Genomic DNA, 53,171 nt, shown 5'->3' on the forward strand with positions numbered 1-53,171 from the left:
AAGGACGGCGAGAGGCCCAGGCCCAGCTGCATGTAGACCGGCAGCAGGTAGGTCGAGCCGAACAGCGCGATGCCGTAGATGAAGGCGACGACGCTGCCCATGGCGAAGCGCCGGTCGCGGAACAGCGACAGGTTCATCAGCGGGTCCACGCCCTGGTGGGGGTGGTGCCGCCGCGCCAGCAGCATGCGCCGCTGCAGTGCCACGAAGCCGACCAGCGCCAGCGCGGCCGCCAGCAGCAGCCCACCGGCCGTCAGCGGCGTGCCGCCCTTGAGTTCGACCAGGCCATTGAGCAGGCACAGCGAGCCGCCGCTGGCCAGCAGCAGGCCGCGCCAGTCCAGCGCCGCGCCCTGCGGGTTGGCCGCAGCGCCGCCGGGCGCCGAGGTCGGCACGAAGCGCCGCGCCATCCACAGCGAGGCCAGGCAGAACGGCACCACCATGAAGAAGATCGAGCGCCAGCCGAAAGCGTCGACCAGCAGGCCGCCGATACTGGGCCCCAGCGCCGGCGCCAGCACCACGCCCATGCCGAAAATGCCGCTGGCACGCCCCTGTTCGTTGGACTCGAAGGCGCGCAGGATGATGATGGCCGGGATCGGCTGCACCACGCCGGCCGCCAGTCCCTCGGCCACGCGCGCGGCCAGCACCAGCGGGAAATGCTGCGCAAAGCCGCCCGCGATGCCGCCGGCCATCAGCAGCCACATGCAGGCGGTGTAGGTGTGGCGGTAGCCGTAGCGCGCCAGCAGCCAGGGCGTGGTCAGCATGGACACCGTCATGGCCGCCATGAAACCCGAGGTCGCCCATTGCGCGCGCTCCTGACCGAGCGCGAAGTGGTGGCTCATGTCCGGGATCGCCACATTGACGATCGTCGAGGACATGACCGACGCCATCGTGCCCACCATCACCGACAGCAGGAGCAGCCATCGGTAGCGCGGCCCGTGGCGCTCGCGCAGGGCGGTGATGGAGTGGTCGGTCGGCTTGTTCATGGGTGCTGCGGCAGGGTGCAACGATAACCGCCACCGACCAACCCGGCGTTCAGCGGGGCCTAAGTCTGGCGCTCCTCTGCACTGGCAGAATGGGCCGGCGGGTGTCCGGCACCCGCGCTGACGGGGACCTGGACGTGCGATTGCTGCTGGTGGAAGACGACACGATGATCGGCGAGTCCGTGCTGGACCTGCTGCGTGCGGAGTCGTACGCGGTCGACTGGGTGCGCGACGGCGAGGCCGCCGACACCGCATTGCGCACGCAGGACTATGACCTGGTGCTGCTCGACCTCGGCCTGCCGAAGATGGACGGGCTGACGGTGCTGCGCCAGCTGCGCGCGCACCGCAACCGCGTGCCGGTGCTGATCGCCACCGCGCGCGATGCGCTGAAGCAGCGGGTCGAAGGGCTGGACGCCGGCGCCGACGACTACGTGCTCAAGCCCTACGAGATGGACGAGCTGCTGGCGCGCATCCGCGCCCTGCTGCGCCGCGCCGCCGGCCGCGCCGAACCGGTCTACGAACACCAGGGCGTGTGCATCAACCCGGTCACGCGCGAGGCTTCGGTGAACGGTGAGACGGTGGTGCTTTCGGGCCGCGAGTGGGCGGTGCTGGAGCCGCTGCTGGCGCGGCCGGGCCTGGTGCTCTCTCGTGCCCAGCTGGAAGAAAAACTCTACGACTGGAAGCACGAGATCACGTCCAACGCGGTCGAGGTCTACATCCACGGCCTGCGCAAGAAGCTCGGCGCGGACATCATCCGCAACGTGCGCGGTGTCGGCTACATGGTGCCGAAGGAATGAAGTCGCTGCGCGCCCGGTTGCTGGTCTTCGTGCTGCTGGCGATCCTGGCGACGGCCTTGCTGCAGGCGGGGCTGGCATGGCGGGCGGCGCGGGCGGAGGCGGACGCGCTGTTCGATTACCAGATGCGCCAGACCGCGCAGTCACTGCGCGCGGGCCTGCCCGAGGGGCTGGCCACCGGGGTGTTGCCGGTGCCACCGCCACAGCAGGATTTCGATTTCGTGCTGCAGATCTGGTCGGTCGACGGCTCGCTGGTGCTGCGCTCGGCCGACCGGCCCGAGCTGCCGCCGCGCGCCGTGCTGGGCTTTGCCGATGTCGCGGCGCATGGCACGACCTACCGCGTCTATTCGGTCATGACCGGCGGTCTGGTGATCCAGGTGGCGCAGGACATGGCGGTGCGCCGCCGCATGGCGGGTGAGCTGGCGCTGCGCACGGCCGCGCCGGTGCTCTGGCTGGCCCCGCTGCTGATGCTGGCCGTGGGCTGGCTGGTGCGGTCCTCTCTGGCACCGGTGGCGCGGGTGCGCCAGCAGCTGGCCGCGCGCAGCGCCGACGATCTCGCGCCGGTGGCCGAGCAGGACCTGCCCGACGAGCTGCAACCGCTGGTGCACGAGTTCAACGCCCTGCTCAAGCGGCTGGGCCTGGCCTTCGAGGCACAGCAACGCTTCGTGGCCGATGCGGCGCACGAGCTGCGCTCGCCGCTGGCGGCGCTCAAGCTGCAGGTGCAGGGCCTGCGGCGGGCGCCCGATGGCGAGACACGCGACCGCGCGCTGCAGCGGCTGGACGGTGGCATCGACCGCGCGACGCGCCTGATCGAGCAGCTGCTGGTGCTGGCGCGCCAGCAGGCGCGGCAGGCCGAAGGTGCACCGCCGGTGGCGCTCGATCTGGTGGCGCTGGCGCGGCAGGGCGTGTCGGAGGCGGTGGCCGACGCGCAGATGCGATCGCAGGATCTTGGCTTGTCGGGGCTGGACGCGGCGCAGGTTCGCGGCCATGCGGATGCCCTGCGCCTGCTGCTGCGCAACCTGGTCGAGAACGCGATCAAGTACACGCCGGACGGTGGCCGCATCGACGTCAGCGTGTCGGCCGATGCGGCCACGGGCGGCGCGATCCTGGCGGTGGAAGACAGTGGACCGGGCATTCCCGAGGCCGAGCGCGGCCATGTGCTGGACCGCTTCGTGCGCCTGCCCGATGCACCGTCGACCGGCAGCGGCCTGGGGCTGGCGATCGCGCAGGCGGTGGCTCAGCTGCATGGCACCGCGCTGCGGCTCGATGCCTCGCCCACGCTGGGCGGCCTGCGTGTGCGCCTGTCGCTGCCGGCGGCCTGATCAGCCCAGCGTGCTGGCCAGCACGTTGACCGCCAGCGCGAGCACCGTGAGATTGAAGAAGAACGACAGCAGGCCGTGCCACAGCGCGAGCCGGCGCATCGCACGGTCGTGGATCGCGACATCGGAGACCTGCGAGGTCATGCCGATCACGGCGCTGAAATAGAAGAAGTCCAGGTAGTCGGGCGCTTCGTCGCCGGGGAACGACAGGCCGCCGGCCGCGCCGCCGTGGTGGTCCAGCGGGCGGTAGTAGCGGCGCGCATAGTGCAGCCCAAACACGCTCTGGATCAACAGCCAGGCACCCATCAACGAGGCCACCACAAGCGCCAGGTGGGCCAAGCGCGAGAGCCCCTGCAGATGGCGGCCGGCGTCCACCGCCATCGTCACCGCGCCAAGGCTGGCGACCGCCGCCAGCGTGACCAGCACGAACAGCATGGCCGCACCCGGGTCTTCCCAGCGCGCGCGGCGTTGCGTGTCGGTGGCATTGAGGCGGTGCACCAGATGCCCGATCAGCGCCAGGTAGACCACGCAGTACGTGACCCAGCCGCAGAGCAGGGCGGTGCTGGCTGGCGCGCCCGCCAGACCCGATGTGCCCAGGCCGACCATCAGCCCTGGCACCAGCGCGACCAGCTGGCGCTGCAGCGCGCTGAAACGGGCCGACCAGTGGAGACCGTGCAGGGGATGCGTGCTCATGCGGGCAGTGTGCCATGGGGTGGACGGCGGGATTAAGCCCGGTCTAAGTGAGCGCGCCCACATTCGCATCCAGTCCAACTTCCTTTCAGGAGCGCACATGAACATCCAACAGCTCACCCCCACCCGCATGGTGCTGGCCCTGGCCGCCGCTGGCGTGATCGGCGGCGCCGGGGCCACCTGGTTGCACGGCGCCCACGCCAACGCCGCCGTGTCGCCGACGCCGGTGACACAGACAGCACAGTCGGCACCCGCCAGCACCGCACCGGCCGGCCTGCCCGACTTCGCACAGATCGCCGAGCGCCACGGCGCGGCCGTGGTCAACATCAGCGTCAGCGGCACCCGCAAGGTCTCCGACAACGGGGCCGGCGGCATGCCGGGCATCGACCCGCGCGACCCGTTCTACGAGTTCTTCCGCCGCTTCCAGGGCGGAGGTGGCCAGGGCGGCGGCGCGGTCGAGCAGCCGGTGCGCGGCCAGGGCTCGGGCTTCATCGTCAGCAGCGACGGCATCATCCTGACCAACGCCCACGTGGTGCGCGACGCCAGCGAGGTGACGGTGAAGCTGACCGACCGCCGCGAGTTCCAGGCCAAGGTGCTGGGCGCCGATCCCAGGACCGACGTGGCGGTGTTGCGCATCGAGGCCAAGGGCCTGCCGACGCTGCCGATGGGCAGCGCCAAGGCGCTGCGCGCGGGCGAGTGGGTGCTGGCGATCGGCTCGCCCTATGGCTTCGAGAACAGCGTGACGGCCGGGGTGGTCAGCGCCAAGGGCAGGGCCCTGCCCGACGACAGCATGGTGCCCTTCATCCAGACCGACGTGGCGGTCAACCCGGGCAACTCGGGCGGCCCGCTGTTCAATGCACGCGGCGAGGTCGTGGGCATCAACTCGCAGATCTACAGCCAGTCTGGTGGGTATCAGGGACTGTCGTTCGCGATTCCGATCGAGATCGCGACCCAGGTCAAGGACCAGATCGTGGCGACCGGCAAGGCGCGCCACGCGCGGCTGGGCGTGACGGTGCAGGAAGTGAACCAGGCGCTGGCCGATTCGTTCAAACTTGAACGCCCCGAAGGCGCCCTGGTCTCCGGCATCGAGCCCGACGGCCCGGCGGCGAAGGCAGGGCTGAAGTCGGGCGACGTGATCCTGTCGTTCAACGGACAGCCCATCGTCGGCTCGGCCGACCTGCCGGCCTTGATCGGCCAATCGGCCCCGGGCGAGAAGGTGTCACTGGAGGTGGTGCGCCAGGGCCAGCGCGAGACCGTCAGCGCCCAACTCGGCGATGCGGGCGCGAAGAAGGGTGAACCGGTGCAGGCCGAGGCGGGTGCTGCTACTCAGGGCAAGCTCGGCCTGGCGCTGCGACCCTTGCAGCCGCAGGAAAAGCGCGAGGCGGGCGTGGACGGGGGCCTGGTGGTCGAGGACGTGGCCGGTGCGGCCGCCCGCGCGGGCGTGCAGCCGGGCGACGTGCTGATGGCGGTCAACGGCACGCCGGTGTCCAACGTGGCACAGGTGCGCGCGGTGGTCGCCAAGTCCGACAAGTCGGTGGCCCTGCTGATCCAGCGCAACGGCGACCGCATCTTTGTGCCGGTCAAGCTGGGCTGAAGGAGTGCCGATGGAGCGCGAGAACGATGACCCGGCGCGGCGGGAGACGGTGAGCCGGATGCCCGGCCTGTCGGCCCACATCCTGCCGACCTCGGCCACCATGATCGGGGTCTGCCTGACGGCGCTTTACATCAGCCTGCTCGGGCCGCCCAGCGAGCACCGCCTGCTGGTCGACAAGCTGCTGGCGCTGGACGGACTGGTGTTCCTGGCCAGCGCCCTGCTGTCGTTCGTCTCGATGCGCGTGCAACGGGGCGCCGGCCGGAACGAACGCATGGCCGAGAGCGTGTTCGTCGGCGGGCTGGGCCTGCTGGCGCTGGGCGGGGTGGCGCTGGCCTTTGTGGTGAGCTGATGGCGTTTCGCCGTCAGCGGCGGCGTCGCTGCACCTCGCGCCAGAGCCGGATGGCCAGGAGCACCAGCGGCACGGTGTGCAGCAGCAGGTCGAAGATGTCGATCGGTTTTGACAGCGTGCCTTGCATCAGCATCCGCCACTTTTCGATCAGGTGAGGTTCGGGCACCACCGGGGCGATCGCCAGCCAGGCGGCCACCACGACCAGCAGACCGAGTGGAAAACGGTCGAGCCACCGCATCAGGCCGTTCCTCCTGAGGCCAGTCGGGCCGCGCCGGTCTGGCGTTCGATTTCCATGGCACAACGGTTGTCGCGGCCGCACAGCGGGCAACGGCCCGGATCGAGGGAGGTGCTGCTCATGCCCCACATGGTATGTTCAATCACTGTCCGTGCCACGCACGGACGTCTCGCGATGCCCACCATGTCCCACCTCTGTCTTCGGCGCCTGCTGTCAGTCGTTGCTTCTGCCATGGTGCTGTCCGCCCACGCCCTCCCGCCACCGGCGAACACGCCGCCCGACATGGCGCAGCGGCTGCAGGCCTGCACCCTTTGTCATGGCAAGGAAGGGCGCGCGACACCCGGCGGCTTCTTCCCGCGCATCGCGGGCAAGCCGGCCGACTACCTCTATCACCAGCTGCTGAACTTCCGCGACGGTCGCCGCAACAACGACGGCATGCGCTACCTGCTGGACCATCTGAGCGACGACTACCTGCGCGCGGCGGCGCTGTACTTCTCCGGGCTGGACCTGCCCTACCCACCGCCGCTGCCGCCGCAGGCCGACGCGGCCACGCTGGCGCGCGGCGAGGCGCTGGTGCGCCAGGGCGATGCGGCGCGCGAGCTGCCGGCCTGCATGGCCTGCCATGGCGCCGCGATGACTGGCACCTTGCCGGCGGTGCCGGGTCTGCTGGGCCTGCCGCGCGACTACCTGATCGGCCAGCTTGGCGCCTGGCAGACCGGCCTGCGCAAGGCATTCGCACCCGACTGCATGGCGCACGTGGCGAACAAGCTTTCGCCGACCGACATCGGGGCCGTGGCCGGCTGGCTGGCCGCGCAGCCGCTGCCGGCCGACACGCACCCGGCTCCGGTGCCGGTCAAACCCTTGCCGTTGCGGTGCGGTGCGGCGCCTTCTCCACTGGAGAGCAAGCGATGAACGCCCGCCGCTGGGGCCTGGTGCTGGCGGTGTTCGTGGCTGGTGTGGCCCTGCTCGCCGCACTGATCGGCTGGGAACTGCGCGCGGGCGCGCTGCCGGTGGCAACGGTCGAGCCCATGCCGTCCGACGGGTCGGTGACCGCGCGCGGGGCAAGGCTGGCGAACGCCGGCAACTGCATGGCCTGCCACACGGCGCGCGGAGGCGCGCCTTTTGCCGGCGGTCGCCGCATCGAGACGCCGTTTGGCGATCTCTACGCCAGCAACCTCACGCCCGACGACGAGACAGGTCTGGGCCTTTGGTCGCGCGAAGCTTTCCGGCGCGCGATGCAACAAGGCATTTCGCGCGACGGCCGGCTGCTGTACCCCGCGTTTCCGTACGCGCACTTCACGCGCATGAGCGACGACGACGTCGAGGCCCTGCGCACCTATCTTCGCTTCGCGCCGGCCGTGCGCCAGCCGAACACGCCGCACGCGCTGCGCTTTCCGTTCAATACGCAGGCCGCGCTGGCGCTCTGGCGCCTGATGCACTTCGAGCCGCAGCGCTTCCAGCCCGACACCACGCAGAGCGCCGAATGGAACCGCGGCGCCTACCTGGTGCAGGGCGTGGCCCACTGCGCCGCCTGCCACGGCACGCGCAACGCCTGGGGCGCGACCACCGATCCGTTTGGCGGTGAGGCGCTGCCCGACGGCCGCTGGCGCGCGCCCTCGCTGCACGATCCGCGGCAGGCGGGCGTGCAGGCCTGGCCGCTCGAGCGTGTGGTGGCGCTGCTGCGCGACGGCAGTGTGGACGGCGCCAGCGTCGCCGGGCCGATGGCCGAGGTGGTGTTCCATGGCACGCAATACCTGCCCGAGGCCGAACTGCGCGCCATGGCGACCTACCTGCGGGCGCTGCCGGTGCGCACCTCGGCGCCGCCGGAGTTCGCGGCGGCCGACAGCAGCGTGCTTGCGGCCGGCGAGCAGCTGTACGGCCAGCATTGCGCCGACTGCCACGGCAAGGCCGGCGAAGGAAAGCCGGGGCAATACCCGCCGCTGGCCGGCAACCGCGTCGTGACCATGGACGACCCGACCAACGCGCTGCAGGCCATCGTCGGGGGCGGCTTCCCGCCCGCCACGCCCGGCCACCCGTATCCGTACGGCATGCCGCCGTTTCGCACGCTGCTGACCGACACCGAGATCGCGGCGGTCGCGAGCTACCTGCGCCAGAGCTGGGGCCACCGCGCCAGCGCCGTGCGTTCGCTGGAGGTGCAGCGCGTACGCTGACGCGTGGGTGACGGACGGCGCCCGGGCGCGCTGCCACGATGGCGCGCATGAACACGCCATCGCACGCCGACGACACCACCCCGCCTGAAGGCCGCATCACCACCGAGGTACGTGGCCCGCTGCTGCTGATCGGCATCGACCGGCCGGCCAAGCGCAACGGCTTCACGCCGCCGATGATGCGGGCGCTGGCCGAGGCCTACACCCGGCTCGACGACGATCCCGCACTGCGCGTGGGCGTGCTGCACGCGCACGGCGACCACTTCACCGGCGGTCTGGACCTGCCGAGCTTTGCGCCGCTGATGCATCGCGGCGAGACGCCGGTGCCCTTCGGCGCGGTCGACCCGCTCAACCTCGGCGACGCGGGCTGGCGCCGCCGCACCAAGCCCATGGTGGTTGCCGTCAAGGGCATCACCTTCACGCTGGGCATCGAGCTGATGCTGGCGGCCGACATCGTGGTCGCGGCCGACAACTGCCGCTTCTCGCAGCTCGAAGTCGCGCGCGGCATCATGGCCACCGGCGGCGCGACGCTGCGCATGGCCGAGCGCGCGGGCCTGGGCAACGCGCTGCTGCATCTGCTGACCGGCGACGAGTTCGACAGCGCCGAAGCGCTGCGGCTGCATTTCGTGCAGCGTGTCGTGCCGGCGGGTCAGGAGCTCGACGAAGCGCTGCGCATCGCGCAACAGATCGCGCAGCAGGCGCCGCTGGCGGTGATCGCCTCGCGCCTGAACGCGCTCAAGTCGGTCGAGCAGGGGCCCATGGCGGCGATGGCCGAGTTCGACGCCACGCAACAGCGGCTCTCGCTCAGCGAAGACGCGGCCGAAGGCGTGGCAGCGTTCCGCGAGAAGCGCGCGCCGGTGTTCAAGGGGGCCTGAGAACGCTCGCCGGGCAGCGCGCCGCTCAGGCGTCCAGCCCGGCCACCAGCGCCTCGCCCCATTCCCAGGGGCCGGTGAGCGTCACGGTCAGCGTGGTCCAGTCGCCGTCGGTGCTTTCCTGCAGGTCGATGTCCCAGGCGCCGCCATCGTCCAGCGGACCCTGCGGGCCGGGCGACTGACGCGCCGCAGCGGCCGACACCTGTGCGACCTCGGCGCGCAGCGCGGCCAAGTCCTCGTGGCGCACGCTCGCCATCGCCTCCCAGCTGCCGGTGCCCTCGCCATCGTCGGCGGCGTCGAAGATCAGGAATTGCAGGCCCATGGGGTGTGGCTCCGGTTGGTCAGCGCTGCGCCGCCAGCGTGCGCGCGATCTCGCCGCCGCAGACCTTCTGGTTGCGCGCGTATTCCTCGGGCGTGTCGATCTCGCGGTGGCGCTGCATGGTGTGCTTCATCTGCGCGTCGACCCAGGGGAGCCACTGCTCGCGGATGTGCCGCGTCAGCCGCTCCTGCAGCTCGGCCGGTTCGCCGTAGTAGACCTTGTTGCCGAACGAGTTGCGCATGCCCTCCCGCATGCGGTCGGCCGCGGACTCCAGCGTGAGCCGATTGACTTCCACGTGGCGCATCTCGTGCGCCAGGATGTGGCGGTAGGCGCAGCTGTCGTCCTCGAACTCGCTGGCCACCGAGACCACGTGCGGGTCCAGGCTGAGCGTCACCACGATGCTCGGGCGCATGCAGGTCAGCGCCTCGCCCTTGCGCGCCAGCGTCGAAGCCCTGTACTGGATCGAAGTGCCCAGTCGAACCTCGGTCAGGCCCAGGGTCCGCGCGCCGTCCTGCGGCAGGTGCTGCAGCTGCGTCAGGTCGTCGACGCTGCGGTTGCGAAGGTACCGGATCGGCGCCGGTGCCGTGCGCACTTCGATGCTGGTCGCGGGCAGCCTGGCCTCGCACAGGGCCGCCCACTCGGCCGAGGGCGACTGGGCATGAACGGCGGGGGCGAGCAGCGAAAGAACCAGAAACAAGACGGACGTCGGGCGCATCGGGCGATTACACCGCAGCCGCAGGCATCGCTTCAGGAGATGCCGAGCAGCGCCACCGCCGAGGTCAACGACAGCGCCAGCCAGGCGGGGTGCCGGCCTCTGGTGGCCAAGGCCACCAGCGCGGCGGCCAGCAGCATGACGCCCACGGCGCACGCGACCATCCCGTCGCGCAGCGCCACCGGAACGTCCGGCCTGGCCGCCAGGAAAAGCAGTGCGGCAACGCCGAGTCCGAAGCAGGTCACCAGATGCCAGGAACCCCAGACGATGCGCAGCTGGTACTCCCGCAACAGGGGCTCGCCCTGTGTGGGCACCCATCCTCCCTGGCGCAAGTGACGGAAGATGCGTTGCTCGCCCATGACCGAGTGCACCACGCCGATCAGCAGGGTGCACAGACCGGCTGCGATCAGCCACGGGTTCATGAGAGGGGTCCTTGAGAAACGTTGCGGTGGGAACGCCGTTGCAGGGTCAGGCGGATGGGCTGCGCCGACTTGAGTGTGACGTGCAACAAGGGTTGCGGCGCGATGGCACCGGGCGGAACCGAAACATCGTAGCGCTGCAGCAGCATCGCGCCCAGCAGCGCCATCTCCAGCTGCGCGAAGTGCTGCCCGATGCAGACCCGTGGGCCGACGCCGAACGGCATCCAGGCGCCCTTGGGGACCGGTGGCGCACCGTCAAGGAAACGTTCCGGCAGGAATTTCTCTGCCTGCGGGAACAGCTGTTCGTCGCGGTGCAGGGTCCAGGGGGTGATGCGCAGTATGTTGCCCTTCGGGATCGCCCAGCCGCCGAGCGTGACCGGGGCCGTGGTGCGCCGGCTCATCAGCGCGGGCGCGGGCGGGTAGAGGCGCAGGGCCTCCTTGAGCGTGGCCTGCAGCCAGGGCAGGCGCGCCATGTCGTCGGCCGTCGGCACGGTGCCACCGAGCACCGCGTCCACCTCGTCGGCGGCGCGCTGCGCGGCCTCCGGGTGCGTGGCCATCAGCCAGTTCCACCACAGCAGGCCGCTGGTGGTGGTGTCGTGCCCGGCCTGGAAGGTCACCATGCACTGGTCGAACACCTCCTGCGGCGTCAGCGCGGCGCCGCTGTCCTCGTCGCGCAGCGACAGCAACATGCCCAGCAAATCCTGCACATCGCCCCCGGGGGCATCTCCCGCACGCCGGGCCTCGATGTGGCGCCGGATCAGCGAGCGCAAGGTGTGCAGTGCCTCGCGTTTGGCGCGCTTGCCCGGCAGGGGCAGCCAGTCAGGCAGGGTCATGGGCCAGAACATCTCGCGAAAACCGGTCTCGCCCAGGGTGCGGTTGGCCCCGGACGCGCGCCGCGCGTCGCCCTCGGCCGGGTGCGAGAACAGCACCTGCAGGATCACGTCCATGGTGGCCTCGCTCCAGAGCGCGTCCATCGCCACGGTGGCCTGCGCCCGCCCAGGCGGCACCTGCCGATCCAGCACGCGTTGCGCGGCCTGTCTCATCAGCGTGGCGTAGCCGGCGACGCGGCGCGGCGTGAAGGCCGGCATCAGCATGCGGCGCTGGCGCTGCCAGGTCTCGCCCTCGGTCACCAGCACGCTCTGCCCCAGGATCTGTGAAAACACCGCGATGCCACGTTCCCAGCGGATCAGGTGCGCGTGTTCGCCCACCAGGGCTTCGCGCACCAGCTCGGGCGACATCAGATTCCAGGCCTGCTCGTACCCCAGCCGCATGGTGCAAAGGTCACCGTGTTCGCGGTGCATGCGCGCCTCGAAGGCGAGGTAGTCGCGCTGCATCTCGCGCAGCAGCGGCAGACCCCACCAGCGGGTGGCGGGGCCCGGTGGGCGCAGGGTGTTCCGGGGGGAGGGCAAAGAGGTGATGTTGCGTGACATGGTCATGATCGTGGCGATCCGGAGCCGGCCTGTCTTGAACGGTTCCGACATCCCGGGGGCTTGCGCGCCGCGCATGCCGGACGACCCTACACTGCCGCACCATGGCCACCCCGAAGACCACCGCGCTCGACTTCGATCCCGGACTGATCCCCAGCGGCACCCTCTGGTTGCCGCGCGCCTCGCTGTCGGCCTGCCTGCGGGGTGCCATGGTGCGCAGCACCGTCGGTGCGCCGCTCAGCGAAGAGCAGCGCCTCAATCACTTTCCGGCCACGCCGCTGTGCAGCCTGAGCTGGTGGTTCACCGGCTGCAGCCACATGCTGGAGCCCTCGCAACCGGGCCGGATGGGGCAGTTGTCCGACCCAAGGAGACCCCTGGTCGGGCGCTGGGTGTTTGGCGGTCCCTTCACCCGGCCAACGTCCAGCTGGTGCCCGGAGGCGGTGCACGGGATGATGGTCATGTTCCTGCCCGACGCGCTGCATGCGCTCACTGGTCTGGAACCGGCCCGGTTCACCGACCAGCTGGTCGACGCCGCCAGCGTGCTGCCGCCCGACTGGCTCGCCATGTGCGCGCAGGTGCAGGACGCGCACGACGACGCGCAACGCATGGAGCTGCTGGAGGATTTCTTGGCGCCGCGCTGGCAGGCCTGCCGGCCCGGACTGCCGCTGCAGGCGCACCGCTACGGCGACTGGGTCACGCACCTTTCGCAGCGTGCGGCCGTCTCCGGCCCGGGCCGCAGCCTGCGCCAGCTGGAGCGCCGCGTGAAGCGCTGGGCCGGCCTGCCTTTGCGCGAGCTGCGCGGCATGGCGCGCAGCGAACAGGCCTTCTTCGACGCCGTGACTGCCCAGGTCGAAACGGGCAGCATCCGCTGGGCCGACATCGCCGCCGACAACGGCTACGCCGACCAGTCCCACCTGTGCCGCATGTCCCGCCGCATTACCGGCTTCAGCCCCGAAGCCCTGCGCGCGGGCATCGAAAAGGAAGAGGCGTTCTGGGCCTACCGGATCTGGATGTAGCCAAAGGGAAACGGCGCCCGAAGGCGCCGTTTTTCAAGGTCCTGAACGCGGCGGAACCGGCTTTGCCGGGCCGCATCGCGTTGCCCCCTTGAGGGGGTGACGCACCGCAGGTGCGGCGCGGGGGTGGGCTTAGCCCTTTTTCACTTTCAAACGCCAGGCGTGCAGCAGCGGCTCGGTGTAGCCGCTGGGTTGTTCCTTGCCCTTGAAGACCAGGTCCAGCGCGGCCTGGTAGGCCATGCTGGTCTTCACGTTGCCGGCCATGGGCTGGTACAGCTTGTCGCCAGCGTTCTGCTTGTCGACCTTGGCGGCCATGCGCTCGTAGGTCTCGCGCACCTGGGCTTCGGACACGATCCCGTGGTGCAGCCAGTTGGCCACGTGCTGGCTGGAGATGCGCAGAGTGGCGCGGTCTTCCATCAGGCCGATGTCGTTGATGTCGGGCACCTTGGAGCAGCCCACGCCCTGGTCGACCCAGCGCACCACATAACCCAGGATGCCCTGAATGTTGTTGTCCAGCTCGGCCTGCTTTTCGGCGGCGCTCCAGTTCGGATTCGCGCTCACCGGCACGGTCAGCAGGCCGGTCAGGATGTTGTCGCGCTCGGCCGTGGCATCGATCTTTTCCAGCTCCTTCTGCACGTCGGACACCAGCACCTGGTGGTAGTGCAGGGCGTGCAGCGTGGCGCCGGTGGGCGAGGGCACCCAGGCGGTGTTGGCGCCGGCCTTGGGGTGGCCGATCTTCTGCTTCATCATCTCGGCCATCAGGTCGGGCATGGCCCACATGCCCTTGCCGATCTGCGCCTTGCCGCGCAGGCCGCACGAGAGGCCCACCAGCACGTTGTTGCGCTCGTAGCTCTGGATCCAGGCGCTGGTCTTCATGTCGCCCTTGCGGACCATCGGACCGGCCAGCATGGCGGTGTGCATCTCGTCGCCGGTGCGGTCGAGGAAGCCGGTGTTGATGAAGGCCACGCGGCTGCCGGCAGCTTCGATGCAGGCCTTGAGGTTGACGGACGTGCGGCGCTCTTCGTCCATGATGCCCAGCTTCACGGTCGAATCCGACAGGCCGAGCACCTTCTCGACGCGGCTGAACAGCTCGCAGGCGAAGGCCACTTCGCGCGGGCCGTGCATCTTGGGCTTGACGATGTAGACCGAGCCCTTGCGCGAGTTGCGGATCGCGTCCTTCTTGCTCTTCTTCAGGTCGTGGATGGCGATCGTGGTGGTGACCATCGCGTCCAGGATGCCTTCGGGGATCTCCTTGCCTTCCGCGCCCCACAGGACGGCGGGGTTGGTCATCAGGTGGCCCACGTTGCGCACGAACATCAGCGAGCGGCCGTGCAGGCGCACCTTCTTGCCGTTGCTGCCCGTGTATTCGCGGTCGGCGTTCAGGCCGCGCGTGAGCGTCTTGCCGCCCTTCTCGAACGACTCGACCAGCGTGCCCTGCAGGATGCCCAGCCAGTTGCGGTAGGCCAGCACCTTGTCTTCGGCGTCCACGGCGGCCACGGAGTCTTCCAGGTCCAGGATGGTCGACAGCGCGGCTTCGACCACCAGGTCGCTCACACCGGCGGCATCGCTCTTGCCGATGGGTGTGGCGCGGTTGATCTGGATCTCCAGGTGCAGGCCGTTGTGCTGCAGCAGCACGGCGGTCGGTGCCTTGGCCTCGCCCTGGAAGCCGATGAACTGGCTCTTTTGTGCCAGCTTGGCTGACCCGCCTTCGGCCAGGCCGACGACCAGTTCACCTTCCTTGTTGACCTTGTAACCGGTGGAGCCGAGGTGCGAACCCTTCTTGAGCGGGGCGCAGCGGTCGAGCACATAGCGTGCGTACTCGATGACCTTGGCACCGCGCTTGGGGTTGTAGCCGCCCTTGTTGCCGGCCCCAACTTTCACTTTTTGGCAGCCCTTGTCTTCCGAGATCACGTCGGTGCCGTAGAGCGCGTCGTACAGGCTGCCCCAGCGTGCGTTGGCGGCATTCAGCGCGTAGCGCGCGTTCAGGATCGGCACCACCAGTTGCGGGCCGGCCTGGGTGGCCAGCTCGGCGTCGACGTTCTTGGTCGTGGCCTTGACCTTCTTGGGTTCGGGCACGAGGTAGCCGATGGTCTGCAGGAACTTGCGGTAGCCGGCCATGTCGCGGATCGGGCCGGGGTTGGCGCTGTGCCACTTGTCCAGCTCGGCCTGCAGGCGGTCGCGCTCGGCCAGCAGGGCGGCGTTCTTCGGCGCCAGGTCGGCCACGATGCTGTCGAAGCCCTTCCAGAAGGTCTCGCTGCTCACGCCGGTGCCGGGCAGCACATTGGCGTTGATGAACTCGTACAGCTCGGTGGCGACCTGCAGGCCGTGGACTTGGGTGCGTTGTGTCATGGAAGACTCCGTCGGTTCAAGAAGAAAAAGGAAATCAGTCAAAAAACGAGAGGACATCGCGCAGGTGGCTGGCCGTGCGGGTCGGTGGCGTGCCCAGCTCTTCGAAGGGCAGGCCGTGGCGGTTCACCCAGAGCGTGCGGTAGCCGAACCAGGTCGCGGCCAGCGCGTCCCAGCCGTTGCTGCTGACGAACACGATCTGCTGGCGGCCCAGGCCGGTCGCCTGTTCGCCCAGCGCGTACGCGTCCGGGTGGGTCTTGTACTTGCGGATGCCGTCGACGCTGATCACATGGTCGAGCAGGCCGTCGAGCCCGGCGCTGCGCACGGCGATGCCCAGCATCTGCGGTTCGCCGTTGCTCAGGATGCCGGTGGTGATGCCGCGGCTTTTCAGCGCCTGCAGCACATCGCGGTTCTCGGGGAAGGCCGACAAGTGCCGGTACTGGTTCATCAACTGCGTGGCCTTGCCTTCGAAGGCTGGCCAGTCGGCGCGGGCGGCGGGTTCGATCAGCTTGATCGCGAACGCCAGCGCGGCTTGCGTCAGTTCCCAGAACGGGCGGTAGTGCGCGCCGTGGTCGCTGGTGGTCACCAGGCGGGTGTATTCGATCTGCTTGTCGCGCCAGACCGTGGCGAGCTTCTCGCCGCGACCGGGAAACAGCTGTTCCGCGAGCATGCCCACGCTGTACACGTCGAACAGCGTGCCAAAGGCGTCGAACAGGACCGCGCGGGGTTTTTCCATGTCGCCACTGTATTCGAGACTTGTCTCCTGATTGATGGACGATTTTTTGATTTATCTGTGACTTTTATGGTGGTAATTGGTGGCATGGTGCCCGTGCGGCCGAGCGCGGACAATCACGCCATGAGCGCCCATTCCCCCGCATCCGACACCTCCCGGCCCCTGCCGCTGACCGGCCTGCGCGTGGTCGAGTTCACCCACATGGTCATGGGGCCGACCTGCGGCATGGTGCTGGCCGACATGGGCGCCGAAACCATCAAGGTCGAACCCATCGAGGGCGACCGCACGCGCCACTTGCTGGGCTCCGGTGCCGGGTTCTTCCCGCTGTTCAACCGCAACAAGAAGAGCATCGCGATCGACCTGCGGCAGGCCGACGGCGCCGAGGTGGCGCGCCGCCTGGCTGCGACCGCCGACGTGGTGGCCGAGAATTTCAAGCCCGGCACCATGGTCAAGTACGGGCTGGACTACACGTCGCTCTCGAACGTCAACCCGCGCTGCATCTACATCAGCCTCAAGGGTTTCCTGCCTGGCCCGTACGACCACCGCACCGCGCTGGACGAGGTGGTGCAGATGATGGGTGGCCTGGCCTACATGACCGGGCGCCCCGGCGACCCGCTGCGCGCAGGCACCAGCGTCAACGACATCATGGGCGGCATGTTTGGCGCCATCGGTGCCCTGGGCGCACTGATCCAGCGCGGCATCACCGGCCGTGGCCAGGAGGTGCAGAGTGCGCTGTACGAGAACAACGTCTTCCTCGTCGGCCAGCACATGCTGCAGTACGCCATCACCGGCCAGGCCGCCGCGCCCATGCCCGAGCGCATTTCGGCCTGGGCGGTGTACGACGTGTTCACGGTCAAGGACGGCGAGCAGATCTTCCTGGCGGCTGTGAGCGATGCGCAGTGGGTGACGTTCTGCGACGCGCTGGGCTTTGCCGACCTCAAGGCCGATCCGCAGTACCCCGACAACAACGCCCGCGTGAAACTGCGGCCGACGCTGTTGCCGATCCTGCGCGAGCGGCTGGCGCACTGGCGCGCGGCCGATCTGGCCGCCCTGTTCGAGAAGGTCGGCCTGCCCTTCGCGCCCATCCGCAAGCCCGAGGAGCTCTACGACGACGAGCACCTGCTGGCCACCGGCGGCCTTGCAGACATCACCCTGCCCGACGGCGAGCGCGCCGGCCAGACCGTCAAGACCACGCTGTTCCCGTTCACCATGGATGGCCAGCGCCCCGGTGTGCGGCTGGACCCGCCCGTGATGGGCGCCCACACCACCGAACTGCTGCATGGCCTGGGCTATGCGGACAGCGACATCCAGCGCCTGCGTCAGCAGGCCGCCGTGGCGTGAGGCGCGCATGAGCCAACCGGACATCCACATCAGCGAAGTCGGTCCGCGCGACGGCCTGCAGTCCGTCAAGGCGACCATGGCCACGGCGGACAAGTGCCGCTGGATCGACGCGCTGGCGGCGGCGGGTCTACGCGAGATCGAGGTCGGCTCGTTCGTGCCCGCGAAGCTGCTGCCCCAGATGGCCGATGTCGCGGATGTCGTGCGCCATGCCGCCTCCCTTCCGGGCTTGACGGTGATGGCCCTGGTGCCCAACCGGCGCGGTGCCGAAGCCGCGCTGGCCGCCGGGGTGCACAAGCTGACGCTGCCGGTCTCGGCCAGCGAGGCGCATTCGCTGGCCAACGTGCGCAAGACGCGTGAGCAGATGGTGGAAGAGTTGCGCGAAGTGATCGCATTGCGCAATGAACGTGCTTCTGGGGTGCCGGTGGAAGTGGGTCTGTCGACCGCTTTTGGCTGCACCTTGCAAGGACCGGTGGCGGAAGACGAGGTGATTGCGCTGGCTGTGGCCTGTGTCCAGGCAGGCGTGGATGAGGTGGGGCTGTCGGACACCACCGGCATGGCCAACCCGGCGCAGGTGCGGCGCCTGTTCACGCGCCTGCGCGCCGAACTGGGCGGCCATGCGGGTGCGGCGCACATGCACAACACGCGCGGCCTGGGTCTGGCCAACTGCCTGGCGGCGTACGACGTGGGTGTGCGCGCTTTCGACAGCTCGCTTGGAGGCCTGGGCGGTTGCCCCTACGCGCCTGGTGCCAGCGGGAACGTGGTGACCGAAGACCTGGTCTTCATGTTCGAGGCCATGGGTGTGTCGACCGGCGTGGACATGGCAAAGCTGCTGGCCGCGCGCGAACCGCTCAGGGCGGGCCTACCGGGTGAGCCGGTCTACGGCATGACGCCCGAAGCTGGCCTGCCCAAGGGATGGGGTCACTGAGACACACCTGCTTGCGATCTGGATCAAGACGCGACGGCGTGGCTGGCATAGACTGTCTGCGGTGGCTGCATCCGGTGGCCATCTTGACCAATTGAATCCGGTGGAGGTTTCCCATGAAGAAAGTCTGGACCTGGGGCGCGGCGCTGATCGCTGCGGTGGTGCTCGTGGCCTGCGGTGGTGGCGGTGACAGCAACGGCTTTGGCGCGGTCGCCGTCAGCGTGTCGACCAAGAAGATCGCGATTTCGTCCGAATCGCTGACCCAGTCAAGCGCCAACGAGTCGGCGCGCGACGAGTGCGACGCCAGCGATTGCACCGTGATCCTGCAGTTCGAAGAGTGCGGTGCTGCTTCGCAGGGCGTGACCGCCAGTGGCGCTTGGGTCATCGCCGCTGCGGCCGGCAACACCGCGTTTGATGCGCAGACCGCCGCCAACGCTTCCTGCTCCGCCAAGGGCGGCACGGGTTGTGCGGCGATTCCGAACCTTGAAGCCCAGTGCAACTGAGTTCCTGGGCATAACGATTCAGTAAAAGATCCATGGGTTGAGTCCGTTGATTACCTCCTTTTGATGGGGTAATCTGCGGACCCATGGACAAGCTCAAGCAGCTCGAAACCTTCGCCTCGGTCGCCACCCGCGGCAGCCTCACGGCCGCCGCCAAGGCCGAGGGTGTGGCCCCGGCCATCATCGGCCGGCGGCTGGATGCGCTGGAGGCGCGCCTGGGCGTGAAGCTCATGGTGCGCACCACGCGGCGCATCTCGCTGACCCACGAGGGCAGCGCCTTTCTTGAAGACTGTCAGCGCCTGCTGACCGACTTGGCCAACGCCGAGGCGAGCGTGAGCGCCGGCGGCGTCAAGGCTTCGGGCCATCTGCGCGTGACCGCGCCGGCCGGGTTCGGCCGCCGCCACGTGGCCCCGCTGGTGCCGCGCTTTCGCGAACTGCATCCCGAAGTCAGCTTCTCGCTCAACCTCAGCGACCGGGTGGTCGACGTGGCGGGTGAGGGCTACGACTGTGCGGTGCGCGTCGGTGACCTGCCCGACTCTTCGCTGGTGAGCGTGCGGCTGGCCGACAACCGCCGCATGTGCGTGGCCGCACCGGCCTACCTGCAGCGGCATGGCAGGCCGCGCACGCCGGCCGATCTCTCGCAGTTTGATTGCCTGACCCTGTCGTCCGACGCGTCGCAGACGCGGGGCTGGGCATTCCGCGTAGCGCGCGACAACGTGGCTGGCGGCGGGGCCGAGCCCGGCGACGCCGAGATCGTGCACCTGCGTCCGGGTGGGCCGCTGGACTGCTCTGACGGGCAAGTGTTGCGCGAATGGTGCCTGGCGGGCTACGGCATTGCCTGGCGCAGCACCTGGGAGGTCGAGGCCGACATCGCGGCCGGGCGGCTGGAGACGGTGCTCGACGAATATGCCGCGCCCCCCAATGGCATCTACGCGCTGTTTCCCCAGCGCAAACACCTGGCGCTGCGGGTGCGGCTGTGGATCGATTTCCTCAAGCACCATTACGCGCAGCCCGATTTCTGGTCTGGCGCCCGGGGCTGATGCCGGCTCCGTTTGGCGCTACATTGCCAACATGTTTGTCTGTTCCATGGGAGGTTTCATGAAGCGTTGGTTTGGCGGGCTGATGGCCTGCGTGGTGATGGTGGTGCTGGCCGCTTGTGGCGGCGGTGGCAGCGACGCGCCCAGTGCGCAGAGTCTGTGCAACAGCATCGGGACGCAGCCCAAGATCTACAACGGCACCGCCTGTGCGCAGCCGGAAGCCTCGTCGGTGGTCCTGCTCCAGATTGAAATCGGTGGTTCGCTGTTCCGTTGTTCGGGCACATTGATCACGCCGACCAAGGTCTTGACCGCGGCGCATTGCCTGCCCGCCGGGACCGGGCAGGTGCTGGCGGGTGCCTGGTCGGCCGATGGTTCCGTGGTGGGCATCCCGGCGAGCAGCTGGAGCGTGCATCCGGGCTTCCAGCGAACGCCGACGGCGCTGATCAACGACGTGGCGGTGATCTTCCTGGCGGCACCGCTGCCCAACTCCACCATGGGCATCCTGGTCAGCGAGCCCTCGGCCGCCGGCCAGACGGTGTACATCGCCGGCTGGGGCGAGCCCGGGTTCGACCTGGTCGTCGGCGCAGCGACGCTGGGCCAGGTCGATGGCGTGAGTGTGGGCTACACCTTTGGCGGCAGCGGCGCCAACACCTGCGGCGGCGATTCCGGTGGCCCGGCCTTCCGCTCGGTGGGTGGCCGCTCGGGCGTGGTCGGCATCACGTCCACCGGCACCACCGCCAACTGCGGCACCGCCGACCAGGCGCTGTTTACCAATGTGCAGGCGGGTTCGGTGATCGACTTCATCCGCTCGCAGGCACCGGACGCGGCCTACTTCTGACCATTGCCGCTCAGCGTCGCGACCAGCAGGCTGGCGCGGCGCCCCGCGCGCGCCAGGCACGCGCCGTCCGGGTCCGCGACGGTACTCAGCCCGCCGTAGGGCACACCCGGTTCGTGGCCGCAGGCGTTCGCGTAGGCCACGCAGATGCCGTTGTCCCTGGCCCGCGCGGGCACCATCTGCAATGGCACTTCGTCGAATTCGCGCATGTTGGCCGTCGGCACCAGCAAGGCATCCAGCCCCTGCTGCGCCAGTGCGCGCACCGTATCGGGAAACTCCACGTCGTAGCAGATCAGCAGGCCCAGTCGCCAGCCGCGCCAGGAGAACGGTGCGGATGGCCGGTCGCCCGCGCTGAACTGTGCGCGGTCCATGTCGCCGAAGAGGTGGGTCTTGCGATGCTGGCCGATGCGCCTTCCGTTGGCGGCGATGCACTGCGTGGCGTTGAACGGACGGCCGCCGTCCGGGTGCTGTTCCGGGTAACCATAGACGATGGCCATGCGGTGGCGGCGCGCGATGCGGGCGACCGCGCGGGCCATCGGGCCGTCGGCCCGCTCGGCCAGGGCCGCCACGCGCTCCGGGCCGATCGCGTATCCGGTCAGCCCCATCTCGGGACAGACCATCAGGTCGGCGCCCTGTGCACGCGCTTGCGCCGCGGTCTCGTCCAGCCGCTGCAAAGCCTCGGCCACGGTGGGGGCGTAGGGCGTCTGCCAGAGCGCCAGCGTCAGGTCGTTCATCGTGTCAGTCCGTCAGGGCCACCGGGCCGAGGCTCGGAAATAGTTCGCCCGGGCCCGGATTGTCGGCCTGACACTGGCCGCCCAGCTGGTGGACGATGCCCCAGACCGCGTTCAGCGAGGTCTGCACCGCGCCCTCGACCCAGGCGGGCGTGAACGACACGTCGTCGCCCGCGAGGAAGATGCCGCGTTCGGCGGCGGGCAGACCGTCCTGCATGAAGTGGCCGTACATGCGCTGGTTGTAGCGGTAGTGTCCGGGCAGGGCGCCCTTGAATGCGCCGAGGAAGTAGGGGTCGGCTTCCCACGAAATCGTGATCGGGTCACCGACGATGTGGCCGGCGATGTCCACCGTGGGGTAGATTTTGCGCAGCGCATCCAGCGCCAGCTGCACGCGCTTGGCGGGCGGGTGCGGCAGCATCTTGAGCGCGTCGCTCATCCACGCGTAGGAGAGGCACATCACCGCCGGCTTGTCCGGCCCGTGGTCAAACAGGTAGGTGCCGCGCGTGAGCCGGTCGGTGAGCGTCATGCTCAGCGTGTCGCGGCCGGTGGCGGGGTCCACGTCTTTCCAGAACGGGCGGTCGACCATGACGAAGGTCTTGCTCGACTGCATGTAGCGCGTGCGGTCCAGTGCCATCCACAGCTTCTGCGAGAACAGCGATTCTTCGATCGCGATCTGCGTGGTCAGCAGCCAGCTCTGGCAGGTCACCAGCACGGCGGGGTAGCTGCGCTCGTTGCCCCAGCTGTCGGTGACGGCGATCTGGCCCGACGCTGAACCCTCCTTCACGCGGCAGATGGCCGTGACGCCCGGGCGCGTGGCGCCGCCGTGCAGGCTGGCCAGCGAGGTGCCTTGTGGCCAGTGGGCAATCTGTTGTGGCGCGTGCGCCCACAGGCCCAGCGGCACCTGCTGCACGCCGCCCACGATCAGGTGCTGGTCTTCGTCGCAACCCGTGAGCACCACGCGCAGGATCTCCAGCATGGTGTTGGGGAAGTCCGAGTCCCAGCCACCGGTGCCGAAGCCGACCTGGCCAAACACCTCGCGGTGGCGGAACGAGAGCTGGGAAAAGGCCTTGGACTGCGCGACGAAGTCGTAGAAGGTGCGGTCGTCCCACAGCGGCACGAGGCGGTCCCACAGCGCCTTGAGTTTGGGTACATCGCGCTGGCGCAGGGCCAGCTGCAGGTCGCCGAAGCCGAGCTCGTCCAGCGCGCCCGCCCAGGCGTCGGCCACCTCGCGGAACAGCGGCGGCAGGTCGGCCAGCGTGCGGGCGTAGTGCGTCTGTCCTTCCAGATCGACCACCGTGCTGCCCGCGGCGGGCGTGAGCGGGTTGGGGAAGGGCTTCGTCTGCAGGCCCAGCAGGTTCACGTAGTGGAAGAAAGCGGTGGACGAGGCCGGAAAGCGCATGCCGCCCAGTTCGGCGATCACGCCCTGGCCGCCCTCGAAGGGCTGCGAGCGCAGCCGTCCGCCCATGCGCGAGGCTTCGTAGATGACGGGCTTAAGGCCCAGCTTCATCAGCTCGTAGGCCGCGGTCATGCCGGCCATGCCGGCGCCGACGATGGCGACTTCGGTGCCGTGCGCACTGGGCGGCAGCGTGGCCAGGCCCTGCGGGTGCTGGAGCCAGTCGTCGTAGGCGAAGGGAAAGTCCGGGCCGAAGATGGTGACCGGGGCGTCGGCGGGGCGGGTGGTGGTCATCGCAGCTCCTTCGGTCAGATCAGTCCGGCCAGCAGCCAGGCGGCCGTGCCCCACATCATCAGCGCCACGGCGCCGTCCAGCACGCGCCAGATGTGCAGCGAATTCAGCCGGCGGCCAAGCCAGAAGGCGGCGGCGCCGAGCAACAGGAACCACACCAGCGAGCCGGTGGCGGCGCCCAGGCCGAACACCTTGCTGCCCTGGCCATAGGCCAGCGAGGCGGTGCCGATCAGCACGGCGGTGTCCAGCCAGGCGTGCGGGTTGAGCCACGAGAAGGCCAGAGCCGACAGGATGGCTTGGCGCTGGGTCACCGCAGGCGGCGCATGTTGGGGCGTTGCGCCGGCCGGCGCGGCGACGGGCTGGCGCGGACGGAGGAAGCGCTGGAACGCCTGCCAGCCATACACGCCCAGAAACAACACGCCGGCACCGATCAGCGCGCCCAGCAGCTTGTCCGACAGGCCGCCAAGCTGGGCCAGGCCCAGCACGCCCAGCGAGATCAACACGATGTCGGCCAGTGCGCAGACAGCCACGGTAAGCCAGAGGTGCTGGCGCTGCAAGCCCATGCGCAGCACGTGCGCGTTCTGCGGACCGATCGCCATGATCAGCGACAGACTCAGCACCATGCCGGAGGTGAAGGTGGGGAAGGCTAGGGTCATGGCACTGGAATCCGGAAGAAGAATGAATGGAATGGCCGCAGTGTGAGCCTTCCTGGATTTTTGTTAAACAGATTCAACTTAAAATGAGATCGCTCAAGAAATAATTGATTCATGCTCGATGCCCGTCCCCTCGAAGCGCTGGCCGCTGTGGTCGACCACGGCGGGTTCGGGCCGGCCGCCCAGGCGTTGAACCTGACGCTGGCGGCGGTGTCCTTGCGCATCAAGTCGCTGGAGGAGCAGCTGGGTCAGCGCCTGCTGGTGCGCGGCAAGACCGTGCGCCCGACGGAGGCGGGACAGGCGCTGCTGGCGCATGTGAAGCAGGTCAAGCTGATGGAGACCGACCTGCTGGCCGGCTTGCGAGGCGATGCGGCGCGGGCCGGCGACGGCTGGCAGAGCCTGAGCGTGGCGATCAACGCCGACTCGGTGGCGGGATGGTTCCTTCCCGGAGTGGCGCCGCTGCTGCAGCGCCACCGCCTGCTGCTGGACGTGGTGATCGACGACCAGGACCACACGCACGCGCTGCTGCGCAGTGGCGATGTGATCGGCTGCGTCACGGCGCTGGCCGAGCCGATGCGCGGCTGCGTGGCCGAACCGCTGGGCGTGGCGCGCTACTGCTGCGTGGCGTCGCCTGACATGGTGGCGCAATGCCGCACGGCCGCCGGCGCGGTGTCACCGCACCAGCTGCTGGCCCAGCCGGCCATCATCTTCAACCGCAAGGACGCGCTGCAGGACGCCTTCCTGAAACAGCACTTCGGTCTGAGCCAGCCCAACTACCCGCGCCACTACGCACCGGCGGTGGACGCGTTCGAGAAAGCGATCGAACTGGGACTGGGCTGGGGCATGGTGCCCGAGCAGCACCTGCCGGGGAGGCCAGGGATGCAGGAACTGTTGCCGGGTGCCACGGTGGACGTGACCCTGTACTGGCAACACTGGGCGCGGGAACCGCTGTCGGCACAACGCCTCACGCAGGCGGTCAAGGAAGCGGCACACACGGCACTGCCGCAGGCAAGAAACTGAACAGCATCGGGAGATTGGCCGGGCAGAGGTCGGAGCGCATGCCCGATCCAGACACACCGCGGATCCGGCTCCGCCGGTCCGCAGGTGTGGTCCCCCCGCGCAGCAGGGGGGAAGCCGCCTCAGCGGCGCAGGGAGGTCAGCCCTTCAGGCAGGTGCTCATGAACTTCTTGCGTTCGTCGCCCTTGAGCGCCTTGGTCTTGGCGTCGGCGTTGCAGGTCTTCATCTTGTTTTGCTGGCTGTTGCCGCCGGCGGCAGCTTCGTCGCCGGAGAGGCAGGACTTCATGAACGACTTGCGCTCGTCGCCCTTGAGGGCCTTGGCCTTCGGGTCGGCGTTGCAGGTCTTCATGCGGTTCTGTTGCTCGGTCGGCTTCTTGTCCGCGGCCGGGGCAGCGGCTGCAGCAGCAGGCGCAGCGGCGGCGGGCGCAGCAGCCGGGGCCTTGGCGGCGGCAGGTGCTGCAGCAGCAGCGGGCGCAGCAGCAGGCGCCTTGGCCGGGGCAGCAGCGGGGGCTGCGGTCTGGGCCATGGCCATGGAAAGGGAACCGGTCAGGGCGATCAGGGTCAGCAGATGTTTCATGTCTTGCCTTTGGGTAGGAATGAGCCCGGGATCGGGCGCAGGCACGATACACCTTTTTTTCTTAAGGCTTTCTGACGGGGTGCCCCGGGTTTTCCAGAGCACCGTCTGACGGTGTCGGGTCGCCCGCCACCTAAAATCGCTGCCCTATGCTCAAGATCAAACAGGAACTGCTGGCCGGCCTCGCACAGGCGCTGGACCAGCTCTCGCCCGGCGCCGGCGACAAGGCCGCCTTCGAATCCCCCAAGGTGGCTGCCCACGGCGACTACGCCATCACGGCCGCCATGCAGCTGGCCAAGCCGCTCAAGCTCAATCCGCGCCAGGTCGGTGAATCGCTCAAGGCCGCACTGTTGGCCCTGCCGGTCTACCAGCAGTGGGTCGCCGACATCGAAATCGCTGGCCCTGGCTTCCTCAATCTGCGCCTCAAGCCAGCAGCCAAGCAGGCCATCGTGACCGAGGTGCTGCAGGCCGGTGACAGCTTCGGCGTGCAGCCATCCAACGGCCAGCGCCTCATGGTCGAGTTCGTGTCCGCCAACCCCACCGGTCCGCTGCACGTGGGTCACGGCCGCCAGGCCGCACTGGGCGACGCGATCTGCAGCCTCTACAGCACCCAGGGCTGGAACGTCCACCGCGAGTTCTATTACAACGACGCGGGCGTACAGATCGGGACATTGGCCACCAGCACGCAGCTGCGTGCCAAGGGCTTCAAGCCTGGCGACGCCGAGTGGCCCGAAGCCGCCTACAACGGCGACTACATCCAGGACATCGCCAACGACTTCCTGGCGAAGAAGACTGTGCACGCCGACGACCGCGAGTTCACCGCCAGCGGCGACGTGAACGACCTCGACAGCATCCGCCAGTTCGCCGTGGCCTACCTGCGCCACGAACAGGACCTGGACCTGCAGGCCTTCCAGGTGAAGTTTGACCACTATTACCTCGAATCCAGCCTCTACACCAGCGGCCGCGTAGAGGCCACGGTGAAGAAGCTGGTGGACGCCGGCAAGACCTACGAGCAGGACGGCGCGCTGTGGCTCAAGTCCACCGACTACGGCGACGACAAGGACCGCGTCATGCGCAAGGGCGACGGTTCGTACACCTACTTCGTGCCCGATGTGGCCTACCACATCAGCAAGTGGGAACGGGGCTTCACCAAGGTCATCAACATCCAGGGCACCGACCACCACGGAACGATTGCGCGCGTACGCGCCGGCCTGCAGGCCGCGGGCGTGGGCATTCCCCAGGGCTACCCCGACTACGTGCTGCACACCATGGTGCGTGTGGTGCGCGGTGGCGAGGAGGTGAAGATCAGCAAGCGCGCCGGCAGCTACGTGACCCTGCGCGACCTGATCGAGTGGACCAGCAAGGACGCGGTGCGCTTCTTCCTGCTCAGCCGCAAGCCCGACACCGAATACACCTTCGACGTCGACCTCGCGGTGCAGAAGAACAACGACAACCCGGTCTACTACGTGCAGTACGCCCACGCGCGCATCTGCTCGGTGCTGGCCGCCTGGGGCGGTGACGTGGCCTCGCTGGCCGGTGTCGACCTCTCCCCGCTGGACACGCCGGCTGCGCAGTCGCTGATGCTGCTGCTGGCCAGGTACCCGGCCATGCTGACCTCGGCGGCCAACGACTTCGCGCCGCACGACGTGACCTTCTACCTGCGCGAACTGGCCGCGGCTTACCACAGCTACTACGACGCCGAGCGCATCCTGGTGGACGACGAAAAGGTCAAGCTGGCGCGCCTGGCCCTTGTCCGGGCAACCGCGCAGGTGTTGCACAATGGCCTGGCTGTGCTGGGCGTGAGTGCCCCGCAGAAGATGTGAGAACCCTCGATCCATGAACACTCGTTTCCCGCAGGCCCACGGACAGCGTGGCGGAACCCTGGTCGGCTTCGTCGTCGGCCTGCTCATCGGTCTGGGGCTTGCCCTGTCGGTGGCGGTGTACGTGACCCGTGTGCCGGTGCCGTTCGTGGACCGGGGCGTGACGCGCAAGCCCGCCGAAGACGCGGCCGAGGCCGAGCGCAACAAAGGCTGGAACCCGAACGCCGGGCTGGTCAACAAGGCGCCGCCGCTGCCCACGCCGCCAGCCCCCGAGGTACCGGTTGGAACCGACGCGGCTTCCACCAAGGACGCCAAGGACAACAAGGACAACAAGGACAACAAGGACGCCGCTGCCAAACCCGACGCCAAGCCGGCCGACACCGCGGCCGCGAAGCCAGGCGCCGACCCGCTGGGCGATCTGGTGAAGGCCAAGACCGGTGCGGCGGGAGCCGATCCGGCGCCGGCGGCTGGCGCCGATCCGTTCAGCTATTTCGTGCAGGCTGGTGCGTTCAAGTCGGCCGAAGAGGCACAGGCGCAGAAAGCGCGCCTGGCGATGCTGGGCATGGAAGCGTCGATCACCGAGCGCGAACAGTCTGGCCGCCAGGTGTTCCGGGTGCGCATGGGACCTTTCAACCAGAAGGGCATGGCCGATGCAACGCGCGAGCAGCTCGAAACCAACGGTGTCGAAGCCGCACTGGTGCGGGTGCAGCGCTGAACCCCGCGCCAGCCCCGGGGGAACTTTTCCCGGTCCGGCGAGCCTGAACCGGGTCATTTCAAGGAGTTTGAATCCATGCAACGTCGAGATTTTTCCCGTGGCCTGATGGTTGCCGGTGCCGCAGCGGCCACAGGGCTGGCCCTGTCGCCCGCCATGGCACAGCGGGTCGCCTTCAAGGAAGGCACGGACTACACCAGGCTGGCCAAGCCGGCCCCCACCGACAGCCCGGCAGGCCAGGTCGAGGTGGTCGAGTTTTTTGCCTACAGCTGCATCCACTGCTTCAATTTCGAGCCGGTGTTCAGCGATTGGATCAAGAAGCAGCCGGCGAATGTGACCGTGCGCCGCGTGCCGGTGGCCTTCAACCAGAACTTCGTGCCGATGCAGCGCCTTTACTTCACGCTCGAAGCCATGGGCCTGCTGGAGCAACTGCATGGCAAGGTATTCAAGGCATACCACGAAGAGCGCCTACCGCTGACCACGCCGCCGGCCATCCTGGCCTGGGTGGAAAAGCAGGGCGTCAACCGCGAAAAGTTCAGCGCCATTTACGACGGTGCGGCGGTCAAGTCGGCGCAGAAGGCCGTGGGCCTGCAGGACGCCTATCAGGTCGAGGGCACGCCCGCCCTGGGCATCGCCGGGCGTTTCTACATCCCGGGTCAGGGTCCCAAGACCCTCCTGGTGGCCGATTCGCTGATCGCTGAGGCCCGCAAGGGCTGACCGATCGGCCCGTTCGCATCGCACAAGGCCCGCTCCGAGCGGGCCTTGCCGTTTCCAGGCAGGAATCATCTCTTGTCAAGGGCACGAATTGCACTTGGCACCGCTACAATGAATGCAAGATCTGTGCCCCCAAAAGCCATGCACCAACACGTCAAACCCTCCCGCCCGATCGCCTGGTTGTTTGTTGCGGCCGTCGGCCTGCTGTCGCCCTGGGTGGCGCAGGCGGAAAAAGCCGACAAGGACAAGCCCATGAACGTGGAGGCCGATGCCCTGCGTTACGAAGAGAACCGCCAGACCAGCGTGTTCAACGGCAACGTGGTGCTGACCAAGGGCACGATCGTCATGCGCGGCTCCAAGCTGGACGTGCGCCAGGATGCCCAGGGCAACCAGCTCGGTCTGCTGGTGGGTACGCCCGCCACCCCCGGCTTCTTCCGCCAGAAGCGCGAAGGCCTGGACGAGTGGATCGAGGGCGAAGGCGACCGCATCGAATACGACAGCAAGGCCCAGACCGTGCTGTTCACTGGCCGCGCCGTGCTGCGCCGCTACCGCGGTACGCAGCTCAACGACCAGAGCGTGGGCAGCGAGATTCTCTACAACAGCCAGACCGAAGTGTTCACCGTCAAGGGCGGGGTTGACAGCAAGACAGCAGCCAACCCCTCCGGTCGCGTGCGCGCCATGCTGACGCCGATTCCCGAAGAGGAAAAGGCCGGCAAGACACCGCCTCCCCAGCAGCCGGCCGAGCCGGCCACGCTACGTCCAAGCGTCAAGATCACCGAGCCCAAGAAGTGACCGCAATTGCCGCCAGCCCACAGGGCGCTGTGGCGGGACAGAGCCGCCTGGAGGTCCATGGTCTGAAGAAGGCCTATGGCAGCCGCAAGGTGGTCAAGAACGTCTCGCTGTCCGTCGACAAGGGTGAGGTGGTCGGTCTGCTCGGCCCCAACGGCGCTGGCAAGACGACCTCTTTCTACATGATCGTCGGGTTGCTGCGTGCCGACGGCGGCCAGATCCTGCTCGACGGTGAGCGTATCGAATCCCTGCCGATTCACCGCCGCGCCCGTCTGGGTCTGGGTTATCTGCCGCAGGAAGCATCGATCTTCCGCAAGCTCACGGTCGAGCAAAACGTGCGCGCCGTCCTGGAACTGCAGCACAACGAGCAGGGCGAGCGGCTGTCGGAAGACGAAATCCGCAGCCGGCTCGACGAGCTGCTCAAGGACCTGCGGGTGGACCATCTGCGCCTTTCACCGGCGCCCGCGCTGTCTGGCGGTGAGCGCCGCCGGGTCGAGATCGCCCGTGCGCTGGCGACGCGTCCCCGTTTCATCCTGCTGGACGAGCCTTTTGCCGGCATCGACCCGATTGCGGTGCTGGAAATCCAGCACATCATCAGCTTCCTCAAGTCGCGCGGCATCGGTGTGCTGATCACCGACCACAACGTGCGCGAGACCCTGGGCATCTGCGACCACGCCTACATCATCAGCGATGGTCAGGTGCTGGCCAGCGGCACGTCCGCCGAGATCGTGGAGAACGCCGAAGTGCGCCGCGTCTATCTCGGCGAAAACTTCCGCATGTGATGCACTGAGCGGATGAAGCAAGGTCTCTCGCTGCGGGTTTCGCAGCATCTCGCCCTCACTCCCCAGCTGCAGCAATCGATCCGGCTGTTGCAGCTGTCCACGCTTGAAATGGCGCAGGAAGTCGAGCAGATGCTCGACGAGAACCCGTTCCTGGACCGCGGCGAAGAAACGGCCGAGCGCGAGGAATTTGGTGTCGACACGGTCGACGCGCCAGTAGTAGCGGCTGACCAACTGGCGGAGGCTGCGCAGCCTGCGCCGGAACCGCGCCTGCCGGAGGCCGACACCCGGACATCGACGACCGAATCGTCCGAGAGTGGCGCCGCTGACGAGGTCGAGAGCCGCCTCGACGGGGCCTCGCCCGTGGAAGAGAGCTGGGAAGGCGATGGCACGGTCGAGATGGCGCCCGACGACAGCGAGTGGGGCGGTGACGCGCCCGCGCGCAACAACAATGCCTCCGGCGGCGACGATGAAACCGCGACCGCGGCCGAACTGGCCCGCGAGCCGGTCAGCCTGCAGGACCATCTGCACGAGCAGGCGCGCTGCCTGCGGCTGTCCGACGAAGACGCCGCCGCCCTGTATTTCCTGATCGAGTCGCTCAACGACGACGGTTACCTCGAAGAAAGCCTGCACGACCTGGCGCGCGCCTGCTGGCGCCTGACGGCCTCGGCGCAGGTCCCGGCCGACACCGAGCCGCCGTTCGAAGAAGTTGAAGCCATCGAGCAGCGGCTGGGCACGGCGATGCAGTGGCTGCAGCAGATGGAACCCTCCGGCGTCGGTGCCCGCGATCTGGGCGAGTGCCTGCGGCTGCAGATCCTGGAATTGCGCAACACGCCCGCGGCCCGCGCGGCCCTGGCGATCTGCGAGCAGCCGCTGGAGCTGATCGCCAAACGCGACATCAAGCGCCTGTGCGCGACCACCGGCCAGGACGACGAGGCTGTGCGCTCCGGCCTGGCGCTGATTGCGCGGCTGGAACCCAAGCCAGGCCGGCGCTTTGTCGATGTCGAGCGCAACGTCGTGGTGCCCGACGTGATCGTCACGCGCGCCGGCCGCGGCTTCAAGGTCACGCTCAACGCCGAGGTCATGCCGCGCCTGCGGGTGCACGATGTGTACGCCAACGCCATGCGTGGCCGCGGTCGCGATGGCGGCGGCGAAGCGGGCCACGCGGCCATGCAGCAGCGCCTGCAGGAAGCGCGCTGGTTCATCAAGAACATCCAGCAGCGCTTCGACACCATCCTGCGCGTCTCCAGCGCCATCGTCGAACGCCAGCGCAACTTCTTCATGCACGGCGAACTCGCCATGCGACCGCTGGTGCTGCGCGAGATCGCCGACGAGCTGGGACTGCACGAATCGACCATCAGCCGTGTGACCACCGCCAAGTACATGGCCACGCCGTTCGGCACCTACGAGCTCAAGTATTTCTTCGGCTCGTCGCTTGGCACCGAGACCGGCGGCAACGCGTCGAGCACGGCCGTGCGCGCCCTGCTCAAGCAGTTCATCGCGTCCGAAGAGCCTTCCAAGCCTCTGTCGGACAACCAGCTCTCGGACTTGCTCAAGGAGCAGGGCATCGAGTGCGCGCGCCGCACGGTCGCGAAATACCGCGAGGCACTGCGCATCGCGCCCGCGAACCTTCGGAAAGCTTTGTAACCCCCTGCGCCGCTTCGCGTCACCCCCCAGGGGGCTGCACCAACGGCCCGGCAAAGCCGGTTCCGTGGTGCACGCTGGAAGGGGCTGTGCCAAACGTGCGGTGTTTGTTCGTTAGGTTTCCATTCATGAACCAGCTTCAACTCTTCCTCCCCTGCGCCGCTGGCGTGGAGGACTACCTGGCCGCCGAGGTCACGCGCATCACCGGCGCGACCGAGGTGCAGAAGTGGCGCGCGGGCGTGGCATTGGAGGCTTCGTGGCGCGATGCGCTCAAGCTCAACCTGCATTGCCGCCTGGCGCAGCGGGTGCTGGTGCAGCTCTGGCACGGCGGCTACCGCAGCGAGAACGACCTGTATGCCGCGGCCAGCGAGGTCGCCTGGGAAATCTGGTTCACGCCGCAGCAGACCATCAAGGTCGAGGTCACGGCCCAGCACAGTCCGCTCAAGAGCCTGAACTTCGCGGCACTGAAGATCAAGGACGCGGTCTGCGACCGATTCCGCGACCGGCGCGGCGAGCGGCCCAGCGTCAACACCACCTGGCCCGACGTGCGCCTCTATGCCCACCTGACCACCGACACGGTCAGCCTGTACATCGACACCTCGGGTGAGCCTCTGTTCAAGCGGGGATGGCGCGAGGACAAGGGCGACGCCCCGCTGAAGGAAACGCTGGCGGCGGCCATGATCGCGGCCACGGGCTGGAACGGCGCCGAGGCGGCCACCCTGGACGACATCGTGCCGCTGTACGACCCCTGCTGCGGCAGCGGCACGGTGGCGATCGAAGCGGCGCAGATCGCGTTGCACGTGGCGCCAGGCCTGCAGCGCCGCTTTGCCTTCGAGAAGCTGTTGCCGTTCCAGCCGCACGTCTGGCATGCACTGAAAGATGAGGCGGCAAAACAGCGCCGCGACTGGCCGGCCGGCCGCAAGCCCATCGTGTTTGGCAGCGATGTGGCGTTCCGCATGGTCGACTTTGCGCAGCGCAACGCCGAACGCGCGGGCGTGGCGTTTGCGATGGAGCTGCGCGGTGGCGACGCGTTGCAGCGCATGCCGCCGACGGACCAGCCCGGCGTGATGCTGCTGAATCCGCCGTACGGCGAGCGCATCGCGGCGGCCGGCGTGGCCGGTCAGAACGCGCAGGTGCGGGCGGCCGAACGCGGTGAACGTGCTCCGCGCACCTTCACCGTCGGCGCCAGGCCTGCGCCCGAGGCGGGTCTGGGCCGCGAGAGTGCGCAGATGGCCGATGGCAGCGACGGCAGCGATTTCTTCCAGCAGCTGGCGACGCACTGGAAAAGCCACTACGCCGGCTGGAGCGCCTGGCTGCTGACGCCCGACCTCAAGCTGCCGGGCAAGATGCGTTTCAAGGAGTCGCGCCGCGTGCCGCTGTGGAACGGGCCGATCGAGTGCCGCCTGTTCCGCTTCGACCTCATGGCGCGCCGCGCGCCCGCCGAGCCATCGGCATGAACGCCGTGCCGACGGTGCTGGTGCTCGACACCAACATCGTGCTCGACCTGTTCGTCTACGAGGACCCGGCGACGGTGCCGCTGCGCGAGTGGCTGGCCGATGCACAGTCCCGCTGGCTGGCCACGCCGGTCATGCGCGAGGAGCTGCGGCGCGTGCTGACTTATCCGCAGGTGGTCAAACGTCTGGAAGCCCGGCAACAGGACGCCGAGGCGGTGCTGGCAGCGTTCGATGGGCGCGCGCAGATCGTGGACGTCGCGCCCAAGGCGCCCTACACCTGCAAGGACCCCGACGACCAGCAGTTCATCGACCTCGCCGTGGCGCACACCGCGACGCTGCTGAGCAAGGACAAGGCCGTGCTCTGCATGGGCAAGCGACTGGCGCGGCTGGGAGCGACGGTCAGCCGGCAGTGGCCGCCTGCCGCCCAGGCAGGTTGAGCTTCTGCGCCATCGCCTGGGACGGCGGCTGCTTGAAGGCGTAGGCCTGCACTTCCAGCTGTCCCGTGCCGGTGAACACGATCGGGAAGCCGTTGGCGCGCAGGATCTTGATCAGCGAGGACTTGGTGAAGCCGGTCTTGTGGGCGTAGTAGGGGTTGCCGCTGCGTTCGATCTCGACACCGTAGCCATACATCACGTCGCGCACCATGATCGGCCCGGCGGGCGACTGGTAGAGCACGTCGTCGATGTCCAGCTTGCGCTCGACCACGGTCGCCATCAGTTCCTGCATGTCGGGCACGCGGATGAAGGCAAATCCGTCGGGCTTGAGCACGTGGGCGAAGCCCTTGAGGACCTGTTGCGCCTCGTGGTGGAAGTAGTGCTCCAGGTTGTGCGAGCAGTAGACCGAGTCGTAGGTGGCTGCAGGCAATGTCTCCAGGGTGCGGGCGTCGCACACCACGTCGGGGTTGCCGCGCGGATCAATGTCCAGCAGGACGTGCTCCCAGTGTGCATAGAAAGGGGGGACGGGGATCTTCTTGCTGTTGCCGCCGACGTTCAGGAATTTGGGCACGTGTTTCTCCGTGGATGTCTTTGAAAGGAATGGCCGGCTCAGGCCGGCGCGAACTGTTCGGCGCGGGCGCGTGGCCAGTAGGTGGTGAACACCGGGTGCTGGCCCTGCAGGTCGCCGAGCAGGGTGCCCGGCGCGGTGGTCGGCAACAGGTTGGCCAACAGCCGCACCTCGTTTTCGTTGACCCGCCGCACGATGTGGTGCGCGCTGATCTCGCCCGGATGTTGCAGACCGGCCGCCTGCACCAGCTCCTGCAGCGCCTTGAGCGTGTTCTGGTGGAAGTGCAGCACGCGCGTGGCTTTGTCGGGCACCACCAGGGCCTGCTGGCGCACCGGGTCCTGAGTGGTGACGCCGGTCGGGCACTGGCCGGTGTGGCAGGTCTGGGCCTGGATGCAGCCCAGCGCAAACATGAAGCCGCGCGCGCTGTTGCACCAGTCGGCGCCGATTGCCATGGCGCGCGCGATGTCGAAGGCGCTCACGATCTTGCCGGAGGCGCCGACCTTGATGCGGTCGCGCAGGTTCACGCCCACCAGCGTGTTGTGCACCAGGCGCAGGCCTTCCTGCAGCGGCGCGCCGACGTGGTCGGTGAATTCCAGCGGCGCGGCGCCTGTGCCACCTTCGGCACCGTCGACGACGATGAAGTCGGGCGTGATGCCGGTCTGCAGCATGGCCTTGACCAGCGCGAACCATTCCCAGGGGTGACCGATGCAGAGCTTGAAGCCGGTCGGTTTGCCGCCCGAGAGTTCGCGCAGGTGGGCGATGAAGCGCAGCATTTCGATCGGCGTCGAAAAGGCGCTGTGGGCGGCGGGCGAGACACAGTCCTGCCCGACCGACACGCCGCGCGCAGCCGCGATCTCGGGCGTGACCTTGGGTCCGGGCAGCACACCGCCGTGGCCCGGTTTGGCGCCCTGACTGAGCTTGAGCTCGATCATCTTCACCTGTGGGTCCAGCGCGTTGGCCTTGAAGCGGTCGGCGTTGAAGCGGCCGTGTTCGTCGCGACAGCCGAAGTAACCCGAGCCGATTTCCCAGACCAGGTCGCCACCGTGGAGCCGGTGCCAGCTGCTGATCGAACCTTCGCCGGTGTCGTGGGCGAAGCGGCCCTGTTTCGCGCCGCTGTTGAGCGCCTGGATGGCGTTGGCCGAGAGCGCACCGAAGCTCATGGCCGAGATGTTGAACACGCTGGCTTCGTAAGCCTGCGCGCAGTCGGGACCACCGATGGTCAGGCGGAAGTCGTGCGAGGCGACGTGCGTGGGCGCCAGCGAATGGTTGATCCACTCGTGCCCATCGGCCGTGACATCAAGCTGGGTCCCGAAGGGGCGTTTGTCGGTTTCGTCCTTGGCGCGCGCGTAGGCCAGGCTGCGCTGGCTGCGCGAGAAGGGCGTGGCCTCGGTGTCGCTTTCGATGAAGTACTGGCGCATCTCCGGCCGGATCTTCTCCAGCATGAAACGCAGGTGGCCGATGACCGGGTAGTTGCGCAGGATGGCGCTCTTGGTCTGGCGCAGGTCCCAGGCGCCCAGCACCGCCAGGCCGGTGAAGACCAGAAACCAGAATCCACCGATGCCGAAGCCGACCAGGGTGAAGAGGCTCAGCAGGGCGCACAGCACGCACAGCGCTAGCGCGGTGTACCGCACGGGATAGATGGCGTTCAGTCGGTCAAGCATGGCGGTTTCCCAGGGTGGCGCGGCTACACTGGCCCGCATCTTAAGACCCGCCCCGCCTTCCCATGACCACCGAAACCCTGCCCCCGATGGACAACGCCGAATTTGACACGCTGGAGGCCATCCTTGATGACCTGCGCGAGCGCGACGATGAAGTGCCGCAATGGGAGTTCTGCGAGGGTGCCATTGCGGCCCTGCTGTGCACGCGCCGCCCGGTGTCTGCCGACGAGGCACTGCCGGTGGTGGTGGGCGTCGGAGACGAGGAAAACGATCTGGCGTTCGCCGACGCGGCGCAGGAATCGCAGTTCAAGGCGCTGTGGGACCGCCGCTGGAACGAGGTGGCCGCGTCGCTGGCCGCGCCGGTCGAGACCCTGGACGACGAGCGCGCCTACCACCCCGAGGTGATGGACGTGCGCGGCGCGGTGGCCATGCTGCCCGAGGCCGAGCGCGCCGAGATGGCCGGGCAGGCCCTGCCGGCGTTCGGCCAGGTCTGGGCGCTGGGCTTCATGTTCGTGGTCGAAAACTGGGACGAGGACTGGACCCCGCCGCGCGACGGCGAAACCGCGACCTGGATCGACGAGGCGCTGGACGCCATCGTGGTGCTGACCGAGGACGACACCGGCCAGCCCGAGTTCAACATGCACGCCGAAGAAGGCCCGCCCAGCGTGAGCGACGCGCGCGCCAACGCCTTCGGTTCGGCGATCTGGGCGGTCTATGACCTGCACCAGATCTGGAAGAGTCTGGGCCCGCGTGTGGACCCGGTGCGCAAGGCGGCCGAGCCAGGCCGCAACGATCCCTGCCCCTGCGGCAGCGGGAAGAAATACAAGAAATGCCACGGGGCATAAGACGCCTCCGGGGGATGTTCTAGCTGCGTTGCATCCGGCGCAGCATGTCGAGAATGCGGGCGCGGCTGCGTTCGAATTCGGTGTTGAGCAGGGTGCTGGCCAGGTCCATGCGGTGGTTGCGCGCGTGGTCGAGCGCCTGCCGGCCCAGTGCATGAAAGCGCAGGTGTTCCTGCTGCAGTTCGACGAAATGCGGGTGCTCTCCGACCGGGCGCTGCGCCATGCGCGCCAGCCACTGGCCCAGGGCACTGTCGGCGGCGCCGGGGAGCGGCGTCTGGTGTTGCGCCTGCGCGCCATCGACCGACAGATGCTCGTTGAACAGCACGCACCACTCCAGGTGATGGATGATGGCCGCCTGCAGCTCCAGCCGGTCGATCGGCGGCATCGGACGCGGCTCTGCCGCAGCGCCGCCGGTCACCGGCGGCTTGGTCAGCGTGTTGTCTGGCGCCGCAGGGGCGCGCGAACGCGACCAGGGCAGTCGATCCAGAAGTCGTTGCAGATTCATGGCGGATGCGGCGCACGCCGGGCGAAGAGGGCTGGCGGCGGATAGGGCAATCAGCTTAGGGCTGAACCGCGGCCCCGGCCTTGAACTGCTTCAAATGAATTACTTTCCTGGGGCTTGCTCCCGTCGGATGTGCAGTCCTGCATCAAAAGTGTGCGGTAGATCACACTTATTTGGCGACTTTCCGAGTCAGGCCAGGAGGTCGAACGCACTGCTGGCGCACATGCGGCCGTTGATCTGGATGTCGATCCGGTGCTCGCCAGGGTAGAGCGTGCGGGTGGTGACCGGGCGCAGGCTGTGGGTCTTGGCGAGCGTGGCGGTGTCACCCGCTGCCAGCGTGGTCTTCCAGCCCTTGAAGACCTTGGGGCTGGTGCGGCCGTTGGCCCGTTGGTGATGCACCACATAGTCGATCACCAGCGTTTGCGGGCGGGCGCTGTTGGAGCGCAGCTGCAGCGTGAGGCCAATCGCATCGCCCACGTTCGCCCGGCCAGCCGACAGCGCAAGGCTGGCCTGGCCTTCAAAGCCGTGCGCAAGGTCCCAGGCCGACAGGGTGGGTGCATGGCCCTGCTTGATCAGGCCCCGGCTGGCGTGGCGCAGCAGCGACACCCGCTGGGCGCCCGCGCCTTGCCGGTGCTCCTGCACCCAGGCGGCGACCAGATCGGGGTGGTCCTTGGCGATGTCGTTGAGGTGGTTGGCGACGCTGCGCCGCACATAGGCGCTTGGATCGTCCTGCAGCGCGCGCAGCAGTGGCAGGGTGGGTGATGGGTTGGCGACCAGCGCCTGCAGACGCAGGCCCCAGGGCAGGCGGGGCCGCGAACCCTCGCTGACCAGTCGGCGCACATGGGCACTGGGGTCCTCCAGCCAGCGCTGCAGCACCGGGAAAACGGCGTCCGGTTGGCGCTGGATGAAGGGGCGGATCGCGAACTCGGCCGAGAAGCGCTGCGTCAGCGCGCGCAGACAGTCCAGCGCGCGCGGCACCTCGTCCATGCCGCGGCGGGCCACGAACTCGGCCAGCGACCAGACCACCCAGCCGCGCAGGCCGGCATCATCGTCGGCCTCGGTGTCGCCGCTGGCCAGCCCCACCGGCTCACCTTGCGCGTCCAGCGGCGTCGGCGGCGCGAGGCTGGCTTCGATGATCAGGGCCGCGCGGGGGAACTCCGAGGGCAGCGCGGCTTCCAGCGCGTCCGCCAGTTGCATGGCGCGCGCCTTGAATTCGAGCGCGTCGAGCCCGGTGGCGGCGTGCTGTACGAAGCGGCGGCGGTCGAAGCCGCTCCACACACGATGCAGGTGTCGCCCGGCCAGGTCGACCGTGCGGGCGTTGATGAGGTTCTTGAAGGCTTCGGCCATGGCGCGATCTTGTCAGAACAGGCCGGGCAGTTCGCGCGCCAGGGAGTCGTAGACCGCGCGCACCCGGCGCACACTGCGGATCTCGCGGTGCACCACCAGCCAGACCGGCAGCGCCGGCAGCGGCAGCTCGGGCAGCAGCGCCTGTACATCGGGGTCCTCACGCAGCATGTAGCGCGCCACGAAGCCGATGCCCATGCCGGCGCGCACCGCCGACCAGTAGGCAATCATGTCATCAGTGCGCAGCGCAATGCGGGTCGGATCCAGCGGGTGGCCCATGGCCGCGAAGCCGCGTTCGATCTCGCCGGTGCGGTCGTCGCCAACCAGCTCGTGTGTCAGCAGTTCGGCCGGTTCGTGCGGTGTGCCGTGCATGCGCAGGTAGTCGCGGTGGGCGCAAACGGTCAGTGCCACCTGGCCGATGCGTTTCGCGACCAGCGAGCCTTGCGTGGGCTTGACCATGCGCACGGCGATGTCGGCCTCGCGCCGCATCAGGTCGCTGATCGCGTTGCTGGAGACCAGCTCGATCTGCACCGCCGGCAGCACGCGCCGCAGACGCGTCAACACCGGCGGCAACAGCACGCAGGCGACCGGCTGGCTGGCCGAGATGCGCACCGTGCCCGACAGCGCCGTCTGGGACTGCTGCGCGCCGCGCACCAGCGACTGCGCGCCGGCTTCCATGGCCCGCGCCGCTTCGGCCAGCCGGCGGGCAGCGGCGGTGGGCACCAGTCCGCGCGGCGTGCGCTCGAACAGCGGCGTGCCCAGCTGTGCTTCGAGCTGCGCAATGTGGCGGCCCACGGTAGGCTGGCTGATGCCCAGCTCGCGCGCGGCGCCCAGCAGGCTGCCCCGGGCGTGGGCGGCGAGGAAAGAAGGAATCAGTGCCCAGTTGAAATCGGACATATTCAGAAATGCATAGCAGGACTGCACATCCGGCGATTGTGCCGCCGGCCATGCCGCCACACAATGACCGCATGTCCACACACCACTCTTCTTCGTCCGCGCCAGGCAGCGGCGACCTTCACACCGTGCTCGGCGCCGGCGGCGTCATCGCCCGCGAACTCACCGCCTCGCTGCGGGCCCAGGGCGTGCGCGTGCGGCTGGCCAGCCGCCGTGCCCATCCGGCGCCGGAGGGTGTCGAGAGCACCACGGCCGACCTGCTCGATGCGAGCGCCGTTGACCGAGCCGTGGCGGGCAGCGCGGTGGTCCATCTGGTGGCCGGGCTGCGCTACGACACGGCGGTCTGGCAAGCGGAATGGCCGCGGGTGATGGCGAACACCATCGAAGCCTGTCTGCGCCACGGCGCGCGGCTGGTGTTCTTAGACAACGTCTACGCCTATGGCCGGGTCCAGGGGCCGATGACCGAAGACACACCCTTCAACCCCTGCAGCCGCAAGGGCGAAGTGCGCGCCGCCATCGCCACCACGCTGCTGGACGCCGTGCGCCGCAACGGCCTGACCGCGCAGATCGCCCGATCGGCCGACTTCTACGGTCCGGGCGCGACCAACAGCCTGATCGAGTCGGTGGTGGTGTCGCGGTTGCAGGTCGGCAAGACACCGCAATGGGTGGGCAATCCGCGTGCCGTGCACACCTTCACGTACACGCCCGACGCGGGCGCCGCGCTGGCCCGGCTGGCGCTGGAGCCGTCGGCCTGGGGCCAGACCTGGCACCTGCCGACCTCGGCCGAGGCCATGACTGGCGAACAGCTGGTGCGGCTGGCCAATGAACTGGCCGGGCGACCGCACCGCATGCAGGTGGCGCCGCGCTGGCTGCTGCGGGTGATGGGCTGGTTCGTGCCCATCCTGCGCGAGAACGACGAAATGATGTACCAGTTCGAGCACGACTACCGCTTCGACAGCCGCAAGATCGAACGCGCCTTCGGCCTGCGCGCGACGGACTACCGCGAGGGCCTGCAGCGCACGCTGGCTTCAGTGGGCTGAGACGATCCGCTGCAGCAAGCCGGCCAGTGCATGGGCGACGGTGGCCTGGCGGACGGCCGCGCGGTCGCCGTCGAAACGCTGGTGTTCGGTGTAGACGCCCTGCGGCGTGGCCCAGCCGAACCAGACCGTGCCGACCGGTTTGTCGGCGCTGCCACCCGTGGGACCTGCGATGCCGGTCACCGCCAGCGACCAGTGGGCGTGCGCATTGGCGACGGCGCCGGTCGCCATCGCGCGCGCCACCGCTTCGCTGACCGCGCCGTGGTCATGGATCAGCGCCGCCGGCACACCCAGCAGCTCGCTCTTGGCGTCGTTGGAGTAGGTCACGAAGCCGCGCTCGAACCAGTCGCTGGACCCGCTGATTTCGGTGCAGGCACCAGCGATCAGGCCACCGGTGCAGCTCTCGGCCGTCGCCATCATCTGGCCGCGGGCCTTGAGCGCGTCGGCCAGTTGCCGTACCAGGGTGTCGACGGTGGCCATGGGTCAGTACCTCCAGACAGCGATGACCAGCAGCGTGCACAGCGCGGCCGCGAAGTCGTCCAGCAGGATGCCGAAGCCGCCACGTGGCCCGAAACCCTTGAAGGTCTTGTCGGCCCAGGCCATCGGCCCGACCTTGACCGCATCGAACAGTCGGAACAGCGCAAAGGCGCCGAGCTGGCCCCAGAAACCGGCGGGCGTGACCAGCCAGAGCACCAGCCAGAAGGCGACCACCTCGTCCCAGACGATGTGGCCGGAGTCGGCAATGCGCATGTGCTGCGCGGTGACGGTGCAAGCCCACCATCCGGCTAGGGTGGAGAGGGCGATCAGCGCGCCCCAGCGCAGGTCGCTCATGTGCGGCTGCAGGATGACGAACGCCGCCCAGGCCCAGAGCGTGCCGACCGTGCCGGGTGCGCCGCGCGACAGGCCCGAGCCGGCGCCCAGCGCGATGAAGTGCGCGGGATGGGCCAGCAGGAATTTCAGCGTGGGTCGCAGCACCACCGGTGGCGTTGCGTCGGCGGTCAGGGTCTCGGACATGGTCCGATTATGAAACCGGGGCAGAGCCTGTGGCGAAGTGGTCGAAGCCGCGGGCCTGCAGGGTTTGCGCACGGCCGTTGGGGCCGAGCAGGCGCAATCCGCCGCCATCGGTGATGCGGCCGACGCGCTGCACCGGTGTGCCGCTGGCCTGTGCCGCCCGTGACACAACCTCGCGGGCGTCGGTGGGCGCGGTGAACAGCAGCTCGTAGTCGTCGCCACCGTGCAGCAGGCATTCGAGCCGCTGTGCTTCGGGCAGGTCCTGCAGCGCTGGAGCGACCGGTAGCGCGTTCTGATCGATCTCGGCACCGACGCCGCTGGCCGCCAGGATGTGTCCAAGGTCGCCCGCCAGACCGTCGCTCAGGTCGAGCGCGGCGTGCGCGATCCCGGCCAGCGCGATGCCCAGCGCCAGCCGGGGCGTCGGGCGTTCCAGCCGCTGGCGGCAGAGGGCTTCGTCCGACCGGTCGGCCAGCGCCCAGGCCGTGCCGCGCAGGCGCTCCAGCGCCAGCCGCGCCTCACCGGTGCGGCCGCTGAGCCAGAGGTCGTCGCCGGCCCGGGCTGCGTCGCGCCGCAGCGCCTGGCCGGCGGTCACTTCTCCGAAGACCGTGATGCAGATGTTCAGCGGGCCGCGCGTGGTGTCGCCGCCGACTAGCGGGCAAGCGTGGGCGTCGGCCAGCGCGTGCAGGCCGCCGGAAAATCCGCGCAGCCACGCTTCGTCGGCTGCGGGCAGCGCAAGCGCCAGCGTGAAGCCCAGTGGTTGCGCGCCCATCGCGGCCAGGTCGCTCAGGTTGACTGCCAGCGACTTGTGGCCCAGGGCTTCGGGGTCGACGTCGGGGAAAAAGTGCCGCCCTTCGACCAGCATGTCGCTGGACACGGCGAGTTGCTGGCCGGGCGTGGTGCGCAGCAGGGCGCAATCGTCGCCGATGCCCAGTGCCACACCGGGGCCGCTCTGGCCGCGCACGAAGTGGCGGCGGATCAGTTCGAATTCGCCCATGTGCTCAATGCCGGGATGCATCCGCTTCGGTGCTCTCGGCGTTCAGGTCGTCGACGCGGTGGTCCCGCGGTGGTCCGTCGCCGGGGCGCGGCGGCAGCAGGAAGCTCAGCGGCGCGTGCCGCAGGCGGTAGCGGATGGCGGCGTAGATGCGGCTGCGGCTGGCGTCATTGGTCGCCTGGGCACGCAGGGCCAGGCGGAACGCGAGGTAGAAACTCACCGCCAGGTTCAACGGTCCAATGACCACCACTCCGGCCACGGCCCACCAGAATTCCGGGTCGCGCAGCACCTCGGTGCCCAGCGCCATCGCGGCGGCGGCCATCTGCCCGGCCGAGAGGGTGACGTGGCGCACCTGCAGGTTCAGCCCGAAGAATTCGGCGAACGCCGGCACGATGCCCAGCATCAGGCCCAGCGAGATGTTGGCGGCCAGGCCAGAGATGTTGTTGCGCAGGAAGGTGGCCCAGCGGTCGGCGCGCTCGCGGCCCAGCCAGGCGCGGTAGCGCGGGTTGTGGCGGATGGCCGAATCGAGGCGGTGGAACACGAACCAGTTCTCGACCCAGCCGGCGATGATGCTGGAGGCGAACAGCAGCACGCCGGTGAAAGCGGCGAACAGCACGGTCGGACCCAGCAGCTGCATGTCGTGCAGCACGTGTTTCGCCTTGTCGGCGTCGATCATCTGCGCGCCGGTGAACTGGCTGAGCCCGGCGCTGATCAGCATCACGACCGGGATCACCAGACCGACGTTGCCCAGGATGGCGGCGATCTGCGAGCGAAGCAGGTTGGCCACCTCGTCGACAAAGCTGCGCACCGCGCCAGGCTGGCGGATGTCGCGCAGCTTGGCGACCATGGCCGGCGCGGTGACGGCCGGCTGCTTGGTCGCCACGGTCCAATGCAGCAACTGCACCAGCACGAAGAAGAAGGCGTAGTTCAGGCCGGCGGCAAAACCGTTCCAGAACAGCGAGAGGCCCAGGCCGTAGAGCGCGAACTTGACCCAGGTGGTCAGGCCGATCAGCGCGCCGCCACCGGCCGCCTTGCCCAGCATCTGGCGGTATTCGGCGGCGTCGCGGGTGATGTAGTGCTCGCCGCTTTCTGCGCTGCGTTCGGCCACCTTGGCGGCCGTGAGGTGCGAGCTGCTGGCGATCAGTGCGCGCAGACTGCGGTTGTCCTGGCCGACCTGGGCCAGATCGGCGATCAGGGCTGCGGTGGCGCGTTCGGGCTGCTCCGACTGCAGGCAGTCCAGCAGCGACTTGGCGCGCAGCACGCGCTCGCGCAGCTGCCGCAGGCGGAACACGATGCCGACCGAGACGCCGTGCGCGTCCAGGTGCGCGTAGACGGTGTAGGCCGCGTGACGGCAGGCGTCCAGCTGGCTGCGCAGCGTGGTCGCGGCGGCCAGGGCTTCGTTGCTGCGGGTGCCGTGGGTGAGCACCGCTTCGCGCAGTGCCTCCATGTCGACCGGCAGCTGGTGGAAGGTGCGCTCGGCCTTGGCGGCGTCGGACATGCGCACCCGGATTTCGGCCGCGTAGCCGGTCGCGGTGATCTGGCCGACGCTGAACACCAGCGCGTCGAGCAGGGCGCGGTCCCAGAGCCCGGCGATTGCCGCAGCACCGTCGTGCGGGAACAGCAGTTCGCGGATGCGCTGCAGCGTCTGGCTGTCCAGCGCGCGCAGCCAGCGCACATCGTCGGCGGTGGGCAGCAGCAGATCGAACAGCGTACCGAGATCAGAGGTCTCTGGCGTGCCGGGCAGAAGCTTCTTGCGCACCCGGTGGCCGAACTCGCTGAGGAAGGCGGTGCGCGGCGCGAAGCCGTGATCGGCCAGCAGCGGGGCGACGTCCACCGAGTCGGTGAAGCGCTGCCACCAGGCACGCCAGCGCGCCAGCCACTCGGGCCGTGCCTGTACCGCATCGAGCAGCAGGCGCACGCGGGCCACGCTGGTCTGGGGATTGCCATCGTCGCCGCGCACCCAGCGCAGCGTGTCGATCAGCCAGAGATGCCGCTCGGCCTGCGGTGCGTCGGGATCCAGCTGGTCAAGCAGGTGGACCAGTTCCATGCGGCGCGCGATGGTGTGGGCCTCAGTGCAGCACGCGCGGTGCCTGTTCGCCGCCGGCGGCGTCGGCCACGAGAGCAAATTCCGGCACCTCGGCCTCGAAGCGCTCGCCGTCTTCGGCCACGCAGAAGAAGCTGCCGCGCATGCTGCCCGAACGCGTGGACAGGCGGGTGCCACTGGTGTACTGGAAGGATTCGCCCGGGCGCAGCAGCGGCTGGTTGCCCACCACGCCCAGGCCCTTGACCTCTTCGGTGTGGCCGCGCGCGTCGTCGATGATCCAGTGCCGCGCGATCAGCTGTGCCGTCACGTCACCGCTGTTGGTGATGGTGATGGTGTAGGCGAATGCGTAGATGTCTTCGTCCGGGGACGATTGCTCGGCCAGGTACTGGGGCTCGACCTCGCAGGTGAACTGGTATTTCGGCATGCCGGGCATGTTACCGCGATGCAGCAGAGCCGCGCCGGCCCTGCGAAAATGCGCCCTTCGACCACCGGACTTCCCGCCCCATGACCACCTACCGCATCGCCCCGTCCATCCTTTCCGCCGACTTTGCCCGCCTGGGCGAAGAAGTCCGCAACGTCGTCGCCGCCGGCGCCGACTGGATCCACTTCGACGTGATGGACAACCACTATGTGCCCAACCTGACCTTCGGCCCCATGGTCTGCCAGGCGCTCAAGCCACACGCGAAGAAGCCCGACGGCTCGCCGGTGCCGATCGACGTGCACCTGATGATCCAGCCAGTGGATGCGCTGGCCGGCGCCTTCATCGACGCGGGCGCCGACCTGGTGAGCTTCCACCCCGACGCGTCGGGCCACGTTCACCGCAGCGTGCAGGCCATCAAGGCCAAAGGCTGCAAGGCCGGCCTGACCTTCAACCCGGCCGAACCGCTGGACGTGCTGGACTGGGTGATCGAGGACATCGACCTGATCCTGATCATGAGCGTCAACCCGGGTTTCGGTGGCCAGAGCTTCATCGACTCGGCCCTGCGCAAGATTGAGGCGGCGAAGAAACGCATCGAGGCGTCGGGCAAGGACATCCGCCTCGAAGTGGACGGCGGCATCAAGGCCGACAACATCCGCCGTGTTGCCGATGCGGGCGCCGACACCTTCGTGGCTGGCAGCGCCATCTTCGGCAAGCCGGACTACAAGTCGGTGATCGACGACATGCGAAAGGCGCTCGCCTGATGCTGGGCCCGATTCAGGCGGTGATCGTCGACCTCGACGGCACGATGGTCGACACACTCGGGGATTTTGAAGAGGCGCTGAACCGCACCATGACCGACCTCGACCTGCCGCCGGTCACGCGCGCGCTGATCGAACGCACCGTCGGCAAAGGGTCGGAGCACCTGATCCGCTCGGTGCTGGCGCACCAGCTGGCCCTGCCCGAAGTGACGGGGCTGGCCAACGTCTGCCAGGCGCGCAACGCCGACACGCTTTACGAGCCCGCCTGGCAGCGCTACCAGCACCACTACCGGCGCATCAACGGCCAGTTCTCGGCGGTCTATCCCGGCGTGGTGGAAGGGCTGGAGGCTCTGAAGGCCCTCGGGTTGCCCATGGCTTGCCTGACCAACAAGCCTCTGGCCTTCGCGCAGGGGTTGCTGGCAGTCAAAGCGCTCGACGGATTCTTCGGCTGGGTGTTCGGCGGCGACAGCTTCGAACGCAAGAAGCCCGACCCGATGCCGCTGCTGGGCACCTGCGCCGCGATGGGTGTGGCGCCAGAACGGGCGCTGATGGTCGGCGACTCGCAGAACGACGCGCAGGCGGCGCGCGCCGCCGGCTGCCCGGTGGTGCTGGTGAGCTATGGCTACAACCACGGTGAGCCCGTGCAGCAGGCCGGTGCCGAAGCCTGCGTCGACCGGCTCGATGCGCTGCCGGCGCTGATTGGGATCCCCGGTCAGTAAACCAGCTTGCCCTCGGCGTTGACGACGGCAATGTCGACCCAGCTGGAGCCGACGTTGCCCTTGCTGAAGTTGACGCGGAAGCCGCCGAGATCGACCTCGCCCATGCGGCGCAGCGACTCGGCCAGGCCACCCGGGGTCAACGGTTTGGCGCGGCGGGCTGCCTCGGCGAAGACGCGCGCAGTCACATAGCCTTCCATGTGGAACGAGGTCGGGGCGGCAATGCCCGGGTGCTTGGCCTGCATGGCGGCGCGAAAGGCGCGCTGCAGCGGCAACGACACCCCGGCCGGGTTTGGATAGGTCTGCGCGATGCCCACACCGCGCGCGCCCGGCCCGGCGGCCTTGAGCAGGGCCGAACCGGGCAGGTATGAGAGCGTGAAGATCATCTGCGACACGCCCGCCGCGCGCAGGGCCGCAATGCTGTCGGCCACGAACTTGGGGGCACCGACCACCAGGGCGGACTGCGGGGCCGCGGTCGCCAGGGCCTTCGCCGCCTGCTGGATGGCGGCCGGGTCGGTACCGGCCTTGGCTTCCACGATCTGCAGGCCGCCCCCATCGGCCGACGCAGCGGCCTTGGCCGATGCGAGGCCCGAGCTGCCGATCGGCAGATCCTGGTACATCACACCCATGGACTTGATGCTCAGCGCGCGGGCGTGCGAGACGATCTTCTGGATCTGCTGCGCATCGCCGGCGCGGATGTGGAAGAACTTCGGATGCCCCGGATCGCGCAGCACGCCCGCGCCCGGCACGGCGTTCAGGATGGTGATGTCGGTGCTGTCCAGCAGCTTGCTTTCCAGCAGGCCCTTCAGGGTGGCGGAACCGAGCGGCGCCAGCAGAGCGACCGGCTTGCGCGCCATGACCTCGTCCAGACGGGCCTTGAAGCCGTCGAAGCTGTAGGTGTCGTCCAGCTTGAGCAACTGCACCTTGCGGCCGTTGATGCCGCCCTTGCCATTGAGCTCGTCGAAGGCCGCCACCAGGCCTTCGTTCAGTTCCTTGGGATCGGGCGCCGGCAGGACCGTGAACGGTCCGATCTGGGCCACGACGATGTCGCCGGATTCCTGGGCGATGGCGGGCAGGGGAAGGGCGCCGCAAAGGGCGGCGGCCTGGATCAGACTGCGTCGGAGCATGGGGGCGGAGGGCTTTCGGAAAAAGCCGGATTGCACCCGCTCCCTTCCTCCCGACTTACAGGGTTAACCCTAGGGCTGGGACCGCCGGTCGCCTCAAGGGTACAGACGGATGCTTTTACTTCCGGATGCCCAGCAGGGCGTCCTTGAGTTGCCAGTCCGCCGGCTTGGGACCGAGCCAGATCCGCATCAGGGCCTCGAAGAATTCCGGCTCCTTGAAGGGTTCGCCCTCGACCTGCCCCTTGACCGTCAGCACGGTGCCGGTGCCGGGAATCCAGTCGAGCACGAAGTTCTCGCCCGTCTTGAGTGTCTTGTGGTTGGTGAAAACCTGGCTCATGCGCATCACGCCGGGCACCAGCTTGGCAAAGCTGCCCTTTTCCATGTTGTCTTCCATGCCGCGCGAGAACAGCTTGCCCAGCTCGGCCGAGTCGATGTCGCGCAGCATGGTGATCGTCATGCGCTTGGGGCCGGGCTGGTCGAGCAGACCATCGGGCGTGTTGGCCGGCTTTTCGACATAGAAGCCGGCGGTGTACACCTTGAACACGGCCTTGTAGCGGATGCCGGCTCCATTGAGCACCAGCGGTTTGCCCGCCAGGGTGACCCGGTCGTCAATTTTCACGCCCGCCACTTCCACCGCCCCCGCGCAGAGGCTGGCGGTGAGGGCGGCGCCCACGGTGATCTGGCGCAGGAGGCGGCTCGCGTTCGGTGGATACATGGTTGGGTGCTCCGAATAGAACGATCGTTCGGTTGAGCATTGTCCGCAAAGCGCCTTCCGGGAACAAGAGGGAGTCTCCCTCCGATGGCTGTGAGGGCTGGCCGGTCGCGTCACCCGGGTGACCGGCTTTGCTACACTGCTCCGGTCATGTCTGCTTCATTCACGTTCCTTGCAGGTTTCGCACCTGGCCGCAATGGCCGGGGAGCCTGGCCCTGGCGCAAGCCAGCGTCAACGTGAACTCTCCCCTCTGAAGGGGCCCCGGTCCGGTCGCGACGCGACCCTCCCGCGCCCCGCTAGCCTGCAGCCTTCGCGGCTGCGACCCCCACAGATGGCACGGCGGCCACAGCGCCCCAGCCCACCGGAGCAAGAACCGTGATCACCGAACTCGAATTCAAGAGCCTCGCGCAACAGGGCTACAACCGAATCCCGCTGATGGCCGAGGCCTTCGCGGACCTCGAAACCCCGCTCTCTCTCTACCTCAAGCTGGCCCATGGCCGCGGCGACGGCGCCAACAGCTTCCTGCTCGAATCCGTCGTCGGCGGCGAGCGTTTTGGCCGCTACAGCTTCATCGGCCTGCCCGCGCGCACCCTGCTGCGCGCCAGCGGCTTCGGTGCCGGCGCGAAGACCGAAGTCGTGCGCGATGGCGCGGTGGTGGAGACGAACCACGGCAACCCGCTGGACTTCATCGAAAGCTACCAGCAGCGCTTCAAGGTCGCGCTGCGGCCCGGCCTGCCGCGCTTTTGCGGTGGCCTAGCCGGCTACTTCGGGTATGACGCAGTCCGCTACATCGAGAAGAAGCTGGAGAACAGCTGCCCGCCCGACACCCTGGGCACGCCCGACATCTTGCTGCTGCAGTGCGAGGAGCTGGCGGTCATCGACAACCTTTCGGGCAAGCTCTACCTGATCGTCTACGCCGACCCGGCCCAGCCTGAGGCCTATGCCAACGCCAAGAAGCGCGTGCGTGAGCTGAAGGACGCGCTGAAGTATTCGGTCGCCGCCCCGGTGGTCAAGCCGAGCCAGAGCCACCCGGCCGAGCGCAGCTTCGCCAAGGCCGACTACCTGGGCGCCGTGGACCGCGCCAAGGAGCTGATCGCCGCTGGCGACTTCATGCAGGTGCAGGTAGGCCAGCGCATCAGCAAGCGCTACACCGAGTCGCCGCTGAGCCTGTACCGCGCGCTGCGTTCGCTGAACCCGTCGCCCTACATGTATTACTACCACTTCGGGGACTTTCACGTGGTGGGGGCATCGCCGGAAATCCTGGTGCGCCAGGAGCACACGGAAGAAGGCCAGAAAGTCATCATCCGGCCGCTGGCCGGCACCCGCCCGCGCGGCGCCACGCCCGAGAAGGACAAGGCGACCGAGGTCGAACTGCTGGCCGACCCGAAAGAGCGCGCTGAGCACGTGATGCTGATCGACCTGGCACGCAACGACATCGGCCGCATCGCGAAGATCGGCAGCGTCAAGGTGACCGAGGCCTTCGTGGTCGAGCGCTACAGCCATGTGATGCACATCGTGAGCAACGTCGAGGGCGTGCTCAACGACGGCATGACGAACATGGACGTGCTCAAGGCCACCTTCCCGGCCGGCACGCTGACCGGCGCTCCCAAGGTGCACGCCATGGAATTGATCGACCAGCTCGAACCCGTCAAGCGCGGCATCTACGGCGGCGCCTGCGGCTACCTCAGCTATGCCGGCGACATGGACGTGGCGATCGCCATCCGCACCGCAATCATCAAGGACCAGACCCTGCACGTGCAGGCCGCGGCCGGCGTGGTGGCCGACTCGGTGCCCGAGATGGAGTGGAGGGAAACCGAGCACAAGGCCCGCGCGCTGCTGCGTGCGGCGGAACTGGTCGAGGAAGGTCTGGAGTGAGCACCATGACGAAAAAGATCCAAGACATGAACGGCGCCGGGCCGTCCCAAGCCGTTCAAGCCCCCTTGGGGGGCAGCGGACCTCGCGCAGCGGGGGAGCGTGGGGGCGTCAGGGTTTTGATGGTGGACAACTACGACTCGTTCACCTTCAACATCGTGCAGTACTTCGGTGAACTCGGTGCCGACGTGACCGTGGTGCGCAACGACGAGATCACGGTCGAAGAGATCCAGCGCCTCCTGGACGCCGGCCAGATCGACCGCCTGGTGATCTCGCCCGGCCCCTGCTCGCCGGCCGAAGCGGGCATCTCGGTGCCGGCCATCCAGCACTTTGCGGGCAAGCTGCCCATCCTTGGCGTCTGCCTGGGTCATCAAGCGATCGGCGCTGCGTTCGGCGGCAGGATCATCCGGGCGCAAGAGCTGATGCACGGCAAGACCAGCGTCATCACGACCACGCAGGAGGGCGTGTTCGCCCAACTGCCCGAGCAGTTCACCGTCAACCGCTACCACTCGCTGGCCATTGAACGTGAAAGCTGCCCGGACTGCCTGAAGGTCACCGCCTGGACGCCGGACGGCGAGATCATGGGCGTCAAACACAAGACGCTGGCGATCGAAGGCGTGCAGTTCCATCCCGAGAGCATCCTGACCGAACATGGCCACGCGATGCTCAAGAACTTCCTGGAGCAAGCATGAAGACCGTCGACCTGCGCAGCGACACCGTCACGCAACCGACGGCCGCCATGCGCGCCGCCATGATGGCTGCGCCCCTGGGTGACGATGTGTTCGGCGACGACCCGACGGTCAATGCGCTGCAGGAGCGCATCGCGGCGCTCACTGGCAAGGAGGCCGCGCTGTTCATGCCTTCGGGCACGCAGAGCAACCTCTGCGGCATCCTGGCGCACTGCGGGCGTGGCGACGAATACATCGTCGGCCAGCTGGCCCATACCTACCGCTACGAAGGCGGTGGCGCGGCGGTGTTCGGCAGCGTACAACCGCAACCGCTGACGCAGGACGCACAGGGGCGCATGGCACTGGCCGACATCGCGGCGGCCATCAAGCCCGACGACCCGCACTTCGCACGCACCCGGCTGCTGTGCCTGGAAAACACCTGGAACGGCCATGTGATGCCCGACGACTACCTGCGCGGCGCCACGGCGCTGGCGCGAGAGAAGGGGCTCAATACCCATCTTGACGGCGCGCGCGTGTTCAACGCCGCCGTGGCCTCGGCCGCGCCGGGGCAGGGAGCTTTCGCCCGTTTGCGTGAGATCGCCGACCATTTCGATAGCCTCTCGGTCTGCTTCAGCAAGGGCCTGGGTGCGCCGGTCGGTTCGGCCCTGTGCGGTTCGCAGGAGCTGATCGCGCGCGCTCGCCGCATCCGCAAGATGGCCGGCGGCGGTCTGCGCCAGGCGGGGCTGCTGGCCGCCTGCGCACTGCACGCGCTGGACCACCACGTGGAGCGTCTGGCTGAGGATCATGCGAATGCGCGGCGACTGGCTGATGGCCTGGCTGGCATCGACGGCCTGACGGTGAAGTCGGCACAGACCAACATCGTCTTCGTCGACGTGGCCGATGGCCGCGGCCCGGACTTGCTGGAGTTCCTGAAGGTGAACGGTGTGCTGGCCACGGGTCTGATCGGCCTCCGTTTCGTCACGCACCTCGACGCGGACGCGGTGGGCATCGACCATGCCATCGCGACGGTGCGGCGGTTCTTTGCCGAAGCGCCTGCTGCATCGGCCGCCGTCGGGCGCACCGGCCCTTACTGATTCCTTCCCGGAGACGCGCATGCCAGACTCGACGCAACTTCTGGTGTTCATTGCGGCAGGCTGGCTGCTCAACCTCACGCCCGGTCCCGACGTGCTCTACATCGTGAGCAGCGCGCTCAAGAGCGGCGTGCGTGCAGGCATCGTTGCCGCGCTGGGCATCGTCAGCGGCTGCTTTGTGCACGTGTTTGCGGCAGCGCTCGGCGTGGGCGCATTGCTGGCCACCTCCGTCATGGCCTTCGCCGTGCTCAAGTGGGTGGGAGCGGCCTACCTGATGTGGATGGGGGTGAAGCTGCTGGTCGCCAAAGGCGGCGCGGCGGTGGTGCAGGCTGTGGACGATGTTGCCGCCTCCGCGCCAGACCTGTGGCGCGTCTACCGCCAGGGATTCCTGACCAACGTGCTCAATCCCAAGGTCGCGCTGTTCTTCTTGGCGTTCGTGCCGCAGTTCATCGCGCCGGGCGCCGACAACAAGGTGGTCGTCTTCCTGCTGTTGGGCCTGCTGTTCAACATCAACTCGCTGCCCATCAACTTTGGCTACGCATGGCTCGCCGGTTGGGCCTCGCGCCGCGTCGGCGCGGTGCAACGCGCCATGCACTGGATGGACAGGGCCGCTGGCGCCATGTTCATCGGCTTTGGCCTCAAGCTGGCCATGTCCGACAATCCTTCCCGCTGACCTCGGAGACATTCCATGCCCCAAGCCCACAAGATCACCCCGCAGGAAGCCCTGCTGCGCACGATCGAGCACCGCGAAATCTTCCACGACGAGATGCTGCACCTGATGCGTCTCATCATGAATGGCGAGATGTCGCCCGTGATGATGGCGGCGCTCATCACCGGCCTGCGGGTGAAGAAGGAAACCATCGGCGAGATCACGGCGGCCGCGCAGGTGATGCGCGAGTTCTCGACCAAGGTGCACGTGGCCGACAAGACACACCTGGTGGACATCGTGGGTACCGGCGGCGACGGTTCGCACACCTTCAACATCTCCACCTGCTCGATGTTCGTCGCGGCGGCCGCTGGCGCCAAGGTCAGCAAGCACGGTGGCCGCAGTGTGTCCAGCAAGAGCGGCAGTGCCGACGTGCTGGAGAGCCTGGGCATCAACATCAACCTGCCGCCGGACGCGATTGCGCGCAGCATCGCCGAGGTCGGCGTGGGCTTCATGTTCGCCCCGAACCACCATCCGGCCATGAAGAACGTGGCCCCGGTGCGCCGCGAGCTGGGCATCAAGACCATCTTCAACATCCTGGGGCCGCTGACCAACCCGGCCTCGGCCCCCAACATCCTGATGGGCGTGTTCCACCCCGATCTCGT

56 protein-coding genes (2 of these 56 cut by a window edge) are annotated in these 53,171 nt (G+C 68.4%); 31 read left to right on the top strand and 25 right to left on the bottom strand.

Annotated elements, in window-relative coordinates:
* Positions 1–980, bottom strand: partial view of an MFS transporter gene (locus ACLIJ1_RS22705; RefSeq protein WP_411367844.1) — the 5' portion only. 511 nt of this gene lie to the left of the window's left edge; only the first 980 of its 1,491 coding nucleotides appear in the window; it begins with the start codon at positions 978–980; the stop codon falls past the left edge of the window.
* 134 nt (positions 981–1,114) lie between these two features.
* On the opposite strand from ACLIJ1_RS22705, the gene ACLIJ1_RS22710 reads away from it, so the two are divergent.
* Positions 1,115–1,774 (top strand): response regulator transcription factor, encoded by a 660-nt coding sequence (locus ACLIJ1_RS22710; protein WP_411367909.1) that lies wholly within the window; start codon positions 1,115–1,117, stop codon positions 1,772–1,774.
* Positions 1,771–3,093 carry an ATP-binding protein gene (locus tag ACLIJ1_RS22715; RefSeq protein ID WP_411367845.1) on the top strand — a complete coding sequence of 441 codons (1,323 nt, stop codon included), beginning with the start codon at positions 1,771–1,773 and terminating at the stop codon, positions 3,091–3,093. The genes ACLIJ1_RS22710 and ACLIJ1_RS22715 overlap by 4 nt, the downstream gene beginning before the upstream one ends.
* Here ACLIJ1_RS22715 and ACLIJ1_RS22720 read toward each other — a convergent pair whose 3' ends face one another.
* Positions 3,094–3,783, bottom strand: coding sequence for a DUF1345 domain-containing protein (locus ACLIJ1_RS22720; protein WP_411367846.1), 690 nt, complete (start codon positions 3,781–3,783; stop codon positions 3,094–3,096).
* Positions 3,784–3,880: 97 nt separating this feature from the next.
* Here ACLIJ1_RS22720 and ACLIJ1_RS22725 point away from each other — a divergent pair, with 97 nt between their 5' ends.
* Complete coding sequence (locus ACLIJ1_RS22725) at positions 3,881–5,374, top strand: Do family serine endopeptidase (protein ID WP_411367847.1); 1,494 nt, start codon at positions 3,881–3,883, stop codon at positions 5,372–5,374.
* A 10-nt stretch (positions 5,375–5,384) separates the two neighbouring features.
* Entirely contained in the window at positions 5,385–5,723 is a 339-nt protein-coding gene (locus tag ACLIJ1_RS22730) for a hypothetical protein (RefSeq protein WP_411367848.1), read from the top strand.
* A gap of 13 nt (positions 5,724–5,736) precedes the next feature.
* On the opposite strand, the gene ACLIJ1_RS22735 is transcribed toward ACLIJ1_RS22730, so the two are convergent.
* Positions 5,737–5,961 carry a hypothetical protein gene (locus tag ACLIJ1_RS22735; RefSeq protein ID WP_411367849.1) on the bottom strand — a complete coding sequence of 75 codons (225 nt, stop codon included), beginning with the start codon at positions 5,959–5,961 and terminating at the stop codon, positions 5,737–5,739.
* A 171-nt stretch (positions 5,962–6,132) separates the two neighbouring features.
* Between ACLIJ1_RS22735 and ACLIJ1_RS22740 the strand changes: the two genes are divergently transcribed.
* The 3 genes from ACLIJ1_RS22740 to ACLIJ1_RS22750 are packed head-to-tail and all read left to right on the top strand — an operon-like array spanning position 6,133 to position 9,001.
* Positions 6,133–6,870 (top strand): c-type cytochrome, encoded by a 738-nt coding sequence (locus ACLIJ1_RS22740; RefSeq protein WP_411367850.1) that lies wholly within the window; start codon positions 6,133–6,135, stop codon positions 6,868–6,870.
* Positions 6,867–8,129: a cytochrome c gene (locus tag ACLIJ1_RS22745; RefSeq protein WP_411367851.1), complete on the top strand. Its 1,263-nt coding sequence runs from the start codon at positions 6,867–6,869 to the stop codon at positions 8,127–8,129. Before ACLIJ1_RS22740 ends, ACLIJ1_RS22745 begins: the two co-directional genes overlap by 4 nt.
* 47 nt (positions 8,130–8,176) lie before the next feature.
* Positions 8,177–9,001, top strand: a complete 825-nt coding sequence (locus ACLIJ1_RS22750; protein WP_411367852.1) for a crotonase/enoyl-CoA hydratase family protein — start codon at positions 8,177–8,179, stop codon at positions 8,999–9,001.
* Positions 9,002–9,026: 25 nt separating this feature from the next.
* Here ACLIJ1_RS22750 and ACLIJ1_RS22755 read toward each other — a convergent pair whose 3' ends face one another.
* The 4 genes from ACLIJ1_RS22755 to ACLIJ1_RS22770 are packed head-to-tail and all read right to left on the bottom strand — an operon-like array spanning position 9,027 to position 11,878.
* Positions 9,027–9,320 carry a hypothetical protein gene (locus tag ACLIJ1_RS22755; RefSeq protein WP_411367853.1) on the bottom strand — a complete coding sequence of 98 codons (294 nt, stop codon included), beginning with the start codon at positions 9,318–9,320 and terminating at the stop codon, positions 9,027–9,029.
* 19 nt (positions 9,321–9,339) lie between these two features.
* Positions 9,340–10,032, bottom strand: coding sequence for a hypothetical protein (locus ACLIJ1_RS22760; protein WP_411367854.1), 693 nt, complete (start codon positions 10,030–10,032; stop codon positions 9,340–9,342).
* Between the two features lie 32 nt (positions 10,033–10,064).
* On the bottom strand, positions 10,065–10,451 hold the full coding sequence (locus ACLIJ1_RS22765; protein ID WP_411367855.1) for a hypothetical protein: 387 nt from the start codon (positions 10,449–10,451) through the stop codon (positions 10,065–10,067).
* Positions 10,448–11,878, bottom strand: a complete 1,431-nt coding sequence (locus ACLIJ1_RS22770) for a cytochrome P450 (protein ID WP_411367856.1) — start codon at positions 11,876–11,878, stop codon at positions 10,448–10,450. The genes ACLIJ1_RS22765 and ACLIJ1_RS22770 overlap by 4 nt, the downstream gene beginning before the upstream one ends.
* Before the next feature lie 101 nt (positions 11,879–11,979).
* Here ACLIJ1_RS22770 and ACLIJ1_RS22775 point away from each other — a divergent pair, with 101 nt between their 5' ends.
* The gene (locus tag ACLIJ1_RS22775; protein ID WP_411367857.1) at positions 11,980–12,891 is read left to right on the top strand and encodes a helix-turn-helix domain-containing protein; all 912 of its coding nucleotides are present in this window, start codon (positions 11,980–11,982) and stop codon (positions 12,889–12,891) included.
* A 129-nt stretch (positions 12,892–13,020) separates the two neighbouring features.
* Here ACLIJ1_RS22775 and ACLIJ1_RS22780 read toward each other — a convergent pair whose 3' ends face one another.
* Positions 13,021–15,237: a malate synthase G gene (locus tag ACLIJ1_RS22780; protein WP_411367858.1), complete on the bottom strand. Its 2,217-nt coding sequence runs from the start codon at positions 15,235–15,237 to the stop codon at positions 13,021–13,023.
* Positions 15,238–15,271: 34 nt separating this feature from the next.
* The gene (locus tag ACLIJ1_RS22785; RefSeq protein ID WP_411367859.1) at positions 15,272–15,970 is read right to left on the bottom strand and encodes a haloacid dehalogenase type II; all 699 of its coding nucleotides are present in this window, start codon (positions 15,968–15,970) and stop codon (positions 15,272–15,274) included.
* 120 nt (positions 15,971–16,090) lie between these two features.
* Here ACLIJ1_RS22785 and ACLIJ1_RS22790 point away from each other — a divergent pair, with 120 nt between their 5' ends.
* From ACLIJ1_RS22790 to ACLIJ1_RS22810, 5 genes are all read left to right on the top strand, one after another.
* Positions 16,091–17,308: a CaiB/BaiF CoA transferase family protein gene (locus tag ACLIJ1_RS22790; RefSeq protein WP_411367860.1), complete on the top strand. Its 1,218-nt coding sequence runs from the start codon at positions 16,091–16,093 to the stop codon at positions 17,306–17,308.
* Between the two features lie 7 nt (positions 17,309–17,315).
* Positions 17,316–18,233, top strand: coding sequence for a hydroxymethylglutaryl-CoA lyase (locus tag ACLIJ1_RS22795; protein WP_411367861.1), 918 nt, complete (start codon positions 17,316–17,318; stop codon positions 18,231–18,233).
* A gap of 113 nt (positions 18,234–18,346) precedes the next feature.
* Positions 18,347–18,733 carry a DUF4189 domain-containing protein gene (locus ACLIJ1_RS22800; RefSeq protein ID WP_411367862.1) on the top strand — a complete coding sequence of 129 codons (387 nt, stop codon included), beginning with the start codon at positions 18,347–18,349 and terminating at the stop codon, positions 18,731–18,733.
* A gap of 83 nt (positions 18,734–18,816) precedes the next feature.
* Positions 18,817–19,770 carry a LysR family transcriptional regulator gene (locus ACLIJ1_RS22805; RefSeq protein WP_411367863.1) on the top strand — a complete coding sequence of 318 codons (954 nt, stop codon included), beginning with the start codon at positions 18,817–18,819 and terminating at the stop codon, positions 19,768–19,770.
* 58 nt (positions 19,771–19,828) lie between these two features.
* Positions 19,829–20,605 carry a S1 family peptidase gene (locus ACLIJ1_RS22810; protein WP_411367864.1) on the top strand — a complete coding sequence of 259 codons (777 nt, stop codon included), beginning with the start codon at positions 19,829–19,831 and terminating at the stop codon, positions 20,603–20,605.
* Here the strand turns inward: ACLIJ1_RS22810 and ACLIJ1_RS22815 are convergent.
* From ACLIJ1_RS22815 to ACLIJ1_RS22825, 3 genes are read right to left on the bottom strand one after another with little or no spacing between them, the layout of a single operon-like run.
* A complete protein-coding gene (locus ACLIJ1_RS22815) occupies positions 20,596–21,336 on the bottom strand; it encodes a carbon-nitrogen hydrolase family protein (RefSeq protein WP_411367865.1) in 741 nt (246 codons plus the stop codon). The two genes, ACLIJ1_RS22810 and ACLIJ1_RS22815, sit on opposite strands and share 10 nt — an antisense overlap.
* Positions 21,337–21,340: 4 nt before the next feature.
* Positions 21,341–23,020: a flavin monoamine oxidase family protein gene (locus tag ACLIJ1_RS22820; protein WP_411367866.1), complete on the bottom strand. Its 1,680-nt coding sequence runs from the start codon at positions 23,018–23,020 to the stop codon at positions 21,341–21,343.
* 14 nt (positions 23,021–23,034) lie between these two features.
* A complete protein-coding gene (locus ACLIJ1_RS22825) occupies positions 23,035–23,673 on the bottom strand; it encodes a LysE/ArgO family amino acid transporter (RefSeq protein ID WP_411367867.1) in 639 nt (212 codons plus the stop codon).
* Between the two features lie 111 nt (positions 23,674–23,784).
* On the opposite strand from ACLIJ1_RS22825, the gene ACLIJ1_RS22830 reads away from it, so the two are divergent.
* Positions 23,785–24,690, top strand: a complete 906-nt coding sequence (locus ACLIJ1_RS22830; protein WP_411367868.1) for an HTH-type transcriptional regulator ArgP — start codon at positions 23,785–23,787, stop codon at positions 24,688–24,690.
* 136 nt (positions 24,691–24,826) lie between these two features.
* Here the strand turns inward: ACLIJ1_RS22830 and ACLIJ1_RS22835 are convergent, their stop codons facing one another.
* Positions 24,827–25,264 (bottom strand): PsiF family protein, encoded by a 438-nt coding sequence (locus ACLIJ1_RS22835; protein WP_411367869.1) that lies wholly within the window; start codon positions 25,262–25,264, stop codon positions 24,827–24,829.
* A 146-nt stretch (positions 25,265–25,410) separates the two neighbouring features.
* On the opposite strand from ACLIJ1_RS22835, the gene argS reads away from it, so the two are divergent.
* The 8 genes from argS (at position 25,411) to ACLIJ1_RS22875 (ending at position 33,610) form a co-directional block, all read left to right on the top strand.
* The gene (argS, locus tag ACLIJ1_RS22840; RefSeq protein WP_411367870.1) at positions 25,411–27,084 is read left to right on the top strand and encodes an arginine--tRNA ligase; all 1,674 of its coding nucleotides are present in this window, start codon (positions 25,411–25,413) and stop codon (positions 27,082–27,084) included.
* Between the two features lie 13 nt (positions 27,085–27,097).
* Positions 27,098–27,796 carry an SPOR domain-containing protein gene (locus tag ACLIJ1_RS22845; protein WP_411367871.1) on the top strand — a complete coding sequence of 233 codons (699 nt, stop codon included), beginning with the start codon at positions 27,098–27,100 and terminating at the stop codon, positions 27,794–27,796.
* A 75-nt stretch (positions 27,797–27,871) separates the two neighbouring features.
* Positions 27,872–28,510, top strand: coding sequence for a thiol:disulfide interchange protein DsbA/DsbL (locus tag ACLIJ1_RS22850; protein ID WP_411367872.1), 639 nt, complete (start codon positions 27,872–27,874; stop codon positions 28,508–28,510).
* Positions 28,511–28,648: 138 nt separating this feature from the next.
* Entirely contained in the window at positions 28,649–29,299 is a 651-nt protein-coding gene (gene lptA, locus ACLIJ1_RS22855) for a lipopolysaccharide transport periplasmic protein LptA (protein ID WP_411367873.1), read from the top strand.
* On the top strand, positions 29,296–30,078 hold the full coding sequence (gene lptB / locus ACLIJ1_RS22860; RefSeq protein WP_411367874.1) for an LPS export ABC transporter ATP-binding protein: 783 nt from the start codon (positions 29,296–29,298) through the stop codon (positions 30,076–30,078). The genes lptA and lptB overlap by 4 nt, the downstream gene beginning before the upstream one ends.
* 12 nt (positions 30,079–30,090) lie before the next feature.
* Complete coding sequence (gene rpoN / locus ACLIJ1_RS22865; RefSeq protein WP_411367875.1) at positions 30,091–31,722, top strand: RNA polymerase factor sigma-54; 1,632 nt, start codon at positions 30,091–30,093, stop codon at positions 31,720–31,722.
* 125 nt (positions 31,723–31,847) lie between these two features.
* Positions 31,848–33,176 carry a THUMP domain-containing class I SAM-dependent RNA methyltransferase gene (locus ACLIJ1_RS22870; RefSeq protein ID WP_411367876.1) on the top strand — a complete coding sequence of 443 codons (1,329 nt, stop codon included), beginning with the start codon at positions 31,848–31,850 and terminating at the stop codon, positions 33,174–33,176.
* Positions 33,173–33,610, top strand: a complete 438-nt coding sequence (locus tag ACLIJ1_RS22875; RefSeq protein ID WP_411367877.1) for a putative toxin-antitoxin system toxin component, PIN family — start codon at positions 33,173–33,175, stop codon at positions 33,608–33,610. Before ACLIJ1_RS22870 ends, ACLIJ1_RS22875 begins: the two co-directional genes overlap by 4 nt.
* On the opposite strand, the gene ACLIJ1_RS22880 is transcribed toward ACLIJ1_RS22875, so the two are convergent.
* Both ACLIJ1_RS22880 and ACLIJ1_RS22885 read right to left on the bottom strand, forming a co-directional pair.
* A complete protein-coding gene (locus ACLIJ1_RS22880) occupies positions 33,573–34,178 on the bottom strand; it encodes a class I SAM-dependent methyltransferase (RefSeq protein WP_411367878.1) in 606 nt (201 codons plus the stop codon). The two genes, ACLIJ1_RS22875 and ACLIJ1_RS22880, sit on opposite strands and share 38 nt — an antisense overlap.
* A 38-nt stretch (positions 34,179–34,216) precedes the next feature.
* Entirely contained in the window at positions 34,217–35,836 is a 1,620-nt protein-coding gene (locus ACLIJ1_RS22885; RefSeq protein WP_411367879.1) for an FMN-binding glutamate synthase family protein, read from the bottom strand.
* A gap of 62 nt (positions 35,837–35,898) precedes the next feature.
* On the opposite strand from ACLIJ1_RS22885, the gene ACLIJ1_RS22890 reads away from it, so the two are divergent.
* Positions 35,899–36,678 carry a UPF0149 family protein gene (locus ACLIJ1_RS22890; protein ID WP_411367880.1) on the top strand — a complete coding sequence of 260 codons (780 nt, stop codon included), beginning with the start codon at positions 35,899–35,901 and terminating at the stop codon, positions 36,676–36,678.
* A 19-nt stretch (positions 36,679–36,697) separates the two neighbouring features.
* Here ACLIJ1_RS22890 and ACLIJ1_RS22895 read toward each other — a convergent pair whose 3' ends face one another.
* The 3 genes from ACLIJ1_RS22895 to ACLIJ1_RS22905 all read right to left on the bottom strand — a co-directional run bounded on the left by ACLIJ1_RS22895 (position 36,698) and on the right by ACLIJ1_RS22905 (position 39,418).
* Complete coding sequence (locus ACLIJ1_RS22895; protein WP_411367881.1) at positions 36,698–37,180, bottom strand: hypothetical protein; 483 nt, start codon at positions 37,178–37,180, stop codon at positions 36,698–36,700.
* A 186-nt stretch (positions 37,181–37,366) separates the two neighbouring features.
* Positions 37,367–38,524: a DNA alkylation repair protein gene (locus ACLIJ1_RS22900; protein ID WP_411367882.1), complete on the bottom strand. Its 1,158-nt coding sequence runs from the start codon at positions 38,522–38,524 to the stop codon at positions 37,367–37,369.
* A gap of 12 nt (positions 38,525–38,536) precedes the next feature.
* Positions 38,537–39,418 (bottom strand): LysR family transcriptional regulator, encoded by an 882-nt coding sequence (locus ACLIJ1_RS22905; RefSeq protein ID WP_411367883.1) that lies wholly within the window; start codon positions 39,416–39,418, stop codon positions 38,537–38,539.
* A 71-nt stretch (positions 39,419–39,489) separates the two neighbouring features.
* Here ACLIJ1_RS22905 and ACLIJ1_RS22910 point away from each other — a divergent pair, with 71 nt between their 5' ends.
* Entirely contained in the window at positions 39,490–40,455 is a 966-nt protein-coding gene (locus ACLIJ1_RS22910; RefSeq protein ID WP_411367884.1) for an NAD-dependent epimerase/dehydratase family protein, read from the top strand.
* Here the strand turns inward: ACLIJ1_RS22910 and ACLIJ1_RS22915 are convergent.
* From ACLIJ1_RS22915 to apaG, 5 genes are read right to left on the bottom strand one after another with little or no spacing between them, the layout of a single operon-like run.
* Positions 40,444–40,932, bottom strand: a complete 489-nt coding sequence (locus ACLIJ1_RS22915) for a CinA family protein (protein WP_411367885.1) — start codon at positions 40,930–40,932, stop codon at positions 40,444–40,446. The two genes, ACLIJ1_RS22910 and ACLIJ1_RS22915, sit on opposite strands and share 12 nt — an antisense overlap.
* A gap of 3 nt (positions 40,933–40,935) precedes the next feature.
* Positions 40,936–41,466: a phosphatidylglycerophosphatase A gene (locus tag ACLIJ1_RS22920; protein ID WP_411367886.1), complete on the bottom strand. Its 531-nt coding sequence runs from the start codon at positions 41,464–41,466 to the stop codon at positions 40,936–40,938.
* Positions 41,467–41,473: 7 nt separating this feature from the next.
* A complete protein-coding gene (thiL, locus tag ACLIJ1_RS22925; protein WP_411367887.1) occupies positions 41,474–42,457 on the bottom strand; it encodes a thiamine-phosphate kinase in 984 nt (327 codons plus the stop codon).
* Positions 42,458–42,461: 4 nt separating this feature from the next.
* Positions 42,462–44,501 (bottom strand): site-specific recombinase, encoded by a 2,040-nt coding sequence (locus tag ACLIJ1_RS22930; RefSeq protein WP_411367888.1) that lies wholly within the window; start codon positions 44,499–44,501, stop codon positions 42,462–42,464.
* A gap of 22 nt (positions 44,502–44,523) precedes the next feature.
* Positions 44,524–44,922, bottom strand: coding sequence for a Co2+/Mg2+ efflux protein ApaG (apaG, locus tag ACLIJ1_RS22935; RefSeq protein ID WP_411367910.1), 399 nt, complete (start codon positions 44,920–44,922; stop codon positions 44,524–44,526).
* An 80-nt stretch (positions 44,923–45,002) separates the two neighbouring features.
* On the opposite strand from apaG, the gene rpe reads away from it, so the two are divergent.
* Both rpe and gph read left to right on the top strand, forming a co-directional pair.
* Positions 45,003–45,680, top strand: coding sequence for a ribulose-phosphate 3-epimerase (rpe, locus tag ACLIJ1_RS22940; RefSeq protein ID WP_411367889.1), 678 nt, complete (start codon positions 45,003–45,005; stop codon positions 45,678–45,680).
* Positions 45,680–46,396 carry a phosphoglycolate phosphatase gene (gene gph / locus ACLIJ1_RS22945; RefSeq protein WP_411367890.1) on the top strand — a complete coding sequence of 239 codons (717 nt, stop codon included), beginning with the start codon at positions 45,680–45,682 and terminating at the stop codon, positions 46,394–46,396. The genes rpe and gph overlap by 1 nt, the downstream gene beginning before the upstream one ends.
* On the opposite strand, the gene ACLIJ1_RS22950 is transcribed toward gph, so the two are convergent.
* Entirely contained in the window at positions 46,390–47,520 is a 1,131-nt protein-coding gene (locus tag ACLIJ1_RS22950; protein WP_411367891.1) for an ABC transporter substrate-binding protein, read from the bottom strand. The genes gph and ACLIJ1_RS22950 overlap by 7 nt on opposite strands.
* 115 nt (positions 47,521–47,635) lie before the next feature.
* Positions 47,636–48,232 (bottom strand): chalcone isomerase family protein, encoded by a 597-nt coding sequence (locus ACLIJ1_RS22955; RefSeq protein WP_411367892.1) that lies wholly within the window; start codon positions 48,230–48,232, stop codon positions 47,636–47,638.
* 372 nt (positions 48,233–48,604) lie between these two features.
* Between ACLIJ1_RS22955 and trpE the strand changes: the two genes are divergently transcribed.
* The 5 genes from trpE to trpD all read left to right on the top strand — a co-directional run.
* Positions 48,605–50,104 (top strand): anthranilate synthase component I, encoded by a 1,500-nt coding sequence (gene trpE, locus ACLIJ1_RS22960; protein WP_411367893.1) that lies wholly within the window; start codon positions 48,605–48,607, stop codon positions 50,102–50,104.
* Positions 50,105–50,223: 119 nt separating this feature from the next.
* Entirely contained in the window at positions 50,224–50,793 is a 570-nt protein-coding gene (locus ACLIJ1_RS22965) for an anthranilate synthase component II (RefSeq protein WP_411367894.1), read from the top strand.
* Positions 50,790–51,863: a low-specificity L-threonine aldolase gene (ltaE, locus tag ACLIJ1_RS22970; RefSeq protein ID WP_411367895.1), complete on the top strand. Its 1,074-nt coding sequence runs from the start codon at positions 50,790–50,792 to the stop codon at positions 51,861–51,863. The genes ACLIJ1_RS22965 and ltaE overlap by 4 nt, the downstream gene beginning before the upstream one ends.
* Positions 51,864–51,882: 19 nt before the next feature.
* Positions 51,883–52,533 (top strand): LysE family translocator, encoded by a 651-nt coding sequence (locus ACLIJ1_RS22975; RefSeq protein ID WP_411367896.1) that lies wholly within the window; start codon positions 51,883–51,885, stop codon positions 52,531–52,533.
* A gap of 15 nt (positions 52,534–52,548) precedes the next feature.
* Positions 52,549–53,171 carry the 5' portion of an anthranilate phosphoribosyltransferase gene (gene trpD, locus ACLIJ1_RS22980; RefSeq protein WP_411367897.1) on the top strand. 430 nt of this gene lie beyond the right edge of the window, so only the first 623 of its 1,053 coding nucleotides appear in the window; the start codon lies at positions 52,549–52,551; its stop codon lies off the right edge, out of view.

Origin of the sequence: Hydrogenophaga sp. RWCD_12, from assembly GCF_046604225.1 — a bacterium.
In the GTDB taxonomy this organism is placed as follows: domain Bacteria; phylum Pseudomonadota; class Gammaproteobacteria; order Burkholderiales; family Burkholderiaceae_C; genus Hydrogenophaga.

Excerpts from the sequence above, each read along its gene's own strand:
- ACLIJ1_RS22875 (WP_411367877.1), top strand. The coding sequence starts at position 33,173 with ATGAACGCCGTGCCGACGGTGCTGGTGCTCGACACCAACATCGTGCTC.
- ACLIJ1_RS22910 (WP_411367884.1), top strand. The coding sequence starts at position 39,490 with ATGTCCACACACCACTCTTCTTCGTCCGCGCCAGGCAGCGGCGACCTT.
- ACLIJ1_RS22915 (WP_411367885.1), bottom strand. The coding sequence starts at position 40,932 with ATGGCCACCGTCGACACCCTGGTACGGCAACTGGCCGACGCGCTCAAG.
- ACLIJ1_RS22815 (WP_411367865.1), bottom strand. The coding sequence starts at position 21,336 with ATGAACGACCTGACGCTGGCGCTCTGGCAGACGCCCTACGCCCCCACC.
- ACLIJ1_RS22715 (WP_411367845.1), top strand. The coding sequence starts at position 1,771 with ATGAAGTCGCTGCGCGCCCGGTTGCTGGTCTTCGTGCTGCTGGCGATC.
- ACLIJ1_RS22805 (WP_411367863.1), top strand. The coding sequence starts at position 18,817 with ATGGACAAGCTCAAGCAGCTCGAAACCTTCGCCTCGGTCGCCACCCGC.
- ACLIJ1_RS22920 (WP_411367886.1), bottom strand. The coding sequence starts at position 41,466 with ATGTCCGAGACCCTGACCGCCGACGCAACGCCACCGGTGGTGCTGCGA.
- rpoN (WP_411367875.1), top strand. The coding sequence starts at position 30,091 with ATGAAGCAAGGTCTCTCGCTGCGGGTTTCGCAGCATCTCGCCCTCACT.
- ACLIJ1_RS22785 (WP_411367859.1), bottom strand. The coding sequence starts at position 15,970 with ATGGAAAAACCCCGCGCGGTCCTGTTCGACGCCTTTGGCACGCTGTTC.
- ACLIJ1_RS22740 (WP_411367850.1), top strand. The coding sequence starts at position 6,133 with ATGCCCACCATGTCCCACCTCTGTCTTCGGCGCCTGCTGTCAGTCGTT.
- apaG (WP_411367910.1), bottom strand. The coding sequence starts at position 44,922 with ATGCCGAAATACCAGTTCACCTGCGAGGTCGAGCCCCAGTACCTGGCC.
- ACLIJ1_RS22955 (WP_411367892.1), bottom strand. The coding sequence starts at position 48,232 with ATGTATCCACCGAACGCGAGCCGCCTCCTGCGCCAGATCACCGTGGGC.
- ACLIJ1_RS22720 (WP_411367846.1), bottom strand. The coding sequence starts at position 3,783 with ATGAGCACGCATCCCCTGCACGGTCTCCACTGGTCGGCCCGTTTCAGC.
- ACLIJ1_RS22850 (WP_411367872.1), top strand. The coding sequence starts at position 27,872 with ATGCAACGTCGAGATTTTTCCCGTGGCCTGATGGTTGCCGGTGCCGCA.
- ACLIJ1_RS22825 (WP_411367867.1), bottom strand. The coding sequence starts at position 23,673 with ATGACCCTAGCCTTCCCCACCTTCACCTCCGGCATGGTGCTGAGTCTG.
- ACLIJ1_RS22905 (WP_411367883.1), bottom strand. The coding sequence starts at position 39,418 with ATGTCCGATTTCAACTGGGCACTGATTCCTTCTTTCCTCGCCGCCCAC.
- ACLIJ1_RS22890 (WP_411367880.1), top strand. The coding sequence starts at position 35,899 with ATGACCACCGAAACCCTGCCCCCGATGGACAACGCCGAATTTGACACG.
- ACLIJ1_RS22930 (WP_411367888.1), bottom strand. The coding sequence starts at position 44,501 with ATGGAACTGGTCCACCTGCTTGACCAGCTGGATCCCGACGCACCGCAG.
- gph (WP_411367890.1), top strand. The coding sequence starts at position 45,680 with ATGCTGGGCCCGATTCAGGCGGTGATCGTCGACCTCGACGGCACGATG.
- ACLIJ1_RS22800 (WP_411367862.1), top strand. The coding sequence starts at position 18,347 with ATGAAGAAAGTCTGGACCTGGGGCGCGGCGCTGATCGCTGCGGTGGTG.
- rpe (WP_411367889.1), top strand. The coding sequence starts at position 45,003 with ATGACCACCTACCGCATCGCCCCGTCCATCCTTTCCGCCGACTTTGCC.
- ACLIJ1_RS22770 (WP_411367856.1), bottom strand. The coding sequence starts at position 11,878 with ATGTCACGCAACATCACCTCTTTGCCCTCCCCCCGGAACACCCTGCGC.
- ACLIJ1_RS22895 (WP_411367881.1), bottom strand. The coding sequence starts at position 37,180 with ATGAATCTGCAACGACTTCTGGATCGACTGCCCTGGTCGCGTTCGCGC.
- ACLIJ1_RS22750 (WP_411367852.1), top strand. The coding sequence starts at position 8,177 with ATGAACACGCCATCGCACGCCGACGACACCACCCCGCCTGAAGGCCGC.
- ACLIJ1_RS22765 (WP_411367855.1), bottom strand. The coding sequence starts at position 10,451 with ATGAACCCGTGGCTGATCGCAGCCGGTCTGTGCACCCTGCTGATCGGC.
- ACLIJ1_RS22845 (WP_411367871.1), top strand. The coding sequence starts at position 27,098 with ATGAACACTCGTTTCCCGCAGGCCCACGGACAGCGTGGCGGAACCCTG.
- ACLIJ1_RS22795 (WP_411367861.1), top strand. The coding sequence starts at position 17,316 with ATGAGCCAACCGGACATCCACATCAGCGAAGTCGGTCCGCGCGACGGC.
- ACLIJ1_RS22755 (WP_411367853.1), bottom strand. The coding sequence starts at position 9,320 with ATGGGCCTGCAATTCCTGATCTTCGACGCCGCCGACGATGGCGAGGGC.
- ACLIJ1_RS22780 (WP_411367858.1), bottom strand. The coding sequence starts at position 15,237 with ATGACACAACGCACCCAAGTCCACGGCCTGCAGGTCGCCACCGAGCTG.
- ACLIJ1_RS22810 (WP_411367864.1), top strand. The coding sequence starts at position 19,829 with ATGAAGCGTTGGTTTGGCGGGCTGATGGCCTGCGTGGTGATGGTGGTG.
- thiL (WP_411367887.1), bottom strand. The coding sequence starts at position 42,457 with ATGGGCGAATTCGAACTGATCCGCCGCCACTTCGTGCGCGGCCAGAGC.
- ACLIJ1_RS22735 (WP_411367849.1), bottom strand. The coding sequence starts at position 5,961 with ATGCGGTGGCTCGACCGTTTTCCACTCGGTCTGCTGGTCGTGGTGGCC.
- ACLIJ1_RS22835 (WP_411367869.1), bottom strand. The coding sequence starts at position 25,264 with ATGAAACATCTGCTGACCCTGATCGCCCTGACCGGTTCCCTTTCCATG.
- ACLIJ1_RS22950 (WP_411367891.1), bottom strand. The coding sequence starts at position 47,520 with ATGCTCCGACGCAGTCTGATCCAGGCCGCCGCCCTTTGCGGCGCCCTT.
- ACLIJ1_RS22900 (WP_411367882.1), bottom strand. The coding sequence starts at position 38,524 with ATGGCCGAAGCCTTCAAGAACCTCATCAACGCCCGCACGGTCGACCTG.
- ACLIJ1_RS22975 (WP_411367896.1), top strand. The coding sequence starts at position 51,883 with ATGCCAGACTCGACGCAACTTCTGGTGTTCATTGCGGCAGGCTGGCTG.
- ACLIJ1_RS22965 (WP_411367894.1), top strand. The coding sequence starts at position 50,224 with ATGGTGGACAACTACGACTCGTTCACCTTCAACATCGTGCAGTACTTC.
- ACLIJ1_RS22870 (WP_411367876.1), top strand. The coding sequence starts at position 31,848 with ATGAACCAGCTTCAACTCTTCCTCCCCTGCGCCGCTGGCGTGGAGGAC.
- ACLIJ1_RS22790 (WP_411367860.1), top strand. The coding sequence starts at position 16,091 with ATGAGCGCCCATTCCCCCGCATCCGACACCTCCCGGCCCCTGCCGCTG.
- ACLIJ1_RS22775 (WP_411367857.1), top strand. The coding sequence starts at position 11,980 with ATGGCCACCCCGAAGACCACCGCGCTCGACTTCGATCCCGGACTGATC.
- ltaE (WP_411367895.1), top strand. The coding sequence starts at position 50,790 with ATGAAGACCGTCGACCTGCGCAGCGACACCGTCACGCAACCGACGGCC.
- lptA (WP_411367873.1), top strand. The coding sequence starts at position 28,649 with ATGCACCAACACGTCAAACCCTCCCGCCCGATCGCCTGGTTGTTTGTT.
- ACLIJ1_RS22725 (WP_411367847.1), top strand. The coding sequence starts at position 3,881 with ATGAACATCCAACAGCTCACCCCCACCCGCATGGTGCTGGCCCTGGCC.
- ACLIJ1_RS22885 (WP_411367879.1), bottom strand. The coding sequence starts at position 35,836 with ATGCTTGACCGACTGAACGCCATCTATCCCGTGCGGTACACCGCGCTA.
- argS (WP_411367870.1), top strand. The coding sequence starts at position 25,411 with ATGCTCAAGATCAAACAGGAACTGCTGGCCGGCCTCGCACAGGCGCTG.
- ACLIJ1_RS22745 (WP_411367851.1), top strand. The coding sequence starts at position 6,867 with ATGAACGCCCGCCGCTGGGGCCTGGTGCTGGCGGTGTTCGTGGCTGGT.
- ACLIJ1_RS22730 (WP_411367848.1), top strand. The coding sequence starts at position 5,385 with ATGGAGCGCGAGAACGATGACCCGGCGCGGCGGGAGACGGTGAGCCGG.
- ACLIJ1_RS22760 (WP_411367854.1), bottom strand. The coding sequence starts at position 10,032 with ATGCGCCCGACGTCCGTCTTGTTTCTGGTTCTTTCGCTGCTCGCCCCC.
- ACLIJ1_RS22830 (WP_411367868.1), top strand. The coding sequence starts at position 23,785 with ATGCTCGATGCCCGTCCCCTCGAAGCGCTGGCCGCTGTGGTCGACCAC.
- ACLIJ1_RS22820 (WP_411367866.1), bottom strand. The coding sequence starts at position 23,020 with ATGACCACCACCCGCCCCGCCGACGCCCCGGTCACCATCTTCGGCCCG.